This is a genomic window from Candidatus Aramenus sp. CH1 (assembly GCA_022678445.1).
In the GTDB taxonomy this organism is placed as follows: Archaea; Thermoproteota; Thermoprotei_A; order Sulfolobales; family Sulfolobaceae; genus Aramenus.
In genome coordinates, this window is record JALBWU010000004.1 from 164,864 (window position 1) to 220,935 (window position 56,072).

The following is a 56,072-nucleotide window of genomic DNA, read 5'->3' on the forward strand; positions in this document are numbered from 1 at the left end:
TGTTAGGCTTCTCTGCAATTACGTAAGTTACTGGCTTGAGGAAGTCGAACACCGTGACTCCTCCCTTAAACCTTGCCCACCCGTTAGTGGGCAATATGTGGTCTGGCCCCGCGCAGTAGTCAACTATGGCTGGAGGGGTCTTGCCCAAGGTCACTGCTCCAGAGTTCTCAACTAGGCGCAATAACTCCATTGGCGACTTTACAGCAAGGGACAAGTGCTCTGGGGATAACTCGTTCGCCACCTTGACTGCCTCGTCGAGGTCTTTTGTCTTCACGAGATAGTAAGTCCTGTTGTCGTCTAAGTAAGGCTTCACGTCTTCAAGAAACTTCTGGGACGGAGAGATGAGGACTAGGAAAGTGGATTCCCCGTGTTCTCCTTGGGCCTTTAGGTCAAGGGCTACCTGCCTGGGGTCTGCTGTCTCGTCAGCTATTATCACGAGTTCTGTGGGGCCCTCAATTCCGTCTACGCCTACGTCCTTACTGACGAGAAACTTCGCCGCTTGGACGTAAACGTTTCCTGGGCCAAGTACTTTGTCCACTCTCTTCACGGTCTCAGTGCCGTAAGCCATTGCCGCTATTGCTTGGGCTCCGCCTATTTTGTAGAGCTCCTTGACCCCCAGCTTGAGGGATATGTACGCTATGGCTGGGTCTATCTTTTCCCCTGGGGTGGATACGTAGATTTCCTTAACCCCTGCCACCCTAGCTGGTATTCCAGCCATCAATAATGTGGAAGGATAGGTCTTAGCCCCTCCCGGCACGTAGATCCCTACCCTGTTTACGGGCTTCCAGACTACCCCGTATTCGATCCCCATCCTCCCGCCTCCAGAGTTTGGTGGCTTTATGCTCAAGTGGAACTCCTCAAGTTGCAAGTAAATTTCATCTATAGCCTCCCTAACCTTGGCGTCCAAAAGTTTAGCTTGGCTTTCAAGCTCCTCCTGTGGCGCCTTTACGCTGGTTAGCTTGTACTTGTCAAACTTTTCCGTCAACTCCACGAGTGCCCTATCTCCCTCTTTCCTTACCTTTTCTACTATTTCACTAACCTTGTCTAAGACCTGCGAGAAGGAATTTGGCCTCTCCTTTGGGACTTCGTACTTTATCATAGTCTTACCTCCAAGCCTTTAGCTTTTAAGTAAGCCTTAAGCTCTGGGATCTTCACAATTCCGTCGTGGAATATCCCAGCCGCTAACGCTGCCTCTACCTTCGCCTTGGAGAACACCTCGTAGAAGTGCTCCATTTTTCCCGCGCCTCCGCTGGCTATTACTGGGACGTTAACTGCGTTGACGATAGCCCTAGTGAGATCTATGTCGTAGCCCTGCCTAGTACCATCCCTGTCAATGCTCGTCAGGAGTATCTCACCAGCCCCCAACAGCTCGACCTCCTTAGCCCACTTCACAGTGTCTAAGCCAGTGTCGTAGCTCCCTGACTTGGTGAAGACCCTCCACGAGTTGCCCACCCTCTTAGCGTCTATTGCCACTACAACAGCTTGTGCCCCGAACTCCTCAGAAGCCTTCGCTACTAACAACTTGTTCTCCACTGCTGCTGTGTTGACGCTTACCTTATCTGCCCCTGAAGACAAAACCCTTGACACGTCATCCAACGTCCTTATCCCGCCTCCCACGGTAAGTGGAATGGAGAGGACGCTGGCAGTGTCCCTAACCACGTTGAGGAGGATAGCCCTACCTTCTACAGTTGCAGATATGTCCAGGAAGACCACCTCGTCAGCCCCTTCCTCCTCATACCTGGACGCCAGCTCTACTGGGTCTCCCTTGTCCTTGAGGTTCAGGAAGTTAACTCCCTTCACTACCCTTCCGTTTTTCACGTCTAGGCAGGCAATTATCCTCTTCGCAGTCATAGCGATCCCTTCGTGCTCGTAACTCCTTTATACACTATCCTGGAAGCGTCGTAAAGGGCAAGCCCAAGTGCCTTAAACGAGGCCTCGATGACGTGGTGGTCGTTCTCTCCCCTAAACTGGAGTACGTGCAGAGTGATTCCAGCACTTGTAGCTAGAGAGCTGAAGAAGTGGGGCACGTTCTCCGTAGATAGTCCCCCTACGCTCTCCCTCTTTAAGTTTAGCTCAACCTTTGAGTACGGTCTGCCAGATATGTCCAAGGCCAACATAACCAACGCCTCGTCCATCGGGATGATCTGGTGGGAGAACCTCTTTATTCCCTCCTTGTTTCCCAAGGCTTCCTTCAAAGCCATCCCCAGGGTTATTGCCACGTCCTCGACTATGTGGTGGTCGTCGTAGCCCTGCTTGTCCTCTCCCTTCACCTTAGACGTAGCCCTCATGTAGAAGAGGAGGGTGTGCAACATGTGGTTGAAGAAGGGAACCGAAGTCTCTACCTCCACTTCCCCTGGAGTGTCTAAGTCGAGCTCCACCTCAACCCTCGTCTCCTTGGTCTCCCTTACTACCCGCGCGACCCTAGACGTACTTGACCCCCCTTAAGTTCCCGGTGTAAAAGGACATGCCTACCACGGTGAAGTCGAAGCCCATACCCTTGAGCTTCGCCAGGTCGTTCACGTCCCTTATCCCGCCTGCGTATCCCTTGAGCCCGCTGACCATAGTTAGGTACTTCCCCACGCCCTCGTCAATACCGACGCTCTTCCCCTCCCTACATATGTTGGTAAATATAACCCCTGCAACCTCGCCGATTTGTCTCAGTCCCTCTTCTACCCTTATTGCCTTCTCGTTCCACCCCTTTACGTAAATTACGTCATCGCAGTAATCTACCGAGGCCATTACCCTTTCCTCTCCTACCTCCTGTAAGATGTCCTCGTAAAGCTTCCTGTCCTTGAAGACTACCGTAGAGAGCACCAAGTAAGTAACGCCGTAGCTTATCAACTTACGGGCCTTATCCCTGTCCCTTATTCCCCCACCTACTTCAACCTTACTGAACCCCAAGCCGGCAATCTCCTTTATAAGCTCCTCGTTGGAGCCAACCCCTTCCGCCGCGTCTAGGTCGACCACGTGAACATAGTCGTATCCCTCTTCGTATATGGACTTCGCAACTGACACCGGGTCTCCTAGTACTAGCCCAGTCCCCCTCTTGCCCCCTATCCTCTTTACTGCCTTTCCCTCGCTTATGTCTATGCTTGGGACGACTATCATCTGATCACCTTCTCTATGCCAACTACTACTATGTCCCTGGCCCCCGCAGACGCTGCCTTGGCTATGACCTCTGGAAGATACTCCTCCTCGACTACGGTAATGACTTCCCAAGCGTCGCTCCTGCTCAGCTTCGACACGGCTGGAGCCAACATTGCGGGAAGGGCGTTGATCACCCTCTCCAAGTCCTTGTCGCTCACGTTCATGAAGACCATCTTCTTTCCCCTGGCGTTCAGAGCTCCCTTTATCATCGTTAACACCAAGTTTATCCTCTCAGCCTCCTCCCCCTTCATCCAGTACTTGTTACCTATTACAACTGCGTACGTGTCCATGATCTTGTCTATTTCCTTGAGCCCGTGCAACTTCAAGGTCGTCCCAGTGCTTACGACGTCTATTATGGCGTCTGCAGCGCCTAGGGAGGGCATTACCTCTGCCGCTCCACTTATTTTTATTATCTTTGCATTTATCCCCTTCCTCCTGACGTAGTCTTGGGCTATGTTGTAGTACTTGGTAGCTATCCTAATCTCCCGTTTCAGTTGTGATGAGTCGTCTATGCCCCAGCTGGAGGGCACGGCCAAAGAGATCCTGGCCCTGCCGAAGTCGAGCTTAATGAGCTCTTCAACATCAGCCCTCGACTCCACTACGTAGTCTATGCCAGTTATCCCTACCTCAGCGGCTCCGTTTTCCACTAGGCTAGGTATGTCCTCGGTTCTCGTGAGCACTAGCTGTACCCCTTCCCAGCTGGTGGGCAGGATCAAGGCCCTCTCGTCGCTTGAAAGAGGCTTTATCCCCACTGAGGACAAGAGCTGTAATGCTGGCTGTTGGAGCCTTCCCTTATTCGGAACGGCTATCTTCAATTACCTCACCCAACTTCTCCAGGAACAATTTAACTTGGTCCAGGGTACCTACAGTTACCCTGTAGTAACCTTCCATTGGCCTCCTGATGGCTATCCCCCTGTTCATAAGAGAGTGAAGGAGGTTCTTGTGGTACTTGAAAAGGACAAAGTTGGTCAGGGAGTTGTACGCCTTTAGCCCCATCTTCCTCAAGCCTCCCAAGAGGTATTCCCTGTTCTGCTTTATCTCCTCTGCTATCCTTAGGGCATAGGAGGGGTTTTCAAGGGCCGTAATCCCGGCTATCAACGAGGGGAGGGCTATGTCAAAGGGGGTTGTAGACTTCCTTAACGCCTTGACCACCTCTTTATCGGCTATCAAGTAGCCCACCCTGTAAGACGCCAAGGAAAAGGCCTTGCTCAGCGTCCTCACGATCACCAAGTTTTCGTGCTTGTACACTAGGTCCTTGGCGGTGTACTTGGAGAACTCGTAATACGCCTCGTCTAGAACCACGAGACCATTTGTGCTCTCCGCCAAAGCGGAGATTACCTCAGCCTTGCCCTGGAGCATGGGAGAGCCCGTTGGGTTGTTGGGGTCGTCGATTACTATTAGCCTCGCCTTTGACGCCACTTCGTATAGCTTGTCGAGATCTTCCTTCCACCACTCTCCTTCTTCTTTAAGCTGTATCCTTACTACCTTGAGCCCCTTGACCGACGCGTAAACAGGGTACATGCTGTAGGAGGGATAATTGAGGACCACTATGTCCCCTGGCTGGGTCAAGTTGAAGAATATGGATCTAAGCGCACCGTCCCCACCGGGAGTCGGAAGGACGTATTCTGGCTCTACCTTGCTGTACTCTGCCTGCAGTTCCCTTAGCCTCTCCACGAGGTCTGGGTGCTGGTAGTTGTTGCCCTTTCTCAAGTACTTCTCGACGTTCTCTACCACGAAGTCTGGAGGTGGGTAAGGGGACTCGTTTAAGTGTAGCCTTATCCCCTCCTTTATGTCATCGAACGAGTACTCCGTTGCATCCCTTAACCATGGGTATATTATCTTGTTTAAGTCGGTTGGTGCAATAAGAAACCCTCAAGAAAAAAATAAGGCTCCGTTTAAAAGCTTTGTGAGTGATAGTGCAGTGTTCCTAGAGGCACTGCTTGGAAAGAGGGCCTTCGTCCACTCCTACTACTATTCAGTTAACTTGCTCATAGCTCTGAACTTTGCGGAAATGCTATCGAAAAAAGGCAAAAAAGTTTGTATATTCAATTACGGGAAAATCAGGTGGGAGTTTTTCCCATACCAGCTTGAGCTAAAGCTGGACTGCTCCCCAGGTTCAGAGGTAATAGTCTTTGAGGCGGAGAGCGAGAAGGAGGTGCCAGAGAACTTCGCCCTTGTCACCTCCTATAAAAACTTGAAGATAAAGGGAGAAAAGGTGAACGTGGAGAAGGTAGACGTAAACCTCTTCAAGGCAACTGTCGGAGGGGAGACGTATCTCTTTAAGGTAGTGGAGGGAAGGGTGGTGGATTACGAGATGGGCGACCTCCAGAGGAACCTCCTAGAGCTCATAAAGGAGTTGGGAAGCCCCTGTAGTCTAACTGACGTGGTCAACATAGCTTCGAGGCGCTTTAACGCCTCTAGGGACAAGGTGAGGGAGGAGCTTCAGTTCTTGGTAAACGTAGGGAAGATAAAGGTGAAAAACAAGGTCATTGAACTACTATAGCAGGCCTCAGCGGAAGGGCCTCCTTGTTGTACTTGGCCCTAACGTTCTCGTTGAACTGCTCCACCGTGACGTTTAGGCCTAGCTTGTGCTCTATGTACTTTGCGTTCTCCTTGAGTACTTGGTACTCGTCTATGTCGTAGCTCGCCATCCTCTTTATTGTTTCGGGCATGCTGATCACCATCTGGTAAATCTTCTGCAGGGTTCTCGCCTCTTCCTTGCTAGATGGCTTAAGCTGGTCCATCAAGTTCTTGAGCGTCCCTCCCCTTGACGTGACCTCTATTGCCTTCCTCAACTTCTCCATCTCCCCCTTCCCTGCGGCGAAGATCATAACTTGAGTGGGGGTTCCCTTGAACACGTTTAGTATGGACCTCACGTCCCCAATCATTTGTTCCACGAACTCGTGCTCCAGCTCCAGTTTAACGTCTATCTCTGCCTCGTTGGAGGCGGGCCACCTCTCGAGGGAAACGAAAGTCTCGTTGCCCAGCTTGTGCCATATCTCCTCGGCCAAGTGAGGTGCAAAGGGCGAGAGCAACTTAGTCCACTCTAGCCCTATCCGCCTCATCACTTTACCGTTTGGTTCCCTCCCCTCTGCCCTTACCATCTCTAAGTACTCGTTCACGTTGGACGTCATCTCGTAAAGCACCTTGTTCAGAGCCCCCCTAAGGTCCAGTTCCTCCATCTCTGCAGTTACCTCCTTTACCAAGTTGTTAAACTTGGATAGCAACCACCTTTCCGGCTTCCCTACCACGTCCCCTGGGTAGTTGGCTGTAACTATCTCGTAGAACCTCCTCAGTGCGTCGGCTATTGCCTTTGCTCCTACGTCAGTGAAGTTGGCGTCCGAGCCCAGGTCCACACTACACGCTAAGGCAATCCTAATTACGTCTGCCCCGTACATCCTTATGGCCTTCCTCAGAGGTAGTATGTTCCTCAGGGACTTGCTCATCTTCTTCCCCTCGTAGAGTATGAACCCGTTTATCGCTATGCCCTTTGGCCACAGCTCCTCAGGGAATATGGCGGAGTGGTTGAAGAGGAAGAAGGACAAGTGGTTCGGAATTAGGTCTGGACCGCTGTGCCTAACGTCAAGCGGGTACCAGTAGAGGAACTCCCTCCTCATGTCCTCGATTACGTTCTTGTCTATCCCGGTGCTCTTGGAGATTTCCTCGGGGTTACCCCTGCCTAGCATCACGTAGTCCCAGAAGTCCAGAGTCAGCTGGGAGGCATGTAGCTTATGCTGTTTTATCTTATGGGCTATAGTGTAGTAGGCCATGTAGATCGTGGAGTCGGAGAGGCTCTCAATTATCCACTTCTTGTCCCAGGGCAAAGGAGTGCCCAGACCCCTAGTCCTTGCACAAGCCTTCTTCTCCAGCCAGTCTATTGCGTACTCAAAGTCCTTCCTTACTTCCGGCGGGATTACCCTCATCTTGCTCAGGAGTTTCTTGGTCTTCGCCTTCCACTCTGGGTTCCCGTAGTCCAGGAACCACTGGTCCTTCAGGATCTTCACGACTACCTCGTTACCACACCTGCAGTAAACGGGCTTGTTCATTATCTCGTAGACCTGCCTACCCAGCTTCTTCTTTACTACGAAGTCGGTGATGATCTTCCTCGCCTCCGGCACTGGCTTTCCAGCTATTTCCTTAAGCTCTTCTCTGTACTCTGGCTTCACGAGGTCTACTACGTCTTCCCTCATCTTTCCCTTGTTGTACTCCGTCCTATAGACAAGCTCAGTTAGCTTCTTCAAGTCGGCGTCGCTCTTTGGGTTCTCCTTTTCAACCACGTCCCTGGCCATGGCGTCCGTGTTGTCTAGCTTCACCACAAGGACTATTGGTAACTCGAGCTTGCTCTTCTTCAAGTAATAGTAGTCAAAGGGGGCGTGGGCTGGGACGCTCATCACCACTCCAGTGGCCAAGGTAGGGTCAACGAAGTCAGCAGGTATTATTGGAACCTCCCTCCCAGTTATCGGATTTACCGCCTTCACCTTCTGCAACTCCTCCGGGGTGAGCTCTTGGACTTCCTTTAGGTCTAGCTGGAAGGAGAGCCTGAAGGACGCCTTCTTGGAGAGTATAAGCCTCTTCCCGTCAACCTCTACGACGGAGTACTTATCCTTTGGGCTTATCCAGACCGCGACTGCTCCGAACACGGTCTCCGGCCTTAAGGTCGCTATGGGCAGGTAGCCAAATGGGGTCTCGAAGTAGATCAACACGTACTGCCCTATCTCCGGCTCAACGTCTCCCTTAGTGTCGTGCATCCCCACGGGCAAGTTGTGGACTGGGCACCAACCAACAGGGTGAGTGTCCTTGACCACGTATCCCATGGACTGCAACTTGTTGAACTGCCAGACTATGAAGGAGGAGAACTCGGGGTCTATGGTGGTGAACTCCCTCCTCCAGTCTATGCTGAGCCCCAGCTCCTTCATCGCCTTCTTTATTTCCTCTTTGAAGTAGTTGGCCATAAAGAGGGGGTCGGAGAGCTTAGGTATAACGCTCGAGGGAATCTCGTATATCTTCTCAAAAATCTCTATTAGTTCCTTGTCTCCCTTCGCCACGTCGTCAGCCATGGTGATAATGGGGGTTCCAGTGTAGTGGAAGCCCATTGGGAACAGAACGTTATACCCCTGCATCCTCTTGTACCTGGCGTAAATATCGCAGGTGGTGTAAGTCCTTCCGTGGCCTAAGTGGAAGGGGCTGTTGGGGTAAGGGAAGGCGGCGGTAGTGTAGAACTTCTGTCTCTCCTCTGGGTTCCTCTCAAATATCTTGCTCTCTTCCCACTTCCTTTGCCACTTTTCAGAAATTTCGTTCAGCATTGAGATAAAGTCTTGGGACATAAACACACCAAAATGTATTTAAGAGCGGCGTTTTTAAGCTTATTAATGTTCACGAAGACCGGAGACAACGGAGAAACTAACCTTAGGAACAAGAGAATAGGCAAGGATTCCCCTTTGGTCAAATTCCTAGGGGACATAGATGAGGCGAACTCCTTTATAGGACTTGCCGTTTCCAAGTTGACTTGGGACGACATGAGGAACGACTTGAAAAGGGTGCAGAGGGACCTATTTGTGTTAGGCGAGGAAGTGTCCACAGGGAAGGGGCTAGTGAACGAGAACTCGGTCAAGTGGTTGGAGGAAAGGACTGTCTACTACAGGAAGGAGAGTGGGCCCGTGAAACTCTTCGTGATACCGGGGGGATCGGAGGAGGCCTCAGCGCTACACGTTGCGAGGGCGGTTGTGAGGAGGGTGGAGAGGAACGCAGTGAAGTACTCGAAGGAGGTCGAGTTCAACAAGTGGGTGATAGTGTACTTGAACCGCCTCTCCTCCTTGATCTTCTCCATGGCAGTAGTTGCAAACAAGAGGAAAGGGGTACAAGAGGAGTACTACGACATAGGCAAGTTCTGGTAGTTCAAGAGCCCCGACTTTATTAAAAGCTCGCAGTTCTTGCATATCTCCCTCCCGTAACTGGTGGGCTCGCCGCAGATCTTACAGCTCGGCAGTTCCTTCATCTCCGTCCTCTGCCTGAACTCCTCTGCTACCCTGTCGAACTCCTCCACTATGTTGAGCAGACTCCCTGGCCTCATGACCTCTAGGGCGTAAAGGAGGTCCCTTACCCTTGCCCTCAAGGTCGGGCGGGAAGAAATGTAGGGGCACTCCACTTCTTGGAACTCGAAGCCTTTGTAATAGGCGTACATGGTGGTCTCCCACTCGTAAACCTTCCTCAGGGGCTTCACCCTTAACACGAACTTGTCGCTGAGCTTCACGGGGACGTCGCCCACCCTTATTATCCTCTTAACGTCACCCCTCAAGAGGTTTATCACAATGGTCTGGGCCTCGTCGTCTAGGTTGTGTCCAGTGGCAACCAGGTCTGCCCTGACCTCCCTCCCAGCGTTGTTTATCAACTTCCTCCTGAATCCCCCACAGAAGGTGCAGGCAGAGACGTTAAGGCCCTTTCCCTTCGCCGACGAGACCATCTCGTCGAGGGTGTAGCCAACCTCAGCCTTAAACGACGTGGATATGAGCTCTATCCCTAGGTCTGACAAGTACTTGTTTAGCTTCTTAGCTTGGTCCTCCCTGTTGTAACCTTGAATTCCCTCAACTATGTTGAACGCTATCAGCCTCTTTGGATCCACAAAGGAGGCTAGGGCGTCTGCAAGTGTGAGGCTATCCTTACCGCCGGAAACCGCCAGGAGAACCTTATTGGCCCTAGTTATCCCCTGCTTTTCAGCTTCCCTTTTGACTCTCTCCCTAACGTCGCTTATAAAGCACTCCTTGCAGAGGTTCCTCCCAGTGTGGGGCTGATAAATTACAGCTTCCCTGGACTTGCATACGTTGCAGATCACTTTACTTTTCTCCCCTCAATTAGTCTTTTACCCCCTGCTACTTCGTCGATACTGTGTATTGCACACCCCTCTTCCTCCAGCGTCTTCTTAACTTCGTAGAAGTCTATGTTATCTCCCTCCACTACTATGCTTAACCCCATTGTCTCCACGTCCATGTCGGTGACCATGATGTTGACTCCGTCCACTCCATCCAGGGAGGTAAGCTTGCTGGCTAGGTCAATGATGCTGGAGCCCTTGATGGGCTTTAGCACGTCAAGAACAATCCGCCGAATCGCCAAGTTAGATCAGATGTTATTGTGGAACAAAACGTTAAAAACTTAATTTACGGAAGGACTTTAGTCCTTCGTAGATAGGGCGAAGTGTCGTTTAGCCCTCAAATCATTTTTAAAAGAGATAAAAGGAAGACGTTGCCTCTAGGATAAATTTAAATACAATTAGATAGAGGGGGTATATAAGGGGGGTTTCACATGATGGGGGTAAGGCTAAACTATTCGCCAAAAGTTGTCGGAAAGCAAGTTTACGGGAGCTTGTACGACTGCGATGAGGAGGTACTCAAGGACACTGAGAGGCTAAAGGCAATAGTCACCAACGCTGCCAAGGAAGGGAACATGACGCTTCTAGACATCAGGTCGTGGAAGATAGGGGAGGGGGTAAGCGTGGTCGCAATAGTGCTGGAGAGCCACATAACCATTCATACCTGGCCCGAGTACAAGTTTGCTACCGTGGACGTCTACTCCTGCGGTGCCCACACGGATCCAAAGAGGGCTTTCGAGTACATTGTCTCCGAGCTAAAGGCAAAGAGGTATACCATGAAAGAGGCTGATAGGTCATCGGAGTTCTGATAGTAGGAGGAGGGATAGCGGGGCTAATTACGGGCTACAGGCTGAGGGACAGAGACCCAATAGTTTTTGACAGGAGGCGTTTTCCTGGAAAGAAGTGCACTGGGATCATAAGTTACGGGACTTTCCTAAAGCTAGGCATTAGCAAGGAGTTCGTTGACAGGGAGTTTAGGTCTATACACGTGGTCGTGAACGGCAAGTACCACGTGTACTTTAACGTAAACGTGGTAAGGCTTAACAGGGAGAAACTTGAAACTTGGCTCTCCAACGAGCTAAAGGTGAGGAGGCCAGTCAACGCGGAAGTCGTGGGAGAAGGGGAGGTAGTAGCTAACGGAGAGAGGTTCAAGGGCGAGGTAATTGACGCGTCCGGGTGGAAGGGAAAGGCAAAGTGGGTAAGGGCAATAGAGTACGAATACGAGCCCGTAGACGCGGAGGAAATAACGGTGTTCATTGACGATAGGAACCCCGGCGGTTTCTCTTGGGTGGTTCCTTTGCCGGAAAAGACCTTAGCAGGGAGCCTCGGATACTCAAGCGTAGAGCAGTTCGTGCCGAAGCTCGAGAAGAGGGTCTTGGGGATACACGGCGGGGCAATACCCAGAGTCAAGCCTAGGTACGTGAGAAACGGGGTGGGCGACTGCACGGGACTAATTAAGACCTTTACTGGAGGAGGAATATTTTCCATTGCGGAACTGTCCCAAGTGGTTCTCACCCCTAAGTACGAGGAGAAGTTCAACCAGCTCTCCAGGGAGATATCCCTGCAGTACAGGCTCACGTCGTTTCTAGAGAAGACGTGGAAGTACTCCCTTGGGCTGGCAAAGCTGTTCGACAGAAAGACGTTAAACGTGGGCTCCGAGTTCGACTTCCACTCACTTCTTCTGAGAGTTCCTCACTAAGTTGTAGCAACCCTCTCCCTTCTCTATTACTCCCAGCTCAATTAGCTTAGCGATTACCTTTTCTGGCTCCCTTATCCCCAAGCCCTTAAGCTCCCTAACAGCCAGTATCTCCCCCACTGACACGTTTGCCTCGAAGTACTTCTTAGCCTTCTCTAAGTCGCTGTCCATATCTAGATTTATTTACCTTTGTTCCTTTAACGTTATCGTGAATCCTTACCTCAAGCTAATTAGAATCCACAACGTCGTTGGGGCGTCTATAGGAGACTTCGCCGGCTACGTTGTAGCCTCCCACTGGCACCTCCTCCCGGAGAGGCTCTTGCTCTCCACGCTCGTGGTGGCCCTCGTAGCCATGGGAGGTTACGTCATAAACGACGTGTTTGACGTGGAGATAGACAAAATAAACAAGCCAGACAGGCCCATCCCCTCCGGGCAGGTGTCCTTGAGGAACGCTACAGTCTTGGCTTACTCTGGCTTCGCTTTTGGAACTGCGATTTCCATAGCCTTGGGATACATACAGGCGCTAGTGTCGGCGGTCACGTCCATTTTGCTCTACTGGTACGCCAAGTCGCTAAAGAGGACAGGGTTACCTGGCAACCTAGTCGTAGCGCTGACAACTGCCCTGTCCTTATTTTACGGGGGGCTAGCGTACTATCAAGGGAACTGGGCCGTCCTGGTTTTCATACCAACCACCTATTCCTTTCTCCTCACCTTGGCAAGGGAGATAGTGAAGGGGATAGAGGACTACGTTGGGGACAAGGCATATGGTGTTAGAACCTTGGCTACAACTCTAGGAGTAGAGAGGGCGTGGGACGTGGCTAGGGCCCTCCTACTCGTCGTACTGATAACTTCACCCCTACCCTACTTCCTGGGGTTCAACGTTATCTACCTAATCCTTATGGTGCCGTTCTGGTACGTAACGCTTAAGTCTCTACTTCAGCCAAAGACCATCGAAGGAGGAGGAAAGGCAAGGGCGTACTTGAAGGGATCGGCCTTCATTGGCATAGTGGCCTTTGCCCTAGGGGCCGTTCCACTCGATCTCCTTGTCAATCATTTTCCTTAGGCCTGCCTTTACTCCTACAACCCTGACGTTGACGTTTCCCTTCTTCGGGAGGAGTACTTCGTAGTCTATCCTGGACTTGCTCTTTACCTCTCCAAAAGACCTAAAGTGAACCGTGATCCCGTTTACCATCACGTTCACTAGAACCTTATCGAGCTGGATCTCGCTCCCGTTCTCTATGCTCAGGAAAAGCCTCTGGTTGCTGACCTTCCCGTCTACTTGCAGGTCTATGCTCGGCGACTCGGTCTTTGCAGTGTAGTAAAGGTAAACGAAGGCGGGGCACTTGGGCTGGGAAGGCCTACTGTCGTGGACTACGCTTATTACCCTGTTCTCGTTGGTCTCGATCTCTTCCGCGTCCTTGCTGTTGCTTACCTCTGCTATAAGGGAGCTGTCACCGTATACCTTTAACGAGGACCGGTTTGGGTTCTTCAAGAGTATGTAGCCTCTCTCGACGTTCTTGAAGGATATTGACTCTGACGGCCTCAGTATTAAGGTCCCGGCCATTGCTGAGAACCTTGTGTGAAAGTGCGGTACGTTGTACATGAGGACGCTACTTACAAAGTTCACCACTAAGGGCTCCAGCGAAATTGACGTCACCACGAACTCGTTCTTGCCCTGTTTTACCAAGTGGGTCACGTCGAACACGTGGATGGCGTATACCTTTCCGTCGTACTCGACTAAGTAGTTTGGCTTGAACTCCCTCGTTAACGAAAAGTTGTTGATCCAGAGCCTCCACTTCACTAGTCTATTGTTGGTCTCAGTTCCCACTACAATGTAGCTTTTATGGGGCTCGTTTTCCGCGAAAAAGTTGAACCCCGCCTCCTTGTTTTCCGCTCCTAGCTTTACTGCCCTTAATGACGAGGAGTAGTCAATTGTGCCCTCAAAGTCTCCCTCGTCAAAGGTCAATAGTTCTCCAATTGGCATATAATATAAACCGATGGCAGGAAAATAAAATAAATGTTGAGAAAGGTCTTCTCGATCATAAGCAAGTCTAACGTGGTCGTAGAGGTGCTCGACGCCAGAGAGCCAGAGCTTACTAGATCAAAGACGATAGAGGGGTTCTCCAAGGAGAAGGGGAAGAAGCTACTGCTTGCAATTAACAAGGGGGACCTAGTCCCAAGGGACGTGTCGGAGAAGTGGAAGGAGTACTTCGCAAGCCAAGGCCTTAGGGTCGTGTACTTGTCGGCAACAGGGCACATGGGTACCATGGTGCTGAGGAGGGAGATAAAACAGCTCCTTTTGGGAAAGGAGGGAATTGTCTGCTTCGTAGGCTACCCCAAGACAGGGAAATCCTCCATCATTAACGCGTTGAAGGGCAGGCACTCTGCCTCCACCTCAGCTCATCCCATGGAGATAGGTTACACCAAGGCCCCACAGCTCTTCAAAATAGACAGCAAGATCTACGCGTGGGACACCCCAGGCGTCATACCGCCTGAGGGCGATCCTGTGGAGAGGATAATCAGGGGGTACTCGGTGGACGAAATGGAGGATCCCGTGAAGGCTGCCGTCCTCCTCATTAAGAGGATAGAAGGTTTCGACAGGAAGTCCCTAGAGGAGGTTTACGGAGAGTACAGGAACCCCTACGACCTCCTCGCCAAGATAGCACTGAAGAGGGGGTGGATATACAAGAAGGACAAAGAGCCCAACATAGAGGAGGCCGCCAAGGCGGTGATAAGGGATTACCACGAAGGCAAAATAATTTATTTCAGTCTTCCACCACAGAGAAGTAGATGAAGGTCAAAGTAGTAATATACGACGCGGACAAGACCCTCTGGGACCACTACAACATCTCCGAGTTTCAAGAGCCCATAAAGGTGATAAACAGGGACGAAATTGAGGACGCGGAGGGGAGGAAGTTAAGGGTGTTTCCGGACGTAAGGAGTACGTTAGAGGAGCTAAAGAGGAGGAACTTGACAATTGCCATGGCCACGTGGAACTTCCCGGAAAAGGCCGAGAGGATACTCGAGATCCTGGACTTGAGGAGGTACTTTGACGTTGTGGTAGCAAGGGACTTCCCCTACAAGTTTGTCATGATAAACGAGATACTTTCGGAGCTCAGGAGGAGGGGAATTTACACCAAGCCAGAGGACGTGGTATTCGTAGACGACAGGAGGGCACACTTTGGCAACGTCTGGCTCTACGTCGGGAGGGTGAAGTGCGTGGAGATGTGGAGGGACATATCATCTCACTCTGAAATCTTGAAGTTAATTGAGTAAAAAGTTATCAACTTTAAAAACGTTATATCCTTTAAAAATTTTAGACATTCTGTATTCAGTGATTTACATTCCCATAACAAAGCTTAAAAATGGTAATTGGCACTTTATTTGAAGTGGAAAGGATGATGGGTGGCTATACCCTCCAAGTCGAATAACTTTTCCAAAAAATCTAGTTCTAAGTCAAGGAACAACTTCGCCAAAAGTAATGGGCTTGCGTATATTATTCTCGACAGGTGATCAAGGTGCCTAGCGGTGCGAGAATCTTAGTTGATTCTCTAAAAAGAGAAGGAGTAAAGGTAGTGTTTGGAATACCAGGACTGTGGAACATGCCCTTCTACGACGAGCTCTTTTACGACATCCAAAACGGGGAAATAAGACACGTGTTAATGAGGCATGAACAGGCTGCTGCCCACGCCGCTGACGGTTATGCGAGGGCGTCCGGCGTTCCAGGAGTATGCACGGCCACTTCTGGGCCCGGAGCAACTAACTTGGTCACAGGATTTATCACAGCGTACTGGGACAGCTCCCCCATAATAGGGATAACTGGGCAGGTAGTGAGGTCTGTAATAGGAAAGATGGCGTTCCAAGAATCCGATAACCCTGGCATCTTTAAGGACATAGCCAAGTACGTGGTGCAAGTAAAGGACATCCACGAGATACCCCAGTGGGTAAAGAACGCTTTCTACATAGCCACAACGGGCAGGCCAGGGCCCGTGTTAATAGACATACCAAGGGATGTACAGTTGGAGAAAGTTGAGGACATAGAGTGGCCAGAGAAGCCCTTAGTGCGGGGATACAAGCCCTTCAAGACGGTGATAGACCCCGTGAAAATAAAGAAGGCAGCTGAGCTGCTGTTGAACGCTGAAAAACCAATAATCTTGGCGGGAACGGGAGTGATGTGGTCAGGAGCAACGCCAGAGGTTCTCAAGTTAGCTGAGCTATTGGGTTCGCCAATAATTTCTACCCTTCCTGGTAAGTCCGCTATACCTCACGACCATCCACTGTACGTAGGTCCCATGGGCTACTACGGAAGGGCTGAAGCGTCGATGGCCGCCCTAGAATCAGACGTGATGCTGGTAGTAGGGGCCAGGTTCAGCGACAGGACTGTCACCTCTTACGACGAACTGGTGGAGACGAGGAAGAAGTTCATCATGGTCAACGTAGACCCCACGGACGCCGAGAGAGCCATTAAGGTTGACGTAGCCCTGCCAGGAGACGCCAAGATAATACTGATGGAGCTAATCGACGCAGTAGCGAAGCTTGGAAGCAAAAAGGACCACACTGCGTGGCAGAAGAGGGTTAAGGAACTAAAGGAGTACTACGCCCAGTTCTACTACCACGATGAACCAAACAAAATGAAGCCGTGGAAGGTACTTAAGACGATCAGGAACGCCATACCTAGGGACTCCATAGTCACTACTGGAGTGGGCCAGCACCAGATGTGGTCTGAGGTGTTCTGGGAAGTCCTGGAGCCCAGGACTTTCATCTCCTCTACGGGAATGGGCACCATGGGCTTTGGTCTACCGGCTGCCATGGGAGCTAAGCTAGCTAGACCAGACAAGGTTGTAGTAGACCTAGACGGTGACGGCTCCTTCATGATGACCGGAAACAACTTAGCTACTGCAGTTGACGAGCACATCCCCGTAATATCCGTCATATTTGACAACAGGACCCTAGGCCTAGTAAGGCAGGTACAAGACTTGTTCCAGAGCAAAAGGATAGTAGGAGTAGACTATGGTCCATCTCCAGACTTCGTGAAGTACGCCGAGGCTTTCGGAGCCTTGGGCTTCAACGCGACCAGTTACGAAGAGCTAGAGAAATCCATAAAGACCGCGATTAAGGAGGACATGCCAGCTGTAATTAGAGTCCCAATAGATAAGGAAGAACTAGCCTTACCCACATTACCTCCGGGTGGAAGGTTAAAACAGGTGATCGTACGTGACCCAAGAAAAGGTGCTTAGAGTAACAGTCTACTACAGGGACTCCTCCATCCTGGAGAAGGTCGTATCGGCGTTCAGGAAGCTGTGGGTGGACATAGACTGGATGAACGTTAGAAAGGCCTCAGACGACGGCCTCTACGAGATATACATGGGAGTAAGGGACAACAAGAACACCTACATCGCCATACTAAACTTGAGCAAGACCGTAGACGTGGAGAAGGTGGAGGTGCTCGAGGACGCCAGGCTCGTGGAATACAAGTTCAACGAAAAAGGAGAAATAGTAAAGGAGGGCAAGTACACCATGGCAGTTTATGTACCCGTGTTCTCTAAGGTTACAAGTTACAGTTGGGGTGAGGTAGTTGGCGAAAATATACACTGAAAAGGATGCAAGTTTCGATCCCATAAAGGGAAAGAGAATAGCCGTGCTAGGCTACGGGAGCCAAGGGAGGGCATGGGCCCTCAACTTGAGGGACTCGGGCCTAGACGTGGTAGTAGGGCTCGAAAGGCAGGGCAACTCGTGGAAACAGGCAGAGACAGACGGCTTCAAGCCAGTTCTGACCGAGAACGCGGTAAAGCAGTCAGACATAGTGATTTTCCTAGTGCCAGATATGGTCCAGAGGTACGTGTACAGGGAAAGGGTCCAGCCCCACTTGAGGGAAGGGATGGACCTAGTGTTCGCCCACGGCTTCAACATACACTACAAGTTAATTGAACCTCCGAAGACTGTCGACGTGTACATGGTGGCCCCAAAGGGCCCTGGCCCCACGGTGAGGGAGTACTTCGTCCACGGTGGAGGAGTTCCAGCCCTGGTGGCAGTCCACCAGAACTACTCTGGGAAGGCCCTAGAAAAGGCACTTGGCATCGCTAAGGGAATTGGGGCCACGAGGCCAGGAGTAATAGAGACCACGTTTAAGGAGGAGACAGAGACTGACCTAATAGGGGAACAAGTAGATCTAGTAGGAGGAATAATGGAGCTGATGAGATCGGCTTTCCAGACCCTCGTGGAAATGGGTTATCAACCTGAGGTGGCCTATTTCGAGACCATTAACGAAATGAAGATGATAGTTGACATAATCCACGACAAGGGATTCTACGGGATGCTAAAGGCAGTCTCGGACACCGCAAAGTACGGAGGAATAACGGTAGGCAAGTACGTGATTAACGAAAACGTGAAGAGGAGGATGAGGGAGGCAGCGGAAAAGGTGAGAAGTGGGAAGTTCGCTGAAGAGTGGATAGAGGAGTACAACAGGGGTAGCCCAACAATTAAACAAGCTCTACAGGACGTACAGAACAGCTTGGAGGAGAAAATAGGCAACCAGCTTAGGGAAATGATAGAGAGAGGAAAGCCTAAATCCTAATTTTTATAAAACTACTTGTGAATTCAAGAAAGGCTAAGGGTAGTAACGTAGAAAGACAAGTTTTGTCCCTTTTGAGGGACAGGGGTTTTGCGGTGGTTAGGGCACCGGCTAGCGGAAGCAAGAGGAAAGACCCGGCCCCAGACATCATAGCGCTAAAACTTGGACAGATTGTCCTCATAGAGATGAAGAGCAGGAAACAGGGGAAAGTGTACATAACGAGGGAACAAGCTGAGGGCATAGCGGAGTTCGCAAGGAAGAGCGGTGGCGAGCTCTTTATAGGGGTCAAGTTACCTAGGCTACTCAAGTTCGTCCCGTTCTCAAAGGTAAAGAGGACAGAGGGAGGTAACTACGTAGTCGACGAAGAGCTCATAGAGGAAGGACTAGACATAGACGGCCTCACTAGGTACGTAGAGGCCAAAATAAGCAAGACGTTGGACTCATTCTTCTGAGCCGTTCTCGTCCTCGAGCCTTATCCTTATCCTAGTCCCCATTCTCTTTTCTAGCTTCTTTAGCTTGGAGTTCACTTTCCTGTTGAACTTTGATATCTGGGACTTTGGAATGCTCACTACGTACTCACCGTTCTCGTACTTCACGGTAGCGCCAGGGAGGGCCTCCTTGACCGCCCTCTCGATCCTCGACTCAGCGCTCTCCCTAGAGATCTTGCCCACAGGCACTATCATAGCTTGTTCTCCGAACACGTAGATCTCGTACTCCACGCTATCTGTCAGGAAGTCCTTTATCTCGACCACTGGCCTAGCGAGATCCGCCTCTTTCATTCCAGATGGCACCTTAACTGACATCTCTAAGCTGTAGACCTTGGCAACTGCCCCGTTGTTTATGAACACGACGGTGTCCAAGATATTTGGAATAGTACCCAGGTCGACTCTATTAAGGAACCTGTGGATGGCGTCTATTGGCGTTGTGGCGTGAACTACGCCTATCATACCGATCCCCGCGAGTCTGAGGTCTATGTAGAGCTTGAAGTCCTCGTCGTTCCTCATCTCATCGTAAACAGTGTAGTCTGGCCTGCTCAAGAGTAGGATGTCGTGGAGCTCCCCTATCTCAGCGTAGTTCTTCGAGTACTGGGTTATCTCTGGGGGCAGGTGCATGTCCCTGGGGGACTCAATGGTCTTCACGACCTTGCCCAGCCTCATGTAGTACTCCGATAGGGCCTGGGCAAAGGTCGTCTTCCCCATTCCGGGGGAACCGGCAATGAGGATCCCCTCGGCCCTCTCCTTTAGTCTCTGGAGTAGCTTGGGGTCGAGGTCGTAATCCTCGAGCTTCTTCCTCGTTACTGGACGAGTTATTGTTATTTCCCAACCGTCGCTCAACGGGGGCCTAGTGATCACAATCCTGTAGTTGCCGAGCTGGATTATCGTCGACCCCCTTCTCTCTATCTCTATGAAGGATCCCTTAACGTTCTTTATTGCGTTCATTATCTCGTAGACGAGCCTCTTGAGGTGGTTCGCGTCAGTGACTTCGCTGGAAAGGGTAACAAACTTCCAGTTTCCAGGGACTCCCTTCTTGGCTTTGGGCAAAGTGTCTTCTTTCAAGTGTACGCTCATGGTCTGGTCGTCGAAGAACTTCTCTATTGAGAGCTCCTGCATCTCCCCGCCCAAGTAAACGGTCTCAATGCCCAAGAATTCGCATATCCTCTTCTGTAGCTCGTCTGCAGTCACCACTGCACATTCCCTGTTCTGACAGTACTCCCTCAGTTGCTCGTTCACGTCTTTACCGCGACTTTCCCCCACGATTTCGAATGAGAATAAGTACTTCTCCGAGAGCTCCTTTAGCCTGTTTACCTCGTCTAGGGAGAGCTCTCCGCTCACTATCCCTTCCCTAGTCTCCCTCTCTAGTTCCTCCAGGAGGGCCCTATGGATAAGCACGTTACCGTAGATGAGGTTCTTTTCTATGTACCTTGACACGCCGTGAAGTAACGCGCTTTTATCTGGCAATAATTCTTTTACGGACAAAAGTTCTTTCCCCACTATTACTTAATTTTTTGAGAAGAGCGTTAAAAAACTATTTCTTTATCGTGGACAAGAAGTACTCGTGTACCGCTGTAGTCCCTGAGAGCTCCGGATGGAACGTGGTAGCGAGCATGTTGTCCTCTTGAACCATTACTTTGCTCTCGCCGAACGACAGTAACTCCTTTGTCCTTCCCCACACCTTAGTTATTGCTGGAGCTCTAATGAAAACTACCTTCGCCTTGCCTCCTCCAATGACCGAGAAGTCCAGGACTGCCTCGAAGCTCTCCCTCTGTCTCCCGTAATAGTTCCTCACCATTGTAGCGTCCATTACGCCGAGTAGGGGTTGGGACTTCTTCCCGACCTTCGCGTCTGTCACTTCTTTGGCCAACATAATTGCCCCAGCGCAAGTACCCATGACCGGAAGTCCTTGAGATACCTTTTCCTTTAACATGTCGAGTACGCCTAACTTCTGGGCAACTATGCCAATGGTAGTGCTCTCTCCCCCTGGGATTATTACCCCGTCGACTTGGGACAGCTCAGACGGCTTCTTTACTTTGACTACCTCCCCTTGGATCGACAGCGCGTCCATGGCCCTCTTCAGCTGGAGGACGTGCTCCTCGAAGCTCCCCTGGTAGGCTATAACTCCTACCTTCACAGTCCCCTCACCTGCAGTAGTTCCTCTGGCTTGAGCGTCTTTATGTCAATCCCCATCATCGACTTCTGCTCGCTTATCATCTTCTGCGCCTCAAGGACTATCTCAGGGTACTCCCAGTTAGCGGTAGCAAGGACTACTGCCTTAGCCCTTTCCAGGTGGTCTTGGCTCTTGAATATCCCCGACCCAACAAAGATACCGTCTGAGCCCAACCACATCATCAGCGCAGCATCTGCTGGCGTAGCTATCCCTCCGGCGGCGAAGTTGACTATGGGCAACCTCCTTAGTTTAGCTACTAACTCCACAAGCTGATAAGGTACCTGGTACTCTCTGGCCTTTTTCACCCTGTCTTCCTCCTCCATGAAAACTAGGCTCTTTATCTCGCTGTTCATGAGCTTCATGTGCTTTACTGCTTCGCTTACGTTTCCTGTCCCGGGCTCGCCTTTTGTCCTTATCATCGACGTCCCCTCTGTAATCCTCCTCAAGGCCTCCCCCAAGTTCCTCGCCCCGTTGACAAAGGGAACCTTGAACTCCCACTTGTTGATGTGGTGCTCCTCATCTGCGGGAGTCAAGACCTCGCTCTCGTCTATCATGTCCACGCCAAGGGCCTCAAGAACCTTAGCCTCGTAGTAGTGGCCTATCCTCACCTTGGCCATTACGGGTATCGTAATGGAGTTCATTACCTCCTCTATTACCTTTGGGTCCGCCATCCTCGCCACACCTCCCGCTTTCCTAACGTCGTAGGGCAACTTGTCCAGTACCATTACCGCAGTTGCCCCGGCCTCCTCAGCTATCTTCGCCTGCTCAACGTTAGTCACGTCCATGACCACGCCACCCTTCTGGAAGATGGGGAAAGCATGCTTTACCCTGACTGTCCCCTCGCTCACTTCTGGGATGTCCTTCTGCAGTTCCGGAGTGAAAGTAAGCAGGCCGCTGTCCTTGAGCACGTCCTTAAACTCGGCGAGCTTGTAAAAGAACTCCTCGATCTCGTTAAAGGACAAGGAATATAGCCGCATAAAAAAAGATAAACGTGCGAGGATTAAAAGTATTTCTTAACGCCTTTAGAACGAGGTAGCCCTCGACTTCCTTTCGCTCTCGGCCCTTATCTTCACTATCCCAAAGTGGACCGCGCAGTTAATGCAGTAACACTTCGTCACCGAGTACCTCGGAATTATGGCGCCCTTCTTCTCCAACTCAGCGGCCAAGGTTGCGTCGACGAGACTGTAGGGCCTTGTTACACATATTGCCTTGTCCTCAGGGATCCTCGCACCACAGTTATCGCAAGTTATGTAGCCAACGTGGCCCTTGTCGCCCTTCCTTCTGCCCCTGTTCTCCCTTTTCTTAGGCAAATCAACACCCTAAACATATCACTCGTCGGTTTCTAATAAGTTTTTGCTATCCTCAGAACTGTTTTGGCGGGCTTTTTACAGACCACGCAGGGGTCAGAGGTCTTCCTGTCCTCTAAAGGTATGCCCTTAACCTTCGCGTTGGTCATTTCCTCTACCTTGAGACCGCAAGACTCCTCGCCACACCAAGGTACTTCCACTATCATTCCTTCCTCTAGCAAGCTGTTTGCCTCCTCCACACTCTTGGCGTAGCGTATCCTCAAGTTCAGGTTTTCCCACGCCCTCTTCCTGAGGTTCTGCGTAATGTCATCCATGAGCTTCTTGACTTCCTCTAAGACGTTTTCGAACTTTACCACTTTACCTTCCAACGTGTCCCTCCTCTTCAGAGTAACCGAGGAGTTCTGGAGCTCCCTGAGACCTACCTCCGCCCTTATGGGAACCCCCTTGATCTCCCATATGTAGAACTTCTCACCGGGAGTCTTGTCCATGTCCTTATCCACTGTTACCTTAACTCCACCTTCCTCTAGCTTCTTCCTCAGCTTCTCCGCATAGTCAATTACTTTGCTAGTGCCCTCTTGCTCCTTGGCTGGAATGGGGATCACCACAACTTGAATGGGAGCTACAGAGGGGACTAGGACAGCGCCCCTGTCGTCTCCATGTATGGAGATAAGCGAGGCGATGACCCTCTCCGAGATACCGTAGCTTGTCTGGTGCGGGTAGTCGAGGGTTCCGTCCTCCTTTTGGATCTTATAGTCAAAGGCCTTAGTGAAGTGTTGCCCCAAGTGGTGGGCTGTGCCTATCTGGAGCGTCCTCCCGTCGGGCATGAGGGTGTCAAAGGCGTAAGTAACCACTGCCCCAGGGAACTTGTCCCACTCTGGCCTCTGCGAAATGACGTAGGGTATGCCTAGCTCGTCGAAGAACTTCTTGTAGATCTCTATGGCCTCCTTCACCTGTCTCATGGCGTCGTCGAAGTCCACGTGTAACGTGTGTGCCTCCTTGAATGTGGTCACCTCCCTGAGCCTTATTAGCGGCTTGGTGGCCTTGGTCTCGTATCTAAAGACGCTCACTATTTGGTAGTACTTCTTTGGCAACTGCTTGTAGCTCTTTATCCAAAGGCTCTCCATGTACGTTATCGCGGTCTCCGAGGTAGGTCTTAGCGCTAGCTTCACATCCAGCTCCTCGCTCCCCCCTTTCGTTATCCAGTACACCTCTTCCTCGAACCCCTTGATGTGCTCAGACTCCTTTTTCAGCAAGCTGTCTGGAATGAGCATTGGGAAGAGCACTTCCTCGTGCCCTGTTTCGTCGAGCAGTTTCCTGATTAAGTCCACTACAGCCTTCCTGAGCTTAAAGCCGTAAGGTAACCATATCCCTACCCCCTTCAGAGGGTACCTGCCGTAGTCGTAGAACTCTCCCTCAAATAAAACCCAGTCCAACCACTCGCTGAAGTTCTTGCTCCACTTCTCCCTCTTAATCTCCACCATAGGAAAAAAGGAAAAAAGGAAAGCTTAAAAACTCTTTTACCTTATCGTCAGATCTTTGCGAATAACATTAGAAGTCCGAACAGTATTCCGTACACCGCAAGTCCTTCGCCGATGATGACGAAGATCAGCACTGTGCCGAACATGTCCCTCCTTTCTGTGAGGACTCCTATTCCAGCAGCAGCTGCCATTCCCACTGCTACTCCTGCTCCCACGACTGCCAGTCCTATAGCAAGCCCTGCCCCTATGTTGATACCTTCAAACCCCTGCGCGGTGTCTGAAGGCGCTTGTGCGCCTGCTACTAAAGCTGATAGAACTAGAGGTAGTGTTAACAACAAAAGGTATTTTCTCTCCATTTGAACTCCCCACTTATTACTTAGATATTTCCTTTAAAGCCTTTCTCTTGATCTCCTGCAATTCCTTCTCCTTGTTTTTCAGCACGTTGTTGTACTCCTCCGTTAACTTCTGTAGTATTTCCGCTTTAGTTGCGTCCAATTTTGCCTTTATTATTGAGATGTACTTTTCAGCCTCCACTTGCCCTCCTCCTCTGTAGTACTCTCCTTGTGAACTTAAGTCTTATGAAGTCGTCCCTCGCCCTGTCACTTAGTATGCCCCTAATGTACTTTATAGAACTAGTGTAGAAGGGCAATATACTGGAGTCTATGGCGTTAATTAGGCGTTGCGTCTTCCTCAGTTCTGCCACCAGCGACCTTATGGTCGACTCTAACTCCACTAGCTTTATAACCTTGATCAACGCTTCCCTCATCTCATCGTACGACTGGGAGAGATAGGGAGATACCTCTACCTCGCTAAAGGGCTTCTCCGGAATACTGCTTGGTTCTAGTTCAGTAAACGGTATCTTAACCCCGAATATGACCTTAGTCGAGCTCTTGACGTTAAGCTTCACAGACTGGGAGTTGGCTATGTTCTCAATGTTGGTGATACCCTCGTCTGTGACTGCTTGAAGGAAGGAGCTGTAAACCTCCTTGAGGCTCTGGTTAACCTCAGAGTATAGTTTCTCGTACTCAGCAGCGTAAGTCCTAAGGTATATGAGAAGGACTTCCCTTTTGTTCTCCAACAACCTCTTTATCGTGGTGACTATCTTCAGCTGGTTCCTAAGCTGGATCAAGTTGATCTTTGTGGGCAGTACCTTCTGCGAGCTCATTTCTTACCACGGTAAGCTGGATGATACTTCTTGATATAGGATGTCTTTATGTTTGTCAACTCACTCTCTGGGAGGATTGAAAGTACGTCCCAGCCTATGTCCAGAGTGGTCTCAACGCTCCTGTTCTCGTTTACTCCCTGCATTATGAACTTCCTTTCGAAGGCCTCTCCAAAGAGGAGGTACTTCTTGTCCACCTCAGAGAGGCTATCCTCGCCTATTATCGCGGCCAGTCCCCTGGTGTCTATTGCCCTAGCGTAGGAGGCAAAGAGCTGGTTCTGGAGGTCCTTGTGGTCATCTCTCGTCTTGCCCTCTCCTATCCCGTCCTTGCCAAGCCTAGAGAGGCTCATGAGGACGTTTATTGGCGGGTAAATACCCTTGTTGTAAAGCGCCCTGTCCAAGACTATTTGTCCCTCAGTGATGTAACCAGTTAGGTCTGGGATAGGGTGAGTCATGTCGTCGTTGGGCATGGTCAGGATTGGCATCTGGGTTATGGAACCCTTCTTTCCCTTTACCTTTCCAGCCCTCTCGTAGATCGTAGCTAGGTCAGTGTACATATATCCCGGGTAACCTCCCCTGCCAGGGATCTCTTCCTTGGAAGCACTGATCTCCCTGAGGGCTTCGCAGTAGTTGGTCATGTCTATTAGAATGGCTAGGACATGCATCTCCTTCTCAAACGCCAAGTACTCCGCTAACGTTAGGGCAGTCCTTGGGGTCAAAATCTTGGTCATTGGTGGTTCGTTGGCCAAGCTCATTACCATGGCTACCCTGTTTATCGCCCCAGTCTCCTCGAAGAACTTCCTGAAGAACAACGCCTCGTCGTACCTTATTCCTATAGCCCCGAACACTACGGCGAAGTTGCTCTCCTCTCCCAGTACTGTTGCCTGCTTGGCTATCTGCGCTGCTAGGATGTTCCCTGGGAGACCGCTTCCACTGTATATTGGCAACTTCTGCCCCCTAAGGAGGGGGTTCATCCCATCTATTGCCGAGATACCCGTCTGGATAAACTCCTCGGGGTATTCTCTTACTGCTGGGTTTATGGCGGAGCCGTTTATGTCCCTCTTCTCTCCGGAAATTACTGGGGGGCCATTGTCGAGGGGATCGCCCAAGGGGCCAAATATCCTTCCCAGCATTTCGTCAGATATCTTGACCTCAAGTCCCCTGCCTAGGAACTTCACAGTAGAAGAAGACGGAGAGATCCCAGTGGTTCCCTCGAACACTTGTACTACCGCGTTACCCAAGTAGCTGTCTACAACTATCCCCCTTCTCTTCTCGCCGTTGGGCAACTCTATCTCGACGAGCTCGTTGTAGGCAGCGTCAGTAACCCCCTGTACTACCATCAGAGTTCCTCTGATGCTCGAAATATTTGAATATTCTCTTACATTAATTGTTTTCTCCATTATCAAGCACCCTGCTTTGATAACTGTTCAAACTGCGACTTTAATGTCTTCTCTAGCTCGTTAAACTTCTGTAGCTCGTCGTTCTTTATGGACGCCTTGGACCTAATAATGTCGGTGACCACGGATATCTTTTCGGTTATCTGCTTCACCGTAACTCCCTTCTCCACTAGGGGCTGAGCCAACTGGTGGTATAGATATATCAACCTCATCATCCTCGCCTGCTTCTGCGGGGAAGCAAAGGCGTCTATTTCATCGTACGCGTTCTGCTTGAGGAACGCCTCCTTGATTATCCTCGCCTCTTCCAGCGCCAGTTTGTCCTTCTCTGCCAAGGACTCTGGTCCAACTAGTCTCACTATCTGCTTGAGCTCGTCTTCCCTGATCAATGTCTTAACCATGAAGTCCCTCATGGTCTTCCAGTCTGGGTCTACGTTAGTTGCCCACCACTTGGCAACTAAGTCTACGTAGGCCGAGAACCCTTGTATCCAGTTGATCGCAGGGAAGTGCCTAGCCCTAGCCAAGTTAACGTCCAAAGGCCAGAACACTCTCACGAACCTCAAGGTGTTACTGGTAACTGGTTCCGTAAAGTCGCCTCCTGGAGGGGAAACAGCGGATGCAAGGGTAACTGAGCCATACCTCTCGTCAGAGCCTATTGTCCTAACCTTTCCTGCCCTCTCGTAGTACTCAGCTAGTCTGGACGCTAGGTAACTGGGGAAACCTTCCTCAGCTGGCATCTCCTCCATTCTTCCTCCCAGGTCCCTTAAGGCTTCTGCCCACCTAGTCGTGCTGTCAGCTACCACGAGGACGTCGTAGCCCTGATCCCTGAAGTACTCGCCCAAAGTCACGCCCACGTAGATGCTAGCCTCACGTGCTGCCACTGGCATGTTACTTGTGTTGGCCACGAGGATTGTCCTTTCTAGGAGGGGCCTCCCAGTCCACGGGTCCTTCAGCGTGGGGAACGCCCTCAACTCGTCTGTCATCTCGTTTCCCCTCTCTCCGCATCCCACGTAAATTATGATCTTAGCGGAGCTCCACTTGGCGAGGCTCTGCAAGGTCACTGTCTTACCAGAGCCGAAAGGTCCTGGAATTGCAGCTGTACCTCCCTTGGCCAGGGGGAATATGGTGTCGAGGACTCTTACCCCAGTCAGGAGGGGCTCTGACGGCTCGAGCTTCTCTTTGAAGGGCCTCGGTATCCTAACTGGCCACTTCTGCATCATGGTCAGCGGTACTTCGTCTCCTTCCATGTCTAGGACGGCTATAGTTTCCTCTACAGTGTAGTCTCCCTCCTTTACAACCTCCTTTACTGTGCCGTGCTTGTTGGGCGGTACAAGTATTCTGTGTTCAATCAGCCCAGTCTCTTGAACGGTACCTATTATATCGCCTGGGGAAAGCTTGTCGCCTTTCTTTATTTTCGGAACAAAGTGCCACTTCTTCTGCCTGTCAAGGGAAGGTACCTTAACTCCCCTAGCCACAAACGGGTTGTTGGTTAGCTCAGCTATCCTACCCAAGGGCCTCTCTAGGCCGTCAAATATCTGGCCCAACATCCCAGGCCCAAGCTCAGCGGAAAGAGGCGCGCCCGTCCTGTAGACGACCTCTCCTGGTTTTATACCGCTAGTGTCCTCGTAAACTTGTATGAAAGCCCTATCTCCTTCAATCCTTGTTATCTCTCCAACTAGCCTCATTTCTCCTACTTCTACCACTTCGTACATCTGGGCGTTCTTCATGTTGTCGGCCACGACGAGTGGCCCGTTAACCCTGACTATCCTTCCGTTCTCCATTACTCCTCACCAAACAAGATCTTGGCTACCTTTGGCTTTTCAGCCTCAAAAACTTGGCTTAATAGTAGATCTAGGGAAAAGTCCTTGACTAGACCCTGCTCCGGGAACTCTATTTTGACGCCTCCGAGCATTTTCTCTTCTTTGACTTTTGCTTTAATTTTAAGCTTATTTAAAATACTTGATACTGCATTGACGTCCCTGGAATTGCAGTAAACAATTACGTCGTTCTTTGCCTCCCTCGACAGTACCCCCTCTAACCCCTTCTTGTACTTCTCAGACCCGAGGAGGACGTCGATCTTGTCCTTAACGCCCTCGTAGACCTTCTCTATCCAGTAGTTCTTTTCACTGGCAACTAACCTCTTGTTTTCCACGTCTAGCTTTGCCCTCTCTCCCTCTATTTCCTCCTTGGTCTTGGTTATTAGGTCCCTGACCTTGTTTGAATACGACTGCAAAACGTCGTTGTAGGTTTTGTCGACTATTCTCTTAGCTTCCTCGAAGCTCTGGTCAGCGTTCCTCTTTATTTCGTCCAACGCCTTTTTTATTACCTCGTCCAATAACTCCTCCATTGTGGCCATCCTTTATCACCCAAAGCCCAAAGCCCTTAAAATCATCCTTCTCACGTCCATAGGCTTAGATTCACTAAATGGAGAAGGTATCACAGTAATTAAAGGTTTTGTCTGATTTGATATAAGGATCTCTAGTTTTTCCTTTACGGGTTCGTAAAGGTCCCTCGTTATTAGTATTAGGTCTACATCACCTCTCTTCCTTGCGTTGTCGATCTCCTTTTGGAGGTTAAAGGGATCCTCAACTACTTGAGCTTCTGCCCCTGCCATTCTGAAGAGGGAAGCGGTGTACTTGTCTCCCATGAGGAGAATTTTACCCATGGCTCACCAGTCTGTAATGTCAATTAAATATTTTTAAGTTTTTTAAAGAATAGATAGACGGACTAACATTGCTGTTCCCCGAGACCATGACCAAAGTGGAGGTAATATCCCTTAAGGACAGAGTAGACAGTATAGTCACTGAAGTGCTTAAGTTCGGCATGTTTGAGCCCAAGGAACCCACTGAGCCCATATCCCAAGGGAGGATAGAGGGAGCAAGGAGGTTGTTAGGCGAGATCCAGGAACACATTACAAAGCTCAAGATCATCATGGACATAGCAGGACTGGTGCTTGAGGCTCAAGGAAAGATGAAGCTGGGAGGCGACTGGATAACGACATCTGAGGCAGTATCAAAGGAGTCTTCTGAAGAGGAGAACAAGTACGCGGGGCTCTTGGAGGAGATAGGGAAGTTGAGGGCGGAAATAGACATCTACAAGGCGCAAATGAAGGAACTAGAGCCCTTCAGTGAAGTGGACGTAGAGCTAGAGAGGCTTTCCAACTTGGAGTACTTCGACGTTATTTTCGCGACGATATCCAGGGATCAACTTGAGGCTCTGAAGAAAGAGCAGGGCGTCTTCGTCAGCTATAAGGAAGTAGCAGGCGCTAAGGAGACTAAGTACGCCGCTATCATAATAGCGCCAAAGAACCAGTTAGAGCACGTTACTGCTAAGCTAGGAATAAGGAGACTGGAGATAGCAACCGGCGGTTCACCAAGAAAGGCATATGATGAAGTCGTCACTAAAGCCAAGAACCTCGAGGAAATCCTGGAAACAGCCAGGTCCCAGTTGGCCAAGAAGGTTAGGGAGAATTCGACCTCGTTTAGACAGCTCCTCGGAAAACTGATGACAGTCAGGGACGCACTAAACTTGTTGTCAAAGGTTAGAGTGTCGGAAAACTTCGCCCAACTAGAGGGCTTCGTGCCGGAGAAGAAGATCAAGGAGATAAAGGCGAAACTGGAGAAACTGGGAGCCTTCGTGGACTACGCCTACCCGAAGAGGTATGGGGAGAAGGAGGAACCACCAACATACGTGAACCTCCCTAAGAGGATAAAGGCAATAGAGTCTGTCATAAATATATACGGTGCTCCTTCCTACTGGGAGCTATCCCCAGCTATATTCCTGATAGTGACGTTCCCAATTATATTCGGGCTCATGTTCCCCGACACTGGTGACGCCCTAGTGGTGTTTCTGTTCTCCATATGGTTCTACAGATATGGGGTCAGGAAGGGTAGCGACAACATAAAGAACTTGTCGTTAATCCTAATATATTCCAGCGTTGTAGCGATCTTTACTGGGTTCTTGGCCAGGGAGTTCTTTGGGCCACTCTTAGTGGGAGGACTCGAGGAGTTAAACCCGTCCCAGTTCCCAGGAGACGTCGGACCATTATACAGCGTCTGGCCCATCCCCCTTAGCGTAGCCCAAAAGCTAGCGTTCCTATTGCCCTTTGGAGACTATGCCACCGCTTCGTCAATAGAGAACACAATGATATTCTCCGTATTCCTGGGTAGCATTGCCCTCTTCGTGAGCTCGCTTGTAGGAGTCGTAAACGCTGTAAGGAAGAGGGACCCAGAGTTCCTGGTGTTTGAGAAACTGCCCTTATTACTCATCTACATAGCCCCCTTCCTGATATTCTCTTACGGAATACCGCAGGGCCTCAGTAACGGTGTGGCCTACTTTGACACCGAGAAGGCCATCTTGGGATACGTGCTACACGACATAACTAACCCAGGGTCCCCAGACTTGAGCAATCCCACGGCGGTATTCAGCTACGTCATGATACTCTGGATAGAGGTAGCCATTCTCTTCAACTGGGCCACCAAAATAATCCTCCTCAGGAGGCACGAGCACGTTAGCGTGGGATCCGCCATAGGGTTAGGGTTTATGGAAGGCGGTTTTGAAGCTGGCCTACTACTGATGTCCAACACCATCTCCTTCATAAGGATCCTAGTGTTCGCCTTAGCCCACTACTACTTGCTATACGCCTTCTCCTATATGGCTTACCTAGTGGTAGGAAAGCCCAGCCTACTCGCTATATTCACCAACCCTGCGGCAATAGCCTTGATATTCGTCGGTAACTTGCTTGCCATAGGACTCGAGGGGTTAATAGTATTTATACAAGACATGAGGCTTCACTTCTACGAAATGTTCAGTAAGTTCTACGAGGGTAGGGGAAGACAGTTCGAGCCCGCGTTGGCCTACGTGGAAATAGAGTAATGGAGTTAGGAATAAGAAAATCCTTTTTTACCTCAATAATGGAGGCCTTGTTTTTTCTAGCTCGCTTCTAACTTTTTCCAGCAACTTGGGAACCTGTGCCTCGAAGTCTTCCGGGAGCTTCCTAAATATGGGCGAGGCTTTACCTACGACGTGACCGGCTAGGATTAGTTTCTTAGCGTTCTCCCATCTCTCGTTTTCTATGGATCCCAAGTTAAGCTGATCGTATATCCTCTGCGAGCTCGCGGGAATTACGGGGTACAACATGATAGCCAGGGACCTAACCACCCCCATGATTATGGCAAGCACGTTCATTGCCAGGGCCTTGTCCTTCTTTACCAGATCCCAGGGGGCCTTGGCGTTTAAGTAAGCGTTGCCTTCCCTTGCCAGCTTTAAGACCTCTTCTGTGCCAGCCTTTAACTTGCCCTTTTCGAAGTACTCCGAAACCACGTCAGGAGTTTCGTTCATCGCCTTTAGCAACTTGAGGTCGACTTCGTCCAGCTTCGACTCATCTAATGGAGGTACCTTGGACTCGTTGTACCTATTCACCATGGTGACGCTCCTGTTGACGAAGTTACCCACGTCGTCGTTCAACTCGTTGTTGACTATCCTCAACGCTTCCTTCCACAGGAAGGAGGTGTCCCTTTCCTCTGGCCTGAGCCTTATTAGCACGAACCTCCAGTAGTCCACATTCATGACCTTGGGGGCCTCGTCTATCCAAATGCCTATCCTCCTGCTCTTGCTGAACTTCTGCCCTTCGTAGAGCAAGTACTCAGTTGACGATATAACGGTAGGCAAGGAGTAGCCCTTCCCTGAGGCCATCAGCATAGCTGGGAATATTACCGCGTGGAATGGTATATTGTCCTTACCTATGAAGTAGTAGCTCTTCGCCTCGTCCAGCCAGAAGTCCTCCCACTCCTTGGGGTTACCCTTTTTCTCGAAGTACTCTATGGTCGCCGAGATGTAGCCGAGGAGGGCCTCGAACCAGACGTAGATTGTCTTACCTTCCGCTCCCTCGAAAGGCGCAGGTATGCCCCAAGCATTGTCCCTCGTTAGGCTCCTGGGCTTAAGCCCCTCTGAAATCCAAGAGAGAGCAACCGCCTTTACGTTTTCCGGCATTTCCTTGTTTTTCTCTAACCATTCCTTTATCCTGTCCTGGAACTTGCTGAGGTCGAAGAACCAGTGCTTCGTCTTCTTGAAGACCGGCTTAGCCCCACATATGGCACATCTAGGGTTAATCAAGATCTCTGGGGACAAAAGCCTCCCGCACCTATCGCACTGATCCCCTCTAGCGTCCTCAAACCCACAGTAAGGGCAGGTACCCTTTACGAACCTGTCGGGCAGGAACATCTTGTCGTTCTCGCAGTAGGGTAGGGTCTCCTCCTGGGCAAACACGTAGTCCTTCAAGCTTAGGATGAACTCCCTCACGAACTTCTTGTGGGTCTCAGACTCGGTCCTAGTGTAGTTGTCGTAGCTTATCTTCCACACGTTCAAGAACAAGTCCTTGACGTACTCGTGAGCCTGGTCGGTTAAAGCCTTTGGTGACACCTTCCTCTTCACGGCCTCTATCTCGATTGGGGTCCCGTGCTCGTCGCTCCCGCTGACGAAGACCACGTTCTCCTTACCGTACTTTAGCCTGGCGTACCTAGCGAAGACGTCAGCGGAAAGGACGGAGCCTATCAAGTTGCCTAGGTGGGGCACGGTCTCAACGTAAGGCCACGCTGAGGCGACAAAGACCTTCATAGTTGGAAAATGGCTCATCTTACTTATAAAGGCTGATGGGTAAGATTATGACAATAATGAGTTTAATAAGCGTTGACAAGTATCCTTTTCTCAAACCCCTTGAGCAAGTAGTGAGGGAACTCCACGGGGTCAGCTTCTTTGAACTTATATCCAGCAACGGGAGGGTACTGAACGAGGCTAAGGAGAGAGTAAAGAGGATACTAGATGGCCAAGAGCCACCCCCGTTCAAGGACTACAGGAACCCTTCGCTGGTGTTCTACACTGAGATGGTCATACTCTCGACCATTGGGGACAAAAGGGTGATAGACAGGGTGCTACAGTGGGAGGCTGAGGGATTTGTGAAGGACATGTCCAAGGAAAGGGAGGAGGTGTTCAGGGAGCTTGTGAAACTGTTGAAAGTCCCACTGGAGAAAAAGAAGGTATCGTACCATGTGGGAAAGAGGAAAATCGAGCTGGTCTACGCAGTTAACCTCCTCTCTTACCTGTCCCTAATACGGGGAGTAAGGGACGAGGAGTTGAGCCTCTCTCAACTCGTGCTGAGCCAGGGGTACGTTTTCTTGAGCAAGCAAAAGCTCTTGAAGCTGATCAAGTACGTCACACTTGAGAGGCTCTCGCAGAGCGTAAGACCCATCACCCTTTCGGAGGTGCCAGAGACGCTGAGGGACATCATAGCGCTGAGACAAGGTAAGACCCCCCCGTGCATAGAGGGAATGATGGCTAAGAAGGAAAAGAGCCCGGAGGAGGTCAAGGTATTGGCAGTGTACAAGGTCAACGTCGGGACCGACCTTGGGTCACTGGTAAGCTTCCTCAAGAGGTTTGGCGTGGAAAACGCTGAGGAGTACGCAAAGGAACTTTTGTCCTCCCGGAGGAAGTACGTGGTTTACTCATGCGAAAAGATGAAGGAGAAAGGCCTTTGCGTAGCGGACTGCGGAGTTAAGAACCCTCTTCAGCTCTACTTTGGCAAGGCGGAGGAGACCAACAAGAACCTCTGAACCACGGTCACCGCGGAGAGCACAAAGAGGGCGTAGAACAGCACGCTGGCCACCTCGAAGCTGAGGGGAGAGACGAGAAGTATTACTGCCACAAAGATAAGCCTCTCTCCCCTCTCTATTATCCCCTTGCCTTCTGCCCTAACTCCGAGGGACTCTGCCTTAGCCCTCAAGTAAGAGATCGAGAGCGAGAGGCCTACTAGGAGAGAGACTAGGACTGGCTGGAAGCCAAGAAGCACGAAGGAGGAAATGAAGACGGCATCCTCAATCCTGTCCAACGATGAGTCCAGAAAGCTCCCAAAGGGGCCCGCCTTCCCGCTCAGCCTCGCGATCTCCCCGTCTAGGGCGTCTGCCAAGGAAGAGAGGGCCAGTAACACCACGCCGTAAAGCGCATTCCTCGTTGCCCACACCACGAGGAGGAAGGCTACGGCAAGCGCAAGCCCCGTGAGGGTCATTGCGTTGGCGGTAAACCCGACTCTAAGGAAGGCTGAAGCTATAGGGGTAATCAACTTCTTGGACTCCTTCCTTAGCCTCGTGATCATCTGAAACCACTACTGTTTTAAACTTGACCAATGGATTAAGAAAGAGGGTAGGTAATGAAGCCTAAAAAATTAATTCTTGTAACCTCGGACGCACATCCCCTAAACAAGGCGTTCCAAAACATCACCGATAGCATTTCAAAAGAGCTGGGAATCGAGAAGGAGGTAAAGACTGAGGACTACTCTTTCCTTGCAGATTACGGAGAGAAGGACGACTTCGGCATGTCTTGGTTGCCTCAGCTCTTCGTACAGATGGACGACGGGAAGATCTACCCAATACTCACCAACCTCCCCCTTGACAAGAGCCTAAAGCCAGACGAGGAGGAAGGCAAAAAGGAGGCACTTAATAAAATTAAAAATCTTACCTCATGAACCTATACTATAAGTGAGAAAATTGAGCTATACCCCACACGTGCCTTACGTGCCCAGCCCCCCTAACGTGGTAAGGAAAATGTTAGAGGTGGCAAAGGTAGGCCCGGAGGACGTAGTATATGACCTAGGTTGCGGAGACGGCAGGATAGTGATCACTGCAGTGAAGGAGTTCAATGCCAGAAAGGCAATAGGCATAGACATAAACGACGAGAGAATTCAAGAGGCGACAAAGAACGTCAAGGAGAACGGCCTAGAGGGCAGGGTCGTAATTAAGAAGGGGAACTTCTTCGAGGAAGACCTATCCGAGGCGACCGTGGTTACCATGTTCCTCTTGACCAACGTCAACGAGATGCTCAGGCCGAAGCTGGAGAAGGAGCTTAAGCCCGGGACTAGAGTTGTATCTCACGAGTTCGAGATAAGGGGATGGACCCCTAAGGAGGTTGTTAAGGTCGAGGACGGCAACATGAACCACATAGTCTACTTGTACGTAATAGGTGAACACAGATGAAGGTAATAGTGCTAAAGAGCGAACTGGGTAAGATCACATCGGAAAGGAGCGTCGAAGGAAACATTGGCGAGGTAGTGAAACAAGTGGCTGCAGAGGCCCTAAAAGAATGGAACGAAATAGCCTCCGACTTCACCATAATGAAGGACGTCCAGGAGGTGAGGATACCCCTCCCTTTAAAGCCCGACGTGTACGAGAGCCTAAAGAGCTTCCTCAGTGGAAAGGACAAGACTGCAGCCATTGCAAGAATACCAGTTTATATAATAAGCTACGACAACGCGTGGAAGGAGGACAACTATCAAGACAACAGAGTTTACGTGGTCTCATATTACGTTGACGAGAACCTAAAGAACGAATTAGCGGAATACGCCAAACAGGCTACTTCGGAGATAAAGGAAGACAGCGATGAAGGAGAAGCGGAGGAAGAAGAGGGGGAATAGTCACTTAAAGAAGGAATCTATTGAGATAGTTGAAGCTATTTCGTCCCAACTTATTCCTAGGCTTTTCAATAGTTGCTCGAAAGTGCTTCTCACAGCGTCGTAATACTTGTCCACGTCAACTTCGCTTAGCTTCGCCAGTTGGACTGGCTTCACGCCGTCCTTACTCTTGACCTTAACAAAGAGTATAATGTCCCTTGGTAAGACCTGAATCCCGAAATTCCTCAGTAGGGCGGCGGCCTTCACGTGCTGGGGAGTGTTCTTTGTATAGGAGTCTATGTCCCTAGACAGCATGACCCTGAAGGCCAGTTGGTCCAAGTTGTAGCCCTTGTTCTTTAACCTGTTGTACACCTCTTTAACCTTCTCCTTTATCTCCCTCTTTACGTTTTCGAGATCGGAAGGAGTGTTTATCTTGAGCATGAGGTCCTTCACCTCCTTAAAGGACTCCTTTAGGAACTCTGGCGTGTTCCTCTTCTTCACGAGCATCCCCTTTATATCCACTGAGTTGTCGGTGAAAACTCCGAAGTAGTTCTTCTTTAGACCAGAGAAGGCAACGAACTTATAGCTCTTGTCTAGCTCTAAGTCTAGGTTGAAGGTCTGTTTTACCCACTTTACTATTTCCTCTAACTTCTCCTTCGTGGGCTGGTATATGAAGAGCGAGTCTGTATCTCCGTATAGTACTCTCAAGCCCAGTTCCTTCGCTTTACCTACAGTGCTGGTTATCACGTACCTACCTAATGCAGTCACGCTTTCAGCTACTGCAGGAGCGTAGAGGGGAAAGGTCTCAGCGCCAAATACTCCGTAAGTAGCGTTGATGAACACCTTCATGCCCCTCTGCACTACATCATACAGCATCTTCCTCTCTTGGTCTATGTTGGAATGCTTTGCCTTCTTTTTATAGATCTTGACCCTGAAGTCCCTCAACAGCCCCGTTATTACGGCGGTAATACCAGGCCTCTCCATACACACCGTGTGCAGTACCTCTCCAGTCTCGTCCTTGACCTCAAATCTCTTCTTGCACTCTTCTGGATCCACGGTCTCATAACTCAAGTTCCAGTTCCTTATGATTGAGGGGTACAGGGACGCGAAGTCAAGGACAGTGACGTTGAAGAAGACTCCCACTGGTGGGTTTATTACGACAGCTCCCTTGTAGCCCTTTCCCTTGATAATCGCCGCAGTCTTCAGTTTCGAAGCCCTCTCCAGTATCTCCTCCTTTAGCGGTATCAGCCAGTTCCTCTGCCTATGCTCCCAGTAGTAGAGGTTCTTTACCCAAGCAGATATCTCAGTCCTAGTAAGCTCCTCTATGCCTAGCTTTGATATCCTGGAGAACAGGATTATCAGCTTCCAGACTAGGTCGTTGTTGAAGGTTGTCAGCTTCAAGGTTATCTCAGAGTCCCTGAAGTTGTACTGTACTAGCTTGGAGAGGGAGAGCTCACTTATCGAGTCCACCTTGATCTTGGATATCCCGAGGAGGGCAGAAGCCACGGCGTCGAGGTTGTACTCGCTGTACTTGCCCTCAAAGGCGTAGTTCCTCACGGCCTTATTGAAGAAAAACTTGTAGAGGTCGATGTGAAATCCCGCTAAGAACTTCGTCTCCCTGCTACCTAGGTCGAAGGGTATTTCCTCCGGAAAGAGGCCGAGCTTTAATGCCCTAAAAATGATGTAAGGGATGTCGAAGTCATCGCCGTTGAAGGTAAGGATCAGGGGGAACTTAGTAACGAGGTCAAAGAACCTCCTCAACAGCTCCTCTTCGGTCTCGAACTCCTCTACTAGTACCCCTTCGTTGTTGACGTTACCTTCCCCCACGTCAGGCCTCTTTATTAACAGGACTAGCTTTGTGCCATCTGTCCCAGCTATGGAGATGCTTATTATGGGAAACTCAGCCTTTACTGGGTCAGGGACCCTACCCATGGCAGGGGTGTAGACCTCGATGTCTATGGCAGCTCTCTTGATTGAGGGAACTTCAGACTCGAAAAGCGGTGCCCAGTTCAAGGCTGTTTCCTTTGTCATCTCGTCTACGTCAGCAAAGGCCTGCACTACCTCGTCGACGTTGACGTCTATCTTAACGGACTCAAGTCTGCCCTTTTTCACTACGTAGGGCATCCCGGGGATTAGGCCCATGTCGTAGATGTAGTTGTTGTAGTACTTGATGTGGGCCTCGTAGGCCCTTGGGACGTGGTTTCTCATCCTCCTCACGGCCAAAGGGTCCTTCACGACTATCTTCGTTAACCTTATCTTCTTCTGAGTGTAGGGGTCTACCTTGTAGACCACCTCAAGGTGGTCAAATGAGGGATCCTTTATTATCTTGGGTATTTGCCTAACTTGTTCTGGGTCGAGGTCCACGAGAAAATAGGACTTGTGGCCAGTATTGTCGTAAAGTATCCTGACTTCCTGTTTCGCTGGGTCGTAAAGCTTGCAAACTGCCTTGCCCTTTTTCCCGTCGTAGTCTACCGAGAGCAGGTAGTACGTCCTTCCTTCTTCCGCCTCCTTGAGCCAGTTGCCCTCTCTCCTCTTCCTTTGAGCCTCTTCCTTGGGCTCCTCGGCTTCTCTCTTTTCCTCCTCTTGGCGTTGCGTATTTCGATCTAGCTTCAATGAAGAGAAGTCAAAGAGCGTAATCTGTTTAGCCACATTATACTATTTTGAGGGAATACTCTTTAAGTATTAATGCATGAGATGACAAGAATACTGGATGGAATAGTTTTAATTTCAAACTATCTTGATTTTCAAATGGACCCGTAGCTCAGCCAGGACAGAGCGGAGGCCTTCGGAGCCTTAGGTCGCGGGTTCGAATCCCGCCGGGTCCGTTCACTTTCGAATAGCAATTATCCCTCTACGCAACCAAGTCTACGTAGGTGCAGTATAAGGAGGTATAAGTGACATTTATATCCCTTGAATTAGTATAATTGAAACTATGGAGGACAAGGAAGAAAAGAGCGTAATAAGGAAGACGCTGGAGGAAGCCGAGAAGGCAACGCACAAAACTGCAGAGAAAGCCAAGGACGTCACTAAGACCGTGACAGAAGTGGATATCCAGGCGTCCAAGGAAATTGTAGACACGAGTGTAGACGTGGCCAAGGAAGTAGGAAAGGGAGCATTAGACGTCGGCAAGACGACCCTAGATGCCACAAAGAAGATTGCGAAGAAGTTTTTAAAGTAAAGTGCCAGAAGTTTGTTCCTTTTTCCTTGAATAGTGGTCTTTTTCTGACCTACTCCCAGCCCTGCGAGGGTTCTGCCTAGGTCTAAGGCGTTACTCCCCTTTATGGGAGATACCCCGTGATGTGAAGAGAAAGGAAAGAGCCAAAGCGTTGACAATCTTCTTCGCTCCTAGTTTCACAATGTTTAACGCACTGTTGACGTCGCTGTGAAGTTTACGGCCAAAAGGACAATTACGACCAAAAGGACAGCTATCGACACCCCTTGGAATTTCTGTCAACCTTAACATCATGGAAAGCGCATAGCCGCGAAGTATTGTACTCAACAACTAGGTACGTCTTTACGCCGTACTCGTGGAGTTTGTTCGCTAATGCGCCAACTTGCGATAAGACCAAATTTGAAGTGAACTTGTTACCATCCTAGGAATGAAGTAAGGATAGCCCAAGTAAACCGTGGAGACGCCAAGATCCCACAAGGAGTTAGCCAAGTGAGAGGCTAAAGTTCTGTAGTAGTGAAGAAGCCTACGGTAAAGCTTAGTGACTCTTTTCCTTTCCCTCAGCACTTCTTCCCTATCACTTCTTGGACCTTTTCTGTCTCGCTCTTCAGCTCGTCGAGTTCGCGATCCTCTCCTGAAAATAGAAGTAATCGCTCTTAACTGCTGAACCGCGGTAAAATAGAACAGCACGTCCTCAACAACGACAGTAGCCAACGCGTTTACGCCAAGGTCAATTGACGCAACCTTTTCACTTTTAGGCTTCTCAACTTCTCTCTTTCGCCGTGAATAACGATAGAGTCCTTCATTGGCTTACCGCTTTTCTTTGCTACAGTCCTACCAACGTCAACGAAATGTGGGCGTAAAAGTTGTTGCCTTCAACGCGAATCTCCAGTCTACCTTGTGCGCCAAACCACCTTAACCTACCTTCAAAGGGCATCTTCATTTCTAATCCTTCAGTAAGAGTGTGTTTTTCCTCGTTAACCTCATAACGATCTTGTCTAATGACTAGGATTTTCCTCTTTCCTCCATCTTTCCAGTAACGTGGCGGCGAGATTCGCGAATGACGGTTTTTGTTTTAATGACGAGAAGAAGGACGACCAAGTTGTTCTTCTGAAAACAGCTTGAGCGTTAACTCCTAGAACCTCCTTGTACTTCCTCCACGCGTCATTGAGGTCCACTTTCTTTTCTTGATTGTTGTCTATCGTAGTTTGTCTCGTTCCACAGCTTTGCTGTTGCGTCTGCCAACTTCCTCAATTTCCTCTGTTTACCCACTTGGGAAGAGCCTCACAACTGCGGTTTTGACGCTTCCGGAATTGCAGGAGCAATCTGGCTCCTCATCTTTAGTTCACCAAAGAAAGCGCCATAAAAGGAAATCGTTTTTATACTTTAAAACCTTACCCCACCTTAAAAGGCGAGGTTTGTCTTCTTTTTTATCAAAGAGAGAACGCTGGCCGCGAGAACCTCGAGCTATAGAAGGTGGCTAGTACGAGCCGAGCAGGGACTAGTAAAAAAGGTAAAAAGGTTTACCAGATCTTGTCTAGATCGTCGGAAGTTATCACGGGAAAGAATTGCCTCATGTTGGCCAGAGACCTCTCGTGGCCCTCCTTGTTCCTCGACGAAACTGCATCTCTCACTATCACCGGCAAGTAGCCATAAGCGAATGCGTCCCTAGCGCTAGTCTCAACCCCCACGTCTGTCGCAATGCCCGTGAACACGATCACGTACCTGCCCGAGTTCTTGAGTAGGAGGTCGAAGTTAGTCCCTACGAATATGCTCCACGTGTTCTTGTTTAGGATGATGTCATTCTCCTGGGGCTCCACTGCGAGTCTCATTTCCTCTGGTTTGAACTGGAAGCCTCCCCTGTAGACGATCTTAGCTGCGGGGCTCTCGAAACCCTTAGGGTAAGGCGTTATCTTGGTGAAGACTATTGGGACGTTGGCACTCCTGGCTGACGCTATGGCCTTGTTCAACGCGTTCATGAACTCGTCCTTGTTGAAGATGGAGTTAACTAGGGCCACGTGCACGTCCCAGACCACGAGTATGGACTTCTGAGGGTTTAGAATCTCCTTGAGGGACTCCATAGCTTAGATATATCTTCTTTTAGGAATTAAATCTATCTGTTCAATCGCGAAATTCTTCTAACAGTGCTTCCTGTCTCCGCTGCGCCTCCACTTCCACGAGGAGCTGAGCTCCGTAGGCGAGGAACTGCATAAAACTTTTTAGCGATGGAGGGATCGACCTATATGAACAGGGAAGTCTTAAAGATAGCCTTCTCAGCCTTCTTTGCCGACCTGGGATACCAGGCTGTGGTCGCGTCTTTCCCTTTGCTCCTCGTCTTCTACTTCCACGTGCCCATCTACGTCTACGGGGTGGTGGAGTCCTTCAGCTATGGCGTAGGACTCTTCTTTTCCTTCATGGGTGGCCTCTTGGCAGACAAGTGGGAGAGCAAAAAGGTGGCGGTGCTGGGCAACTCACTGATCGTCGTCCTATCCTTTACTGGGGTGGCTAGGGACGCGGTTCAAGCGATAGTCCTTTTCTTGACAGGGTGGTTCATGAGGAACTTTAGGTCACCTGCTAGAAGGACGATGCTAGTTGAGGTAACTGACGATGGCGAGAGGAAGAGAGCATTTGGAGTGCTCCACGCCCTTGACGTCATGGGGGGCGTGCTGGGGATCGCCTACCTGGCGACCTTTCTCTACTTTCGAGTTCCCTTCTCCGCCATTCTCCCCTTCACGGCAATACCCATTGTTGTGAGCACCCTCCTTCTCGTCTTCACTAGTAAGGGGAAGAGGATAGAGTCAAAGGGAACCAACTTGAGGGTAGTTCTGGGCGTCCTCTTCGCCACGGCCCTCTTTGGAGTAAGTACTTACAGCCCGGGCTTTCCAATAATAACCGTGACGCAGTCTACTGACCAACTATACCTAGGTGCCCTAACTTACGGCGTGTACCTAGGCTCCTCAGCTCTCTTTGGCTACGTCTTTAGCTTGGTTAGGATAGACGAGTTCAAGGGGCTCACGCTGGGCTACTTGGTCTCGGCCCTAGCCAGCTTGGGCTTCGTGTTCCTCTTTTCCTTTAAGGCCATTGGCCTCTACCCCATGGTCTTCCTTTTAGGCTTAGCTATGGCGGCAGCGGAGACCTTTGAGCCGACTATAATCTCAAAGACGATTGGACAGAACGTGGGAAGGGGTATGGGCTACCTTTCCCTTGCGAGGGGAATAGGGTACTTCGTCGGGAACACCGCCATGGGCCTCCTGTATAGCCTCAGCTATAGCTACGCCTACGCCTTTGCCTTCGCCGTCTCAATGGCTTCAGCCTTTATAATTCTCTTCATAAGGAGGTGACAACGCATAACCTTTATTTTGTTTTAAGTAGAGATGGTTTTTATGAGGAAAAATCTCGTAATTATTGGAATAATTTTGGTAATGGCCGGTATAGTTGTATTTTTCCTGGCAAGCACTGGGATAATTTCTACCACGGTGTCGAACGAGGTTGTCCTCCAGGGAGGAAGAAGTTACAACATCTCCGTCACTTCTCCCTCAGTCCTAGTGTATAAGGACAACTACTCTGTCTACCTCAACGTCACTGGCTACGGAGTATCATTGAGTCCTATAGGCACGTCAAATGGGGCCATGGAGTACCAAGTTCTAATAACCTCTTCTCCCCACGTAGTGGAAATAGAGGATAACTACTCGCAACCGGTGCAAGTGATATATGTGGTGGCGCCTTTTTCATCTGCCAGCGTATACGCCGCGGTAATAGTAATAGCCGTCATCCTCTTTATTGCTGGGTTGGCTGTCGCCATTTATGGGGCGGTGAAGAAGTAGGACGAGAATCGACCTCTCTCCATAGTTCCGTTTAAGCGGTTTTCTGACTCCAGTTACCATCTTTTATGAAAACGTTTTACGCTAAAGGACCTAAAACCAACGCAAGTTTTCACATCTTAATACCAAATCCCTCCATAAGCACCTCAAATTCTCCCGGAATTACTTTAGGTTGAGGCAGTGCAGCTTAACGTGAAACTCCAGTCCTTTTTAGTCTCTTTCTCTCAGAACTTGTTCGTCACAGCGTCATTGGTCTCACTCGCGCCTCAGTACTGCTACTGGGGACTTGGAGAGGAGGACTTCAAGCTCTACCTCGCCTCTTTCCAAGGCCTCCCCTGTGAGGATATCGCCGTAGCGGGAGGCAAGCTTCACGGTACCCTTGAACATCTCATCTACGTACCTCTTGAATATCACAGTTACGCCGTTCCTCTCGAATCCACACACCCCTTCTCCTATGTAGATTGGCTTATAGGACTTGAAGAGCTCTGGGTTTTGCCTCCTGAAGTTCATCAGCTTATAGCTGACGTAAAGCTTTTCGTCAATTACCTCACACCCTTCTTTACCCTTTCTAGCTTCCTCCTCAGCTCGTCGAAGTCCACTTTTCTCCTGTTGTCTGGGTCTACCATGGGGAAAGTGAAGGCTTCATTACCTTGGTAGACGTCGGGGACTCCTGGAGAGGTGAACTTCACTCCAGCTTGAATTAACGAGTTCTTCCTAGTTTGTTAACTTCCTTCCAGAGCTCCTCGAACGAGCTTAAGAAGTTCCTGTCCTTAACGACGTTCCTGACGAAGGCCTCCATCCTCTCCTCGTAATCCTTATTGGGGTTTAACTACGTCGTGTTCTCCTTTTCCTTCCTCATGGCCTTTATCATGTAGCTCACGAGCCTCTCCTCGTACTCCTTGGAGTACCCGTTCCAAGTTCTCAGCAAAGCTTGGTAAAAGCGGTACTTGTCGTTCCTCGACACGTTGTACTCTTGTTCACCTCTTCCCATTCCTTGAGCTTTGCCTCCCACTTTTCCGGGATCAACGTTAGCGAGTTTATCCTAGCCCTCACGTCCTCGCTCAGCTTAGTGTCGTGGGTTGACGTAGTTATCATCGCCCTAGGGTGAAACGCCTCCCTCTCGGCGTTCCTAACGTGGAACTCGGCACAAGATATTCCGTTACTCCATGGGGCTCCCCCTACCTTGTTCTGGGAAGCTAGGGCGTTGTAGTAGTAAGAGAGGGTGTCCTTCACGCCATTTGCCATTACCGATGGGCTCAGCTGTTCCAAGTACCTCAGCTTCTCCAAGAACTTCACGATGACGGGGTTCAGCGTAACGCCTCTTTCACCTTTTGGTAGTCGAACCAGTTCGGGTCCTCAAACTATACACGTCCAGGCAGGATAGGTAGTCAACTACGGCTTCCCTAAATTCCTCCCGGATGTCGTACTGCCTCATCACACTCTCCACGTCTCCCTGGAACAGTTGCCCTATCACTTTCCTCTTCTCTTTAATAGGCTAATAAAGAGATAGAACAAGGATATGATTCTTAACCTAAATCCAGTTCTTCAATACCCTACGTAGTGTAGGTAAAAAACTGATTTATTTCCTTGTTCAAGAAATTATGTGGAAGTTACACAATTTATTGAAATAAGGAGAACGCCGACGAGGTTATGAAGCACCTTGAAAATCCCTATAACTTGGTGAAGTGCGTTCCCCACTTCAAGGCATTAAGGAAGCTTAAAGAAAGAGATCGGGAACTTGAGGTCTAGTGACTCTTTACCATAAGCTTAATAGTGACAAGGGAATTTTCTCGCCTCTTTAATCATAACCGCAATAAGTTCAATGGGAAGGGTAATAAATCCTCTTTGAGTAATTTTTCATTTACTTTTTAAACTTTAATACCTACAAGAGGGAGTAAAGAGGAAGCAACTAGTAATTCCGAGTGATACTAATTTCTTCTCCAATCTCTTCAACCTCATCAGGGTTTAACCTTTGCCCAATATTTCGTAGGCTTTTTAAGAGGAACAAGAAATCTTATCTCCTTCGTTAACGACAATTACCAGATCTCCCTCCTTAATTTTAGTCTCGTCGATGAGTTCCTTATGGGATCTTGGCGTCTCCACGGTTTACTTGGGCTATCCTTACTTCATTCCTAGGATAAGGGTAACAAGCTCACTTCAAATTTGGTCTTTTCGCAAGTTGGCGCGTTAGTGAACAAACTCCACGAGCACGGCGTAAAGACGTACCTAGTTGTTGAGTACAATACCTCACGGCAGTCCCTCTCGCGTGTGGCGTAGGCGTGGAGGGCGCAGTGTAGGTCGTCAGACCACTGGGCATCAATGCCGTAACCACACTTCTCCCTCGGGTTCACAATTTTTGGGTAGTAGTCCCTCTCGCGTGTGGCGTAGGCGTGGAGGGCGCAGTGTAGGTCGTCAGACCACTGGGCATCAATGCCGTAACCACACTTCTCCCTCGGGTTCACAATTTTTGGGTAGTTGAGGTCGCTCTCGGCTATTACCAAGAGCCTCTTCCCGAGCTTGCCCTCAGCCTTCCTAACCTCGTCTGCTATCTCAGCTAGTATGTGTCTAGGCGACATGTCGAAAATGTTGGAGACTGAGTCGAGCCTCAGTCCGTCCACGTGGTACTCGTGGAACCAGTAGAGGGCGTTCTGCACTACGTAGTGCCTTACCTCGTCGCTCCACGCCTCGTCGAAGTTAAAAGTGGGTCCCCAAGGCGTTCTATACCTAGTTGAGAAGTAGGGGCCGAACTCCCCCAAGTAGTTACCCTCTGGGCCAACGTGGTTGTAGACCACGTCTAAGATGACTCCGATACCCCTCTTGTGGGACTCGTTTACTAGAGCCTTAAGCCCCTGTGGGCCGCCGTAGCTGTTTTGCACCGCATAGAGCAAGACCCCGTCGTACCCCCAGTTCCTACTCCCGGCGAATTGGGAGACGGGCATAAGCTCGATGGCAGTTATACCTAGGTCAGCCAAGTAATCTAACTTGCCTATAACTCCTTGGAAGTTGCCACTTTCGCTGAAGGTTCCAACGTGAAGTTCGTAGATCACGAGGGAGTTGATGTCCAGCCCCTTCCAGTCCTTGTCCTCCCAGTGGAACTCCTCGCACACCGCTTGCGAGGGACAGTGGACGCCCTCAGGCTGGAACCTGGACGCTGGGTCTGGCAATTCCTTCCCCTTGACCAGGTAGGCATACCTTTTTACACCCTTGGTGACTAACGAGAAGTAACTCCTTTCCTCCCTTTCCATTTCCTCAACTCTCCTGTCATTGCCGTACAGAACCACGCTCAGCCTTTCGTGATATGGTGCCCATACCCTTAGCCTTTCCTCTTCATCGAGGCAGTGGGCCCCTATGTCTAACCTCCACGTCATAACTTAAACAACGTTTCACTATATTTATTCTTTTGTAAAGTTTTGAGAGTTTTAAGGAACATATTAGTTAACTTTCGACCTAATTTCCCAGATTAAGTAAATAATTTCGTAATAACCTCTCCCCGTTTTAATTCTTTTCGTATTAGAACTATATAGGACTATATATGATAGCCTATCTATGTAGGTAAAGTATATATCCAATGGGGAGTGATAACTCTCGAGAAAGAAAATGCAACAACCTCCAAAATCGCCTTTCAAGGGTTTGGACGACCTCAAGCTGTCCTTTAACCACATAAAGATTTGGTACACAGCTGGAATGGGTTTTTTCACGGACGCGTACGACCTATTCATAATTGGGGCAATAACCGACATATTCGTTAACTACAAGATCCCGGGCTTTGCCTTGAACAACGTGGTAGAAGGGTTATTAACGTCATCCGCGTTGGTCACAGCCATACTAGGGCAACTGGTCTTCGGCTTCTTGGCTGACAAGCTAGGGAGGAAAGCGGTCTACGGCGTCGAGGCGTCGTTGCTGACTTTAGGTGCGTTTCTTTCTGCCCTCTCGCCCAATATCTACTGGCTAATTGCCTTCCGTTCGCTGATGGGCTTTGGGATAGGGGGAGACTACCCAGTGTCGGCCACCATAATGAGCGAATACGCTAACGTAAAGGACAGGGGGAAGCTCATTGCGTTAGTCTTTGCAAACCAGGGGTTCGGTAGCCTAGCTGCTGTGGCAGTAGGAGCGATCTCGGCGTATAGCTTACCCCCAGAACTAGCGTGGAGAGTAATGGCGGCAGTAGGCGCTATTCCCGCAGCAACAGTGATCTACTTAAGGAGGAAAGTGCCGGAGACCCCAAGGTACGCAGCATTAGTAAAGGGTGATCTAGAGGAAGCCAAGAGGGCTGCATCTTTCCTCGGGGCAAAGCTGGACACAAGCAAGGTAGCGTCCAAGGACCTCACGGTAGGAGAGTTCCTCAGGAAGTACGGCCTAGTACTAATAGGCACTGCATTACCTTGGTTCCTCCTGGACATAGCCTTCTACGGAACTGGCATATACTCCGGGCCAATAGTCACGTCGATCCTCGGCAAGCCGTCATCGGTGGGCTTTGAGATCGTAGAGCAAGGAGTCCCCTTCATGGTAGGGTTCTTCGGCTACTTCACCGCAGTTGCATTAATGGACAGGCTGGGGAGGAAGCTGATACAGATCCAGGGGTTTGTCGCCATGGCAGTAATTTACGCCATAGTTGCAGCGGTAATGATAGCTTCAGGGAAGAAAGTCGAGGGCTTCTTAATACCAGCCTACTTGGTCTTTGCAGTGTATTCTTTGTCGTTCTTCTTCATAGACTTTGGTCCCAACACTACTACCTTCGTGTTGCCCGCTGAACTGTACCCGACTAGGTACAGGACTACTGGGCACGGGATCTCCGCGGCGTCAGGCAAGATGGGGGCAGCCATAACCACCTACTTGTTCCCGACGTTACTGAGCACTTACGGAGTGAAGCCGATACTAGAGGGTCTAGTAGTGCTGAGCTTAACGGGCGCCCTGGTGACAATGTTCTTCGTGAAGGAGCCCAGGCTGAAGAGCCTAGAGGAAGTTTCGGAAGAGGAAGTCGAAGTAAAGACAACTGCCTAAACTTTTTATCTCGTTTTCCCCTTTCTTACGTTGACCATGGATCTAGGAGTGTTCTTGGCTTCCTTTGGGATAAGCCTCTTGGAGCTCTCCGAAGCGGGGGCTGTAGCGGTAATTTACAAAGGAGTATACAAAACCAACATGTCTTATGCTTACGCCCTGGCTGGCGTGCTAGCAGTCTTAGTGCCGACCTTCGTCTTGGGCAGGTTCTTGAGCTACCTTCCTATAGACTACGTGCTGGTGGTAGCTGGGGCCATATTGCTCTACTTCGGCTACAAACTACTTAGGAGCGCCAGACGTTCCTTGAAGAACGTCAAGAGGAAGCACGAGAAGGAGGAGAGGGAGAGCCTCGTGGTAGTGTTCACCGTGGCCGCAACGGAGGCATTCGAGGCCGCCCTCGTAGTCATATCCCTGATACCCCAGAGCTTTTCCTCCGCGCTCTTGGGCACAGCTTTAGCTTCCCTCCTAGTCATAGCACTGACATATGCCCTCAAGGCGAGGATAATGAAGATAAGGGTACCCCAGCTCAAGCTAGTGCTCTCCGCCCTCCTCTTTAGCCTGGGCACTCTATGGCTCGGGGAAGTGGCGTTGGGAATAGACGAGGTCTACCTGCCCTTACTCTTCGTGGGATACCTAGGTCTCAACTACGCCCTGATCAAGCTCTAAGAAAACCCGTTTATCACAACGGAGCCCAGTATGAGGGCCGTCCCCACCCACTGGAGCGGGTTCAGTCCTTGGTCGAATATTATCAGTGCCATTATTATTGTAAACACTGGTTCCAGCGCAGTTATAATGCTTGCAGTGATGGAGTCAGTGCTCCTCATCCCCTTGTAGAAGAAAAAGTAGGGTATGACAGTTGCGAAGACCCCTAAATACACTCCTCCAACCACGGAACTGAGCGTGACTGGGTACGCCAAGGAAAAGGAGACGAAGGGAAGCGACCAGAGGGACTGGGAGGCTATTATCTCCCAGTCGTTAAAGCCCTTCAGCTGAAGGAGCCTAGAGTACACTATGAGCAACGCGTAAGTCAGCCCGGAGGCCATCCCCAGTAATGTCTCTACCAAGTTTGGGGTACCCTCGTATATTAGGTAGAGGCCGACAACCACTAGTGCAGAGGTGACCAGCTTTAAGGGCGAAGCCCTAGACCCTTCCGTCACCCTTGATATCAGGAAGACCCAAAGGGGAGCTGTGTAGAGGAGCACTGCGGAGAGGGAGGGGCCGTCCACCGTGATAGTGTAAATGTAGGTTACGTAGAACACTGAGGCCACTAAGCCCATTAACGCCAACCACTTGTTGACCATCCTTTTTGCCCTTACTAGGAAGATCACAATTACCGTTGCAGTGACTGAGCGGAAGAGGACCATGGAGAAGGCGTTGGCGTGCCTCTCGTAGAAGAACTCCGTGGCAATGCCTATTGTACCCCAGAAGAAGGAGGAGAGGACTAGGTCTATGAAGCCCTTCTTCAGTCTCACAAAGAAAAGAGCAGTGTCCGGTCTTTAAAAAATTAGGCAAATGGACCTCGGGGGGAGAAACTTGATTGCCTCCGAAAGGCACGCTAGATCTTCTTTTCTATCCTGTAAAGCCTCACGGCCTCGTTGAGGTTCTTGGTGAACCCCTTCACCCTGTTCCTCAGTATCCTGGACGTGACAAAGTTTAACGGCACTTCCACGTCTACCTCCATGTCCACTAGGCCATGCCTTTCCTTGAACATCACTATCCCCCACCTGTGTTCGGCAAAGTCGGTCACGTTGATTACGTATTTTACTGAGTGGGTCGACCTTAGGACGCTTGTGATGTACACAACCAAGTTAAATGGAAGGTAAAACAAGCCCCTCAGAGGTATCTCCACCTTGTACCATGTGTCCCATTTCTCAACGCTAGCTTCGAACATGTTCTTGAACACAAAAACCGGGTCGGAAAGAGCGTAGATGACAGAGTCTCCGTGGTCGTGTTCAATCAAGCGTCTGATTTTCATACCATAGAGTTGTTTTACATTTATTTAATCTTAACGTATATTTTTTCTATAGTTTAAAAAGTCCTATATATTCTATATAGAGAAGACGATCCATAAACGGGGGAAAGGTAGTTCAAAGTTAGAACAAGGGAAAAGCGTCTCTCAGGGGATTTTCGAAGGGGTAGTAGGACGTTTAAGCCTCTTGGTGTTTTACAACGTCTACTACAAACCCTTAAGACTCAAGGATATCTTGGACTCTTTCACTCTCCCCCATTGGCAATGGCCCGCCATATGCCAATGCCACACGTCATAAGGTTGTAAGGTCACTTGTACTTTATTCGCGCAAGGCTATTAACGGTAACAAATGTCCTAATTAGTACCGCTGAGTAAACTCTTCGCCTCGGCACTTAGGCCTTATAGAGCACATGACAGGGCATGGAGCTCTCATGCCTTACGATAACGCGTGGAAAGCCGTTAGACCTCTACGGTTCGAATAGATTTAATAATAATCTTTCGCGAGAGTTAATTTTGTGATTTGCCCGTATTATAGTAATGGATATTGTAACTCTCCTATTGCACCTAAAAAGGACGTCACGTCTCGCCTTTGCTTCTCCAACTTTAGGAAGTGCCAGTACTTCGGTGAGGTAATAGAAGTTAAGGAGCTAAACTTGAGGCAAAAGGTTAAGAGCGACTGCCCCTATTTCCTCCTCAAGGATCAAGGTGGAGAATACGTGCCCTTCTGTAAGGTTCTGAACTTTAGGATAACGGAGAGCCAGGCTGCTAACTGTAGCCTGCACTGGCAGAGCTGTCCTTTAAGGGAGTTGGCAGAGGCAGGCTAACTTTCACCACGAGGTTACCTAACTGGAGACAGGGGAGCCGTTAAAATCTGTAGGCGAGTTCGTGAGCCAACCTTCCTATTAGCTCAGCGAAAAGAGCCCTGGTAGCTCAGCTCCACTTTATCACCGTCTTTATCTCCCCAGACGGCTTCTTCATGAGCACCTCAGTTGCCTGCTCTGGACTAACAACGCTGGTGATCATCTTGCTCAAGAGCCCTCCGTATCTCTCCTTCCACATGGTAAGGTAGTTCACGGCCTCAGCGAAGTACTCCTTGCTGGCGTTGACGCTCCCTACCACCGCGATGTTGCTCTCCACTATTGACGTCACGAGTTCAGCGTCTATCTTGGCAGAGTCGTTTGAGGACGTGCCAAATAGCACTAAGATGCCGTTCTTGTTCATCTTGCCCAAGAGCGGGATAAATGCTGAGGGATATCCGCTAGTGTCGACGACGACGTCTGCTTTGGGTAGCTCCGTGTATCCCTTTGACGTATTGTAGAAGGTTGCGCCTATTGCCTCCGCTATAGCGCTTTCGGCCGGTGAGGGGTCCCTCCTGTTTAACATGTAAACGTTGAACCCGTAGGTAGCAAACATCAGTGAAAAGAATGTACCAATGGGGCCAGTGCCAACGACGAACGCGTTTCTGCACTCGTAGCTGGAGTCCCCGCAGGTCCACAACATCCTCTTCTGTATGTGCATCACCTGCCCCGCTGCCTTTACCACGTTGGACAGGGGCTCGGTGAGGACAGCTACATCAGCTATTGCCCTCGGTACCTTGACCAGGTAGGAAGCGCTGTCCACGAACTCCTCCCTCATGAAGCCGTTGAGCCCTCTTATTCCAGCCTCCACGAAGTTGCCCGTCTCGCAGAAGTCCTGCCTGCCTATCCTGCAGTTTAAGCAAACCCCGCACCCCCTCCTGACAACGGGTACCACTAGGTCCCCCTTCTTCAAGTGAGTGACCCCTTCACCTACCTCTTTCACCACGCCCAAACCCTCGTGTCCCAGGATGAGCTCTCCGGAGTTGTCTGGGGGCTTCGCGAAGGTTATCTTACCGCCCACTATCCCTCTGTCGGTACCGCAGATCCCCGTGTACAACGTCCTTACCCTCACCCTTCCGGGGAGGACAGGCTCGTGTAGGTCTACGTCCTTAACTTCAGCGCCGATGTTAGGAGGCCTTACAACTATTGCTTTCATACTAATACTTTAGTAACTGCGTTTAAAAAAGCCTAGCGGAAAGGTTTTAAAAACCTACTTCCTAATAATAACTTTCGAGTCTTGACCGCCCAAAATATCGGGTATTATTAAGTGCAAACTCAAAAAAGGTTTTACTAGAAGGAGTAATTTGTGTATTTTGCCTTTATCAAGGACAACAAGAAGCTGGTGTACAAGAACGGTGTCGTGGAGGAGTACGACGACAAGCTAAAGGTAAAGGACGAGGTAATAGGCTACGTCCTTGCGCCCCAGGGAGACAAGCTCAAGCAGACCAAGGTTCCGGTCTACGACTGTAGCAAGGTCAACTTCTCGGGCACTTTGAAGGCAAAGGCTGACGGCTTTTACGTGTTTGAGTCCCCGGACGCCCTCTGCCTTTACTTTGGCTCTCTTTATAGAGAGATAATAGGCTATAGGTACGACATAGTCTCCGGGAGGCCAATAGTGAAGGGAGACAGGGATGCGCTCGTGAGGAACATGGACTCATACGAGGTCATCCAGTTCGCAGTCAAGAACTATTCCAACGACCCGGAGGTGCTTAGGAACGCGGTAATAGGGCTTACTAAGTTGGGGAAGTGCGATGAGGCCATATCCATCTACTCCTCCTTGGACAAGAAGTACCCGGAGGAGTCCTTGGCAGTAGCCGAATGCTACGAGAAGATCGGGAAGGAACTTGAGGCCCTGAAGATATACTCCTTCTTCTCTGAGGAGAAGTACAGGGAGCTCGAGGCGAAGCTGAGGGAGAGGGTGGACAACCTCATAGTACAGTACAACCAGACCAACAACGTGAAACCCCTGTTGGACGCCCTAGAGGTCCTCCCTACATACGACGCTTCTGCCGTGAAGCTGGGCTGGCACTACTTGAAGAGGAAGAACTGGGAAGAGGCAGTAAAGTACTTTGAGGAGGCAGTTAAGAGGTCAAACAGCTTCCAGAACCTCCTCATGTTGGCAAACGCCTACGTTAAGAAGGGGGAATACAAGAGGGCCTTTGACCTAATCAACAACGCTGAGAAGATAAGGAGGACCGCTTACTCCGCGTACTTGAAGGGCCTGGCTTTGGAGGGGTTGAACGCGTCAAAGAACGCGGAGAAGGAGTTCGTCTACGCGTGTAAGGAAGGGGTGGTAGAGGCTTGCGACAAGGTAGACCCTGGAAAGGTCTACTCCCCTAAGGAGTTCTCCCCAGAACAGTGGCTAGGCTACGTGCTCTACGGCTACGAGGTGAAGTCTATCATTGGCAACGGGGGAATGGGCTACGTACTCATGGTGGAGAAGAACGGTAAGAGGTACGCCATGAAGATAATGAAGAAGGAGTACAGGTTCTCTGAGATGCTCTACGAGGTCGCAAAGATGCAGGAGATATCCAAGGGCTCCCGCTACGTTGTCAGGATACTTTCGAGCTTCATAGACGAGAACTGGTCCGACTACTTCTCCTCCCCTCCAGCAATAGTGATGGAGTACATGGAGGGGGGAGACTTGAGGAGCGTCTTGGTCAGTGACGAGTACTTGAGCTTGAGGCACTCCGTGAAGTGGCCAGAGGTGGTGGCGGTTATCTTCAGCAAGGTAGCTCAGGGAGTCATCCACATGCACAAGGAGGGGTACGTTCACTGCGACATAAAGCCTTCAAATATCCTCTTCACCTCGAAGTTGCCCAAGTACGGTGAAGAGGCCCTAAACGCTGTGCTCAACGAGGAGGTCACGCCAAAGCTCTCTGACCTAGGTAGCGCAGTAAAGCTTGGGGTGCCGGTAGTACACTATACACCCTACTACGCACACCCCGTGCAAAGGTTCGGGAATAGAGCTGACTACTCTATGGACGCCTACTCCTTTGTGGTCTCGCTGTACGTGGCCCTTACAAACAACTTCCCGTTCCCCGAGTGGTTGGAGAGGGAAATAGAGGACGCTGTCACTAACTCCCAGGCTAGGGAACATGCTTTGAGGGACTTCTATAACGCGGAGCCCAGGATGGACTACGTACCCAGCGAGTACAGGTGGCTGATAGAGAAGGGGTTAAGGGGGGAGCTTACTATGGAAGAGATAGCCAGGGAACTTAGGAACATAGCCACCGCGGTGTACGGTATAGATTACAACGTCCTTGCGGTGGTCTGAGTTTTTCCTCAAGGTTCACATTTAAAGCCCGGTTTCCCAACGTAAATCAAGCCACAAAGCTTATAACTACTCAGTGCCACTATAAAAGATTAAGTGATACAAATGATGGAGTACAGAAAAGTCTTTGAGGGGGCTGCTTACAGCATCTACGAGGACGACGAGGCTACCCTAGTATTATTGGAGGGGAAGCCTATAGCATCCTCTTGTGTAGAGCACGGAAACCATGCGTTGTTTGACTTTGACTGCCCCCACGTAGAAAGACTAATGAAGAAAATTTTTTCTTAAACACTCCCGGGTTCACTCTGAGGCTATACACGCTACTTCTATGAGCACGTCCTTTGGGAGTCTAGAAACCTCTACAGTAACCCTGGCCGGGGGTTCCTTTGAGAAATAAGAAGAGTAGACCTCGTTAAAGGCCGGGAAATCGTTCATGTTCTTTAAGTAAACAAACGCCATAACAACGTTGTCCATGGAAAACCCTTTCTCTTCAAGGATTGTCTTTATGTTCTCCATGACCTGCTTAGTCTGCTCCCTTATTCCCCCGCTAACTACGTTGTTGGTCTTTGGGTCTACTGGGATCTGGCCAGACACGAAAATTAGGCCTGACGACTTTATAGCTTGAGAGTAGGGGCCTATTGGCTTAGGAGCCCTCTCTGAGAAGACTACTTCTTTCATGTTAAGGGGAAATAACCCCTTTCCTTAAATAACTTTTTTCTGCGATACGTAGGCCAAGTGCATCTGGTAGTGTAGGGCTATGAGGAGGTCTCTCTCAGTTATTATCCCCTTCGGCCTCCCGTCCTTGTCGAGTATAACTAGGGAGCCAATGTTGTTAGCTATGAGGAGCGCGGCTGCCTCGTTTATCGATCTGTCCTCTTCAATCGTTATGAGCTTGTTCCTCATGACCTCCTTTACCTTCCTGCCGAAGAAGGCGTCGGGGTCAAGCTTGTCGACTGCTTTTCCAGCCACCTTCACGGAGTCAGCTGCGGTGAATATACCTATGGCCTTCCCGTCCTCGTCGACCACGGGCAACCTCCTGAAGCCCCTGTTTAGCATCTGCCTAGTAGCATGCTCCAAGAGCGTCTCCGAGTAGACCGTTGAAACCTTCCTAGACATGAACTTGCTCACTGGGAACAGCTGGTCCATGTCTTGGAAGGCTAGAAGGAATTCCCTCTCTGTCACGATGCCTACAGGTTTCCCCTTTACGTCTACAATAGGGAGGGCGCCGAAGTTCCTGGTTACCATAATGGTCATCGCCTCTATCACATCTGTGTCCTCCGTCACTGTCACAGGGTTGGGCGTCATGTAGTCGGCGGCGTTGGCGTTCCCTAGTCTATACAGGTCGCCTTGGGTACAGCTTGTGGGGCAGAAGCTTAGGAACACCGAGAGGAGGTCCCTCGTAGAGAGTATGCCGTGTAATTTCTCGTTTGCCACTAGAACCCTCCCTATTCCCCTGTCGTTGACCTTCCTGAAGGCCTCAAGGAGTTTTCCGTCAAGTGAAACAATTGGAGGGTTGATTATCTTTAGTGTTTTTACGATCATATTTACATATTTGAACAAGGATTTTATAAATGTTCTGAAAGAAGGGAACGTCGACTTTTAAGCGACCTTACGTTTCATTGTATATGGAAATTCCAACGTGTCTCTCGATAGTCGTAAATCAAAGTCACGTCTTAATGATAGAGAAAAAGAGGGGAATAGGCAAAGGTTACTTGACCTTTCCAGGGGGGAAAGTGGAGGAGGAGAGTCCAGAGGAGTGTGCAATAAGGGAGCTGGAAGAAGAGGTGGGAGTTAATGGTTACGACCCTAAGTTCGCCGGGAGGATTCTGTTCAGACAGTTGAACGGTGGGGTGATGAGTATGTACGTCTACTTGTTCACCAAGTTCCAGGGGGAGCCCAGAGAGACCGAGGAGGCTAAGCCCATTTGGTGGAGAGTGGAAGAATTGCCCTTCGACAGGATGTGGCAGGACGACAGATTTTGGCTCAGGAAGGTGCTCTCAGCGAAGGTAGTCGACTGCGTCTTCCTCTTTACAGACGACTGGAGCGACATGGTGGAGGGGTACTGCTAGGAGAACTTGCAGGCTTTAGGCCTCTTAAAAACTGCGTTAACGAGAAGGGAGATGCAAACTTCTTCTTCCTTGTTACAGAGGAAAAGCTTCACGCCTTTAGCTTCTGCCTTTTTCACTGTTTCCTCGTCTAAGGAGGACACTACTAAGACGTCCTCCCTTTTCCCCTCAACCTCATTTGTCGTCCCGTCCTCCCTTACC

65 protein-coding genes, 1 tRNA gene and 1 pseudogene (2 of these 67 running past the window's edge) are annotated in these 56,072 nt (G+C 50.0%); 26 read left to right on the plus strand and 41 right to left on the minus strand.

What is annotated here, in order from left to right; translation table 11 throughout:
• The 6 genes in view from hisD to hisC are tightly spaced (at most 43 nt apart) and all read right to left on the minus strand, a layout consistent with a single transcriptional unit that may run on beyond the window.
• Nucleotides 1-1,099 carry the 5' portion of a histidinol dehydrogenase gene (gene hisD / locus MPF33_03955; protein ID MCI2414396.1) on the minus strand. Its footprint begins 86 nt before the window's first position, so only the first 1,099 of its 1,185 coding nucleotides appear in the window; it begins with the start codon at nt 1,097-1,099; its stop codon lies beyond the left edge, outside the window.
• Entirely contained in the window at nt 1,096-1,851 is a 756-nt protein-coding gene (gene hisF, locus MPF33_03960) for an imidazole glycerol phosphate synthase subunit HisF (GenBank protein ID MCI2414397.1), read from the minus strand. The genes hisD and hisF overlap by 4 nt, the downstream gene beginning before the upstream one ends.
• The gene (gene hisB, locus MPF33_03965; protein MCI2414398.1) at nt 1,848-2,378 is read right to left on the minus strand and encodes an imidazoleglycerol-phosphate dehydratase; all 531 of its coding nucleotides are present in this window, start codon (nt 2,376-2,378) and stop codon (nt 1,848-1,850) included. Before hisB ends, hisF begins: the two co-directional genes overlap by 4 nt.
• 43 nt (nt 2,379-2,421) lie before the next feature.
• Nucleotides 2,422-3,108 (minus strand): 1-(5-phosphoribosyl)-5-((5-phosphoribosylamino)methylideneamino)imidazole-4-carboxamide isomerase, encoded by a 687-nt coding sequence (gene hisA / locus MPF33_03970; protein MCI2414399.1) that lies wholly within the window; start codon nt 3,106-3,108, stop codon nt 2,422-2,424.
• Complete coding sequence (gene hisG / locus MPF33_03975; protein ID MCI2414400.1) at nt 3,105-3,962, minus strand: ATP phosphoribosyltransferase; 858 nt, start codon at nt 3,960-3,962, stop codon at nt 3,105-3,107. The genes hisA and hisG overlap by 4 nt, the downstream gene beginning before the upstream one ends.
• Entirely contained in the window at nt 3,940-5,010 is a 1,071-nt protein-coding gene (gene hisC, locus MPF33_03980; protein MCI2414401.1) for a histidinol-phosphate transaminase, read from the minus strand. The genes hisG and hisC overlap by 23 nt, the downstream gene beginning before the upstream one ends.
• Nucleotides 5,011-5,053: 43 nt before the next feature.
• Between hisC and MPF33_03985 the strand changes: the two genes are divergently transcribed.
• Nucleotides 5,054-5,650, plus strand: coding sequence for a hypothetical protein (locus MPF33_03985; protein ID MCI2414402.1), 597 nt, complete (start codon nt 5,054-5,056; stop codon nt 5,648-5,650).
• On the opposite strand, the gene leuS is transcribed toward MPF33_03985, so the two are convergent.
• Nucleotides 5,634-8,447 carry a leucine--tRNA ligase gene (gene leuS / locus MPF33_03990; GenBank protein ID MCI2414403.1) on the minus strand — a complete coding sequence of 938 codons (2,814 nt, stop codon included), beginning with the start codon at nt 8,445-8,447 and terminating at the stop codon, nt 5,634-5,636. The genes MPF33_03985 and leuS overlap by 17 nt on opposite strands.
• A gap of 69 nt (nt 8,448-8,516) precedes the next feature.
• Here leuS and MPF33_03995 point away from each other — a divergent pair, with 69 nt between their 5' ends.
• Complete coding sequence (locus MPF33_03995; protein ID MCI2414404.1) at nt 8,517-9,041, plus strand: cob(I)yrinic acid a,c-diamide adenosyltransferase; 525 nt, start codon at nt 8,517-8,519, stop codon at nt 9,039-9,041.
• On the opposite strand, the gene MPF33_04000 is transcribed toward MPF33_03995, so the two are convergent.
• On the minus strand, nt 9,017-9,976 hold the full coding sequence (locus MPF33_04000) for a TIGR00269 family protein (GenBank protein MCI2414405.1): 960 nt from the start codon (nt 9,974-9,976) through the stop codon (nt 9,017-9,019). The two genes, MPF33_03995 and MPF33_04000, sit on opposite strands and share 25 nt — an antisense overlap.
• On the minus strand, nt 9,973-10,254 hold the full coding sequence (locus MPF33_04005) for a DUF211 domain-containing protein (GenBank protein MCI2414406.1): 282 nt from the start codon (nt 10,252-10,254) through the stop codon (nt 9,973-9,975). The genes MPF33_04000 and MPF33_04005 overlap by 4 nt, the downstream gene beginning before the upstream one ends.
• A 189-nt stretch (nt 10,255-10,443) precedes the next feature.
• On the opposite strand from MPF33_04005, the gene speD reads away from it, so the two are divergent.
• On the plus strand, nt 10,444-10,818 hold the full coding sequence (gene speD / locus MPF33_04010) for an adenosylmethionine decarboxylase (GenBank protein MCI2414407.1): 375 nt from the start codon (nt 10,444-10,446) through the stop codon (nt 10,816-10,818).
• Between the two features lie 26 nt (nt 10,819-10,844).
• Complete coding sequence (locus tag MPF33_04015) at nt 10,845-11,708, plus strand: NAD(P)/FAD-dependent oxidoreductase (GenBank protein MCI2414408.1); 864 nt, start codon at nt 10,845-10,847, stop codon at nt 11,706-11,708.
• On the opposite strand, the gene MPF33_04020 is transcribed toward MPF33_04015, so the two are convergent.
• Nucleotides 11,682-11,876 carry a hypothetical protein gene (locus tag MPF33_04020; GenBank protein ID MCI2414409.1) on the minus strand — a complete coding sequence of 65 codons (195 nt, stop codon included), beginning with the start codon at nt 11,874-11,876 and terminating at the stop codon, nt 11,682-11,684. The two genes, MPF33_04015 and MPF33_04020, sit on opposite strands and share 27 nt — an antisense overlap.
• Before the next feature lie 37 nt (nt 11,877-11,913).
• On the opposite strand from MPF33_04020, the gene MPF33_04025 reads away from it, so the two are divergent.
• On the plus strand, nt 11,914-12,768 hold the full coding sequence (locus MPF33_04025) for a UbiA family prenyltransferase (protein MCI2414410.1): 855 nt from the start codon (nt 11,914-11,916) through the stop codon (nt 12,766-12,768).
• Here MPF33_04025 and MPF33_04030 read toward each other — a convergent pair.
• On the minus strand, nt 12,724-13,689 hold the full coding sequence (locus tag MPF33_04030) for a hypothetical protein (protein ID MCI2414411.1): 966 nt from the start codon (nt 13,687-13,689) through the stop codon (nt 12,724-12,726). The genes MPF33_04025 and MPF33_04030 overlap by 45 nt on opposite strands.
• A 33-nt stretch (nt 13,690-13,722) precedes the next feature.
• On the opposite strand from MPF33_04030, the gene MPF33_04035 reads away from it, so the two are divergent.
• The 6 genes from MPF33_04035 to MPF33_04060 all read left to right on the plus strand — a co-directional run bounded on the left by MPF33_04035 (nt 13,723) and on the right by MPF33_04060 (nt 18,728).
• The gene (locus tag MPF33_04035; GenBank protein ID MCI2414412.1) at nt 13,723-14,499 is read left to right on the plus strand and encodes a 50S ribosome-binding GTPase; all 777 of its coding nucleotides are present in this window, start codon (nt 13,723-13,725) and stop codon (nt 14,497-14,499) included.
• Complete coding sequence (locus MPF33_04040; GenBank protein ID MCI2414413.1) at nt 14,496-14,981, plus strand: magnesium-dependent phosphatase-1; 486 nt, start codon at nt 14,496-14,498, stop codon at nt 14,979-14,981. The genes MPF33_04035 and MPF33_04040 overlap by 4 nt, the downstream gene beginning before the upstream one ends.
• Before the next feature lie 242 nt (nt 14,982-15,223).
• Entirely contained in the window at nt 15,224-16,942 is a 1,719-nt protein-coding gene (locus tag MPF33_04045; GenBank protein ID MCI2414414.1) for an acetolactate synthase large subunit, read from the plus strand.
• Nucleotides 16,920-17,300, plus strand: a complete 381-nt coding sequence (locus MPF33_04050) for an ACT domain-containing protein (GenBank protein MCI2414415.1) — start codon at nt 16,920-16,922, stop codon at nt 17,298-17,300. Before MPF33_04045 ends, MPF33_04050 begins: the two co-directional genes overlap by 23 nt.
• Nucleotides 17,281-18,279, plus strand: coding sequence for a ketol-acid reductoisomerase (gene ilvC / locus MPF33_04055; protein MCI2414416.1), 999 nt, complete (start codon nt 17,281-17,283; stop codon nt 18,277-18,279). The genes MPF33_04050 and ilvC overlap by 20 nt, the downstream gene beginning before the upstream one ends.
• 17 nt (nt 18,280-18,296) lie before the next feature.
• Nucleotides 18,297-18,728, plus strand: a complete 432-nt coding sequence (locus tag MPF33_04060; protein ID MCI2414417.1) for an endonuclease — start codon at nt 18,297-18,299, stop codon at nt 18,726-18,728.
• On the opposite strand, the gene MPF33_04065 is transcribed toward MPF33_04060, so the two are convergent.
• The 12 genes from MPF33_04065 to MPF33_04120 are packed head-to-tail and all read right to left on the minus strand — an operon-like array spanning nt 18,717 to nt 28,946.
• Complete coding sequence (locus MPF33_04065) at nt 18,717-20,267, minus strand: PINc/VapC family ATPase (protein MCI2414418.1); 1,551 nt, start codon at nt 20,265-20,267, stop codon at nt 18,717-18,719. The two genes, MPF33_04060 and MPF33_04065, sit on opposite strands and share 12 nt — an antisense overlap.
• Nucleotides 20,268-20,301: 34 nt before the next feature.
• Complete coding sequence (pdxT, locus tag MPF33_04070; protein MCI2414419.1) at nt 20,302-20,904, minus strand: pyridoxal 5'-phosphate synthase glutaminase subunit PdxT; 603 nt, start codon at nt 20,902-20,904, stop codon at nt 20,302-20,304.
• Entirely contained in the window at nt 20,901-21,917 is a 1,017-nt protein-coding gene (pdxS, locus tag MPF33_04075; protein MCI2414420.1) for a pyridoxal 5'-phosphate synthase lyase subunit PdxS, read from the minus strand. Before pdxS ends, pdxT begins: the two co-directional genes overlap by 4 nt.
• A gap of 45 nt (nt 21,918-21,962) precedes the next feature.
• Nucleotides 21,963-22,250, minus strand: a complete 288-nt coding sequence (locus MPF33_04080) for a 30S ribosomal protein S26e (protein MCI2414421.1) — start codon at nt 22,248-22,250, stop codon at nt 21,963-21,965.
• 32 nt (nt 22,251-22,282) lie between these two features.
• Nucleotides 22,283-23,725, minus strand: coding sequence for a proline--tRNA ligase (proS, locus tag MPF33_04085; protein MCI2414422.1), 1,443 nt, complete (start codon nt 23,723-23,725; stop codon nt 22,283-22,285).
• A gap of 50 nt (nt 23,726-23,775) precedes the next feature.
• Entirely contained in the window at nt 23,776-24,081 is a 306-nt protein-coding gene (locus tag MPF33_04090; GenBank protein MCI2414423.1) for a V-type ATP synthase subunit K, read from the minus strand.
• A gap of 16 nt (nt 24,082-24,097) precedes the next feature.
• Nucleotides 24,098-24,259, minus strand: a complete 162-nt coding sequence (locus tag MPF33_04095; GenBank protein MCI2414424.1) for a hypothetical protein — start codon at nt 24,257-24,259, stop codon at nt 24,098-24,100.
• Nucleotides 24,249-24,890, minus strand: a complete 642-nt coding sequence (locus MPF33_04100; GenBank protein ID MCI2414425.1) for a V-type ATP synthase subunit D — start codon at nt 24,888-24,890, stop codon at nt 24,249-24,251. The genes MPF33_04095 and MPF33_04100 overlap by 11 nt, the downstream gene beginning before the upstream one ends.
• On the minus strand, nt 24,887-26,287 hold the full coding sequence (locus MPF33_04105) for a V-type ATP synthase subunit B (protein ID MCI2414426.1): 1,401 nt from the start codon (nt 26,285-26,287) through the stop codon (nt 24,887-24,889). The genes MPF33_04100 and MPF33_04105 overlap by 4 nt, the downstream gene beginning before the upstream one ends.
• A 2-nt stretch (nt 26,288-26,289) precedes the next feature.
• Entirely contained in the window at nt 26,290-28,062 is a 1,773-nt protein-coding gene (locus MPF33_04110; protein MCI2414427.1) for an ATP synthase subunit A, read from the minus strand.
• Nucleotides 28,062-28,637, minus strand: coding sequence for a V-type ATP synthase subunit E (locus tag MPF33_04115; protein MCI2414428.1), 576 nt, complete (start codon nt 28,635-28,637; stop codon nt 28,062-28,064). Before MPF33_04115 ends, MPF33_04110 begins: the two co-directional genes overlap by 1 nt.
• A 6-nt stretch (nt 28,638-28,643) precedes the next feature.
• Nucleotides 28,644-28,946, minus strand: a complete 303-nt coding sequence (locus MPF33_04120; GenBank protein ID MCI2414429.1) for a V-type ATP synthase subunit F — start codon at nt 28,944-28,946, stop codon at nt 28,644-28,646.
• Between the two features lie 68 nt (nt 28,947-29,014).
• On the opposite strand from MPF33_04120, the gene MPF33_04125 reads away from it, so the two are divergent.
• Nucleotides 29,015-31,156, plus strand: a complete 2,142-nt coding sequence (locus MPF33_04125; protein MCI2414430.1) for a V-type ATP synthase subunit I — start codon at nt 29,015-29,017, stop codon at nt 31,154-31,156.
• Nucleotides 31,157-31,183: 27 nt separating this feature from the next.
• Here the strand turns inward: MPF33_04125 and metG are convergent, their stop codons facing one another.
• Nucleotides 31,184-32,896 (minus strand): methionine--tRNA ligase, encoded by a 1,713-nt coding sequence (gene metG / locus MPF33_04130; GenBank protein ID MCI2414431.1) that lies wholly within the window; start codon nt 32,894-32,896, stop codon nt 31,184-31,186.
• Between the two features lie 47 nt (nt 32,897-32,943).
• On the opposite strand from metG, the gene MPF33_04135 reads away from it, so the two are divergent.
• Complete coding sequence (locus MPF33_04135) at nt 32,944-33,888, plus strand: DNA primase regulatory subunit PriL (GenBank protein ID MCI2414432.1); 945 nt, start codon at nt 32,944-32,946, stop codon at nt 33,886-33,888.
• On the opposite strand, the gene MPF33_04140 is transcribed toward MPF33_04135, so the two are convergent.
• Entirely contained in the window at nt 33,849-34,427 is a 579-nt protein-coding gene (locus MPF33_04140; protein MCI2414433.1) for a CDP-alcohol phosphatidyltransferase family protein, read from the minus strand. The genes MPF33_04135 and MPF33_04140 overlap by 40 nt on opposite strands.
• Before the next feature lie 54 nt (nt 34,428-34,481).
• On the opposite strand from MPF33_04140, the gene MPF33_04145 reads away from it, so the two are divergent.
• The 3 genes from MPF33_04145 to MPF33_04155 are packed head-to-tail and all read left to right on the plus strand — an operon-like array spanning nt 34,482 to nt 35,741.
• Nucleotides 34,482-34,796: a hypothetical protein gene (locus tag MPF33_04145; GenBank protein MCI2414434.1), complete on the plus strand. Its 315-nt coding sequence runs from the start codon at nt 34,482-34,484 to the stop codon at nt 34,794-34,796.
• A 22-nt stretch (nt 34,797-34,818) separates the two neighbouring features.
• Nucleotides 34,819-35,304 (plus strand): class I SAM-dependent methyltransferase, encoded by a 486-nt coding sequence (locus MPF33_04150; GenBank protein MCI2414435.1) that lies wholly within the window; start codon nt 34,819-34,821, stop codon nt 35,302-35,304.
• Nucleotides 35,301-35,741 (plus strand): DUF2286 domain-containing protein, encoded by a 441-nt coding sequence (locus tag MPF33_04155; protein ID MCI2414436.1) that lies wholly within the window; start codon nt 35,301-35,303, stop codon nt 35,739-35,741. The genes MPF33_04150 and MPF33_04155 overlap by 4 nt, the downstream gene beginning before the upstream one ends.
• Here the strand turns inward: MPF33_04155 and MPF33_04160 are convergent, their stop codons facing one another.
• Nucleotides 35,742-38,366, minus strand: coding sequence for a DNA-directed DNA polymerase I (locus MPF33_04160; protein MCI2414437.1), 2,625 nt, complete (start codon nt 38,364-38,366; stop codon nt 35,742-35,744).
• Between the two features lie 101 nt (nt 38,367-38,467).
• On the opposite strand from MPF33_04160, the gene MPF33_04165 reads away from it, so the two are divergent.
• Both MPF33_04165 and MPF33_04170 read left to right on the plus strand, forming a co-directional pair.
• Nucleotides 38,468-38,542, plus strand: a tRNA-Arg gene (locus MPF33_04165).
• 107 nt (nt 38,543-38,649) lie between these two features.
• Nucleotides 38,650-38,895, plus strand: a complete 246-nt coding sequence (locus MPF33_04170) for a hypothetical protein (protein MCI2414438.1) — start codon at nt 38,650-38,652, stop codon at nt 38,893-38,895.
• 90 nt (nt 38,896-38,985) lie between these two features.
• On the opposite strand, the gene MPF33_04175 is transcribed toward MPF33_04170, so the two are convergent.
• The 4 genes from MPF33_04175 to MPF33_04190 form a co-directional block, all read right to left on the minus strand.
• The gene (locus MPF33_04175; protein MCI2414439.1) at nt 38,986-39,171 is read right to left on the minus strand and encodes a hypothetical protein; all 186 of its coding nucleotides are present in this window, start codon (nt 39,169-39,171) and stop codon (nt 38,986-38,988) included.
• Nucleotides 39,143-39,286, minus strand: coding sequence for a transposase (locus tag MPF33_04180; protein MCI2414440.1), 144 nt, complete (start codon nt 39,284-39,286; stop codon nt 39,143-39,145). Before MPF33_04180 ends, MPF33_04175 begins: the two co-directional genes overlap by 29 nt.
• On the minus strand, nt 39,259-39,600 hold the full coding sequence (locus tag MPF33_04185; GenBank protein MCI2414441.1) for a transposase: 342 nt from the start codon (nt 39,598-39,600) through the stop codon (nt 39,259-39,261). Before MPF33_04185 ends, MPF33_04180 begins: the two co-directional genes overlap by 28 nt.
• An 809-nt stretch (nt 39,601-40,409) precedes the next feature.
• Nucleotides 40,410-40,967 (minus strand): cysteine hydrolase, encoded by a 558-nt coding sequence (locus MPF33_04190; GenBank protein MCI2414442.1) that lies wholly within the window; start codon nt 40,965-40,967, stop codon nt 40,410-40,412.
• Between the two features lie 162 nt (nt 40,968-41,129).
• Between MPF33_04190 and MPF33_04195 the strand changes: the two genes are divergently transcribed.
• The gene (locus tag MPF33_04195; protein ID MCI2414443.1) at nt 41,130-42,227 is read left to right on the plus strand and encodes an MFS transporter; all 1,098 of its coding nucleotides are present in this window, start codon (nt 41,130-41,132) and stop codon (nt 42,225-42,227) included.
• Between the two features lie 42 nt (nt 42,228-42,269).
• Complete coding sequence (locus MPF33_04200; protein MCI2414444.1) at nt 42,270-42,710, plus strand: hypothetical protein; 441 nt, start codon at nt 42,270-42,272, stop codon at nt 42,708-42,710.
• Nucleotides 42,711-42,962: 252 nt separating this feature from the next.
• Here the strand turns inward: MPF33_04200 and MPF33_04205 are convergent, their stop codons facing one another.
• The 5 genes and pseudogenes from MPF33_04205 to MPF33_04225 form a co-directional block, all read right to left on the minus strand.
• Nucleotides 42,963-43,217 carry a hypothetical protein gene (locus MPF33_04205; GenBank protein MCI2414445.1) on the minus strand — a complete coding sequence of 85 codons (255 nt, stop codon included), beginning with the start codon at nt 43,215-43,217 and terminating at the stop codon, nt 42,963-42,965.
• Nucleotides 43,218-43,249: 32 nt separating this feature from the next.
• Nucleotides 43,250-43,396 carry a hypothetical protein gene (locus tag MPF33_04210; GenBank protein MCI2414446.1) on the minus strand — a complete coding sequence of 49 codons (147 nt, stop codon included), beginning with the start codon at nt 43,394-43,396 and terminating at the stop codon, nt 43,250-43,252.
• A gap of 232 nt (nt 43,397-43,628) precedes the next feature.
• On the minus strand, nt 43,629-44,003 hold the full coding sequence (locus MPF33_04215; protein ID MCI2414447.1) for a hypothetical protein: 375 nt from the start codon (nt 44,001-44,003) through the stop codon (nt 43,629-43,631).
• 28 nt (nt 44,004-44,031) lie between these two features.
• Nucleotides 44,032-44,181 (minus strand): hypothetical protein, encoded by a 150-nt coding sequence (locus tag MPF33_04220; protein ID MCI2414448.1) that lies wholly within the window; start codon nt 44,179-44,181, stop codon nt 44,032-44,034.
• 1,342 nt (nt 44,182-45,523) lie between these two features.
• Nucleotides 45,524-45,952: pseudogene (locus MPF33_04225) on the minus strand (alpha-amylase family glycosyl hydrolase).
• Nucleotides 45,953-46,304: 352 nt separating this feature from the next.
• On the opposite strand from MPF33_04225, the gene MPF33_04230 reads away from it, so the two are divergent.
• On the plus strand, nt 46,305-47,708 hold the full coding sequence (locus MPF33_04230) for an MFS transporter (GenBank protein ID MCI2414449.1): 1,404 nt from the start codon (nt 46,305-46,307) through the stop codon (nt 47,706-47,708).
• Between the two features lie 36 nt (nt 47,709-47,744).
• Nucleotides 47,745-48,371 (plus strand): hypothetical protein, encoded by a 627-nt coding sequence (locus tag MPF33_04235; GenBank protein ID MCI2414450.1) that lies wholly within the window; start codon nt 47,745-47,747, stop codon nt 48,369-48,371.
• On the opposite strand, the gene MPF33_04240 is transcribed toward MPF33_04235, so the two are convergent.
• Nucleotides 48,368-49,177, minus strand: a complete 810-nt coding sequence (locus MPF33_04240) for an EamA family transporter (protein ID MCI2414451.1) — start codon at nt 49,175-49,177, stop codon at nt 48,368-48,370. The genes MPF33_04235 and MPF33_04240 overlap by 4 nt on opposite strands.
• Nucleotides 49,178-49,260: 83 nt before the next feature.
• Entirely contained in the window at nt 49,261-49,680 is a 420-nt protein-coding gene (locus MPF33_04245; GenBank protein ID MCI2414452.1) for a DUF3211 domain-containing protein, read from the minus strand.
• A 509-nt stretch (nt 49,681-50,189) separates the two neighbouring features.
• Here MPF33_04245 and MPF33_04250 point away from each other — a divergent pair.
• Nucleotides 50,190-50,498, plus strand: a complete 309-nt coding sequence (locus MPF33_04250; protein ID MCI2414453.1) for a hypothetical protein — start codon at nt 50,190-50,192, stop codon at nt 50,496-50,498.
• Between the two features lie 106 nt (nt 50,499-50,604).
• On the opposite strand, the gene MPF33_04255 is transcribed toward MPF33_04250, so the two are convergent.
• On the minus strand, nt 50,605-51,687 hold the full coding sequence (locus MPF33_04255; protein ID MCI2414454.1) for a glucose 1-dehydrogenase: 1,083 nt from the start codon (nt 51,685-51,687) through the stop codon (nt 50,605-50,607).
• Between the two features lie 150 nt (nt 51,688-51,837).
• On the opposite strand from MPF33_04255, the gene MPF33_04260 reads away from it, so the two are divergent.
• Nucleotides 51,838-53,808 carry a protein kinase gene (locus tag MPF33_04260; GenBank protein ID MCI2414455.1) on the plus strand — a complete coding sequence of 657 codons (1,971 nt, stop codon included), beginning with the start codon at nt 51,838-51,840 and terminating at the stop codon, nt 53,806-53,808.
• A 93-nt stretch (nt 53,809-53,901) separates the two neighbouring features.
• Nucleotides 53,902-54,093 (plus strand): hypothetical protein, encoded by a 192-nt coding sequence (locus tag MPF33_04265; protein MCI2414456.1) that lies wholly within the window; start codon nt 53,902-53,904, stop codon nt 54,091-54,093.
• Nucleotides 54,094-54,105: 12 nt separating this feature from the next.
• Here MPF33_04265 and MPF33_04270 read toward each other — a convergent pair whose 3' ends face one another.
• Nucleotides 54,106-54,483 (minus strand): RidA family protein, encoded by a 378-nt coding sequence (locus tag MPF33_04270; GenBank protein ID MCI2414457.1) that lies wholly within the window; start codon nt 54,481-54,483, stop codon nt 54,106-54,108.
• A 24-nt stretch (nt 54,484-54,507) separates the two neighbouring features.
• A complete protein-coding gene (locus tag MPF33_04275; GenBank protein ID MCI2414458.1) occupies nt 54,508-55,347 on the minus strand; it encodes a CBS domain-containing protein in 840 nt (279 codons plus the stop codon).
• 134 nt (nt 55,348-55,481) lie between these two features.
• On the opposite strand from MPF33_04275, the gene MPF33_04280 reads away from it, so the two are divergent.
• Nucleotides 55,482-55,874: an 8-oxo-dGTP diphosphatase gene (locus MPF33_04280; GenBank protein MCI2414459.1), complete on the plus strand. Its 393-nt coding sequence runs from the start codon at nt 55,482-55,484 to the stop codon at nt 55,872-55,874.
• On the opposite strand, the gene MPF33_04285 is transcribed toward MPF33_04280, so the two are convergent.
• Nucleotides 55,871-56,072, minus strand: partial view of a hypothetical protein gene (locus tag MPF33_04285; GenBank protein MCI2414460.1) — the 3' portion only. It continues 35 nt past the right edge of the window; the window shows 202 of its 237 coding nt (coding positions 36-237); its start codon lies off the right edge, out of view; its stop codon occupies nt 55,871-55,873. The genes MPF33_04280 and MPF33_04285 overlap by 4 nt on opposite strands.

What these genes read in the sequence shown, in the direction of transcription:
- hisF (MCI2414397.1), bottom strand. Translation starts at nt 1,851, where the DNA reads ATGACTGCGAAGAGGATAATTGCCTGCCTAGACGTGAAAAACGGAAGG.
- hisA (MCI2414399.1), bottom strand. Translation starts at nt 3,108, where the DNA reads ATGATAGTCGTCCCAAGCATAGACATAAGCGAGGGAAAGGCAGTAAAG.
- MPF33_03995 (MCI2414404.1), top strand. Translation starts at nt 8,517, where the DNA reads ATGTTCACGAAGACCGGAGACAACGGAGAAACTAACCTTAGGAACAAG.
- speD (MCI2414407.1), top strand. Translation starts at nt 10,444, where the DNA reads ATGATGGGGGTAAGGCTAAACTATTCGCCAAAAGTTGTCGGAAAGCAA.
- MPF33_04020 (MCI2414409.1), bottom strand. Translation starts at nt 11,876, where the DNA reads ATGGACAGCGACTTAGAGAAGGCTAAGAAGTACTTCGAGGCAAACGTG.
- MPF33_04030 (MCI2414411.1), bottom strand. Translation starts at nt 13,689, where the DNA reads ATGCCAATTGGAGAACTATTGACCTTTGACGAGGGAGACTTTGAGGGC.
- MPF33_04035 (MCI2414412.1), top strand. Translation starts at nt 13,723, where the DNA reads ATGTTGAGAAAGGTCTTCTCGATCATAAGCAAGTCTAACGTGGTCGTA.
- MPF33_04040 (MCI2414413.1), top strand. Translation starts at nt 14,496, where the DNA reads ATGAAGGTCAAAGTAGTAATATACGACGCGGACAAGACCCTCTGGGAC.
- pdxS (MCI2414420.1), bottom strand. Translation starts at nt 21,917, where the DNA reads ATGCGGCTATATTCCTTGTCCTTTAACGAGATCGAGGAGTTCTTTTAC.
- MPF33_04090 (MCI2414423.1), bottom strand. Translation starts at nt 24,081, where the DNA reads ATGGAGAGAAAATACCTTTTGTTGTTAACACTACCTCTAGTTCTATCA.
- MPF33_04100 (MCI2414425.1), bottom strand. Translation starts at nt 24,890, where the DNA reads ATGAGCTCGCAGAAGGTACTGCCCACAAAGATCAACTTGATCCAGCTT.
- MPF33_04105 (MCI2414426.1), bottom strand. Translation starts at nt 26,287, where the DNA reads ATGGAGAAAACAATTAATGTAAGAGAATATTCAAATATTTCGAGCATC.
- MPF33_04110 (MCI2414427.1), bottom strand. Translation starts at nt 28,062, where the DNA reads ATGGAGAACGGAAGGATAGTCAGGGTTAACGGGCCACTCGTCGTGGCC.
- MPF33_04115 (MCI2414428.1), bottom strand. Translation starts at nt 28,637, where the DNA reads ATGGCCACAATGGAGGAGTTATTGGACGAGGTAATAAAAAAGGCGTTG.
- MPF33_04120 (MCI2414429.1), bottom strand. Translation starts at nt 28,946, where the DNA reads ATGGGTAAAATTCTCCTCATGGGAGACAAGTACACCGCTTCCCTCTTC.
- metG (MCI2414431.1), bottom strand. Translation starts at nt 32,896, where the DNA reads ATGAAGGTCTTTGTCGCCTCAGCGTGGCCTTACGTTGAGACCGTGCCC.
- MPF33_04135 (MCI2414432.1), top strand. Translation starts at nt 32,944, where the DNA reads ATGACAATAATGAGTTTAATAAGCGTTGACAAGTATCCTTTTCTCAAA.
- MPF33_04140 (MCI2414433.1), bottom strand. Translation starts at nt 34,427, where the DNA reads ATGATCACGAGGCTAAGGAAGGAGTCCAAGAAGTTGATTACCCCTATA.
- MPF33_04145 (MCI2414434.1), top strand. Translation starts at nt 34,482, where the DNA reads ATGAAGCCTAAAAAATTAATTCTTGTAACCTCGGACGCACATCCCCTA.
- MPF33_04155 (MCI2414436.1), top strand. Translation starts at nt 35,301, where the DNA reads ATGAAGGTAATAGTGCTAAAGAGCGAACTGGGTAAGATCACATCGGAA.
- MPF33_04170 (MCI2414438.1), top strand. Translation starts at nt 38,650, where the DNA reads ATGGAGGACAAGGAAGAAAAGAGCGTAATAAGGAAGACGCTGGAGGAA.
- MPF33_04190 (MCI2414442.1), bottom strand. Translation starts at nt 40,967, where the DNA reads ATGGAGTCCCTCAAGGAGATTCTAAACCCTCAGAAGTCCATACTCGTG.
- MPF33_04195 (MCI2414443.1), top strand. Translation starts at nt 41,130, where the DNA reads ATGAACAGGGAAGTCTTAAAGATAGCCTTCTCAGCCTTCTTTGCCGAC.
- MPF33_04200 (MCI2414444.1), top strand. Translation starts at nt 42,270, where the DNA reads ATGAGGAAAAATCTCGTAATTATTGGAATAATTTTGGTAATGGCCGGT.
- MPF33_04205 (MCI2414445.1), bottom strand. Translation starts at nt 43,217, where the DNA reads ATGAACTTCAGGAGGCAAAACCCAGAGCTCTTCAAGTCCTATAAGCCA.
- MPF33_04230 (MCI2414449.1), top strand. Translation starts at nt 46,305, where the DNA reads ATGCAACAACCTCCAAAATCGCCTTTCAAGGGTTTGGACGACCTCAAG.
- MPF33_04235 (MCI2414450.1), top strand. Translation starts at nt 47,745, where the DNA reads ATGGATCTAGGAGTGTTCTTGGCTTCCTTTGGGATAAGCCTCTTGGAG.
- MPF33_04245 (MCI2414452.1), bottom strand. Translation starts at nt 49,680, where the DNA reads ATGAAAATCAGACGCTTGATTGAACACGACCACGGAGACTCTGTCATC.
- MPF33_04255 (MCI2414454.1), bottom strand. Translation starts at nt 51,687, where the DNA reads ATGAAAGCAATAGTTGTAAGGCCTCCTAACATCGGCGCTGAAGTTAAG.
- MPF33_04270 (MCI2414457.1), bottom strand. Translation starts at nt 54,483, where the DNA reads ATGAAAGAAGTAGTCTTCTCAGAGAGGGCTCCTAAGCCAATAGGCCCC.
- MPF33_04275 (MCI2414458.1), bottom strand. Translation starts at nt 55,347, where the DNA reads ATGATCGTAAAAACACTAAAGATAATCAACCCTCCAATTGTTTCACTT.
- MPF33_04280 (MCI2414459.1), top strand. Translation starts at nt 55,482, where the DNA reads ATGATAGAGAAAAAGAGGGGAATAGGCAAAGGTTACTTGACCTTTCCA.